The 57465-nt window shown below is 65.7% G+C and carries 52 protein-coding genes (2 of these 52 cut by a window edge); 24 read left to right on the forward strand and 28 right to left on the reverse strand.

Annotated elements, in window-relative coordinates; all coding sequences use genetic code 11:
* A protein-coding gene (locus ACIBI6_RS07535; protein WP_396955565.1) for a hypothetical protein crosses the window boundary here: on the forward strand, nt 1-190 show its 3' portion. 137 nt of this gene lie to the left of the window's left edge; 190 of the gene's 327 nt are visible here — the last part of the coding sequence; the start codon falls outside the window, past its left edge; its stop codon occupies nt 188-190.
* Entirely contained in the window at nt 191-373 is a 183-nt protein-coding gene (locus ACIBI6_RS07540; protein ID WP_396955566.1) for a hypothetical protein, read from the forward strand.
* Between the two features lie 163 nt (nt 374-536).
* On the opposite strand, the gene ACIBI6_RS07545 is transcribed toward ACIBI6_RS07540, so the two are convergent.
* Complete coding sequence (locus ACIBI6_RS07545) at nt 537-1262, reverse strand: TetR/AcrR family transcriptional regulator (protein WP_396955567.1); 726 nt, start codon at nt 1260-1262, stop codon at nt 537-539.
* A 182-nt stretch (nt 1263-1444) separates the two neighbouring features.
* On the reverse strand, nt 1445-2242 hold the full coding sequence (locus ACIBI6_RS07550) for a DUF2470 domain-containing protein (RefSeq protein WP_364348101.1): 798 nt from the start codon (nt 2240-2242) through the stop codon (nt 1445-1447).
* Between the two features lie 182 nt (nt 2243-2424).
* On the opposite strand from ACIBI6_RS07550, the gene ACIBI6_RS07555 reads away from it, so the two are divergent.
* Entirely contained in the window at nt 2425-3519 is a 1095-nt protein-coding gene (locus ACIBI6_RS07555) for a hypothetical protein (protein ID WP_364348104.1), read from the forward strand.
* A gap of 15 nt (nt 3520-3534) precedes the next feature.
* Here the strand turns inward: ACIBI6_RS07555 and ACIBI6_RS07560 are convergent, their stop codons facing one another.
* From ACIBI6_RS07560 to ACIBI6_RS07570, 3 genes are all read right to left on the reverse strand, one after another.
* Complete coding sequence (locus ACIBI6_RS07560) at nt 3535-4785, reverse strand: lipase family alpha/beta hydrolase (RefSeq protein WP_396955568.1); 1251 nt, start codon at nt 4783-4785, stop codon at nt 3535-3537.
* A gap of 48 nt (nt 4786-4833) precedes the next feature.
* Nucleotides 4834-5838 (reverse strand): SMP-30/gluconolactonase/LRE family protein, encoded by a 1005-nt coding sequence (locus ACIBI6_RS07565; RefSeq protein WP_396955569.1) that lies wholly within the window; start codon nt 5836-5838, stop codon nt 4834-4836.
* A gap of 302 nt (nt 5839-6140) precedes the next feature.
* A complete protein-coding gene (locus ACIBI6_RS07570) occupies nt 6141-7079 on the reverse strand; it encodes an RNA polymerase sigma-70 factor (RefSeq protein ID WP_396955570.1) in 939 nt (312 codons plus the stop codon).
* A gap of 169 nt (nt 7080-7248) precedes the next feature.
* Between ACIBI6_RS07570 and ACIBI6_RS07575 the strand changes: the two genes are divergently transcribed.
* On the forward strand, nt 7249-7734 hold the full coding sequence (locus tag ACIBI6_RS07575; RefSeq protein ID WP_396955571.1) for a carboxymuconolactone decarboxylase family protein: 486 nt from the start codon (nt 7249-7251) through the stop codon (nt 7732-7734).
* Nucleotides 7735-8025: 291 nt separating this feature from the next.
* Here ACIBI6_RS07575 and ACIBI6_RS07580 read toward each other — a convergent pair whose 3' ends face one another.
* From ACIBI6_RS07580 to ACIBI6_RS07600, 5 genes are all read right to left on the reverse strand, one after another.
* The gene (locus ACIBI6_RS07580; protein ID WP_396955572.1) at nt 8026-8742 is read right to left on the reverse strand and encodes a metal-dependent hydrolase; all 717 of its coding nucleotides are present in this window, start codon (nt 8740-8742) and stop codon (nt 8026-8028) included.
* Between the two features lie 44 nt (nt 8743-8786).
* Nucleotides 8787-9110, reverse strand: coding sequence for a DUF4913 domain-containing protein (locus tag ACIBI6_RS07585; RefSeq protein ID WP_396955573.1), 324 nt, complete (start codon nt 9108-9110; stop codon nt 8787-8789).
* A 122-nt stretch (nt 9111-9232) separates the two neighbouring features.
* Nucleotides 9233-11491 (reverse strand): serine/threonine-protein kinase, encoded by a 2259-nt coding sequence (locus ACIBI6_RS07590; protein WP_396955574.1) that lies wholly within the window; start codon nt 11489-11491, stop codon nt 9233-9235.
* A 202-nt stretch (nt 11492-11693) separates the two neighbouring features.
* The gene (katG, locus tag ACIBI6_RS07595; protein WP_396955575.1) at nt 11694-13925 is read right to left on the reverse strand and encodes a catalase/peroxidase HPI; all 2232 of its coding nucleotides are present in this window, start codon (nt 13923-13925) and stop codon (nt 11694-11696) included.
* 39 nt (nt 13926-13964) lie between these two features.
* On the reverse strand, nt 13965-14381 hold the full coding sequence (locus tag ACIBI6_RS07600) for a Fur family transcriptional regulator (protein WP_364348469.1): 417 nt from the start codon (nt 14379-14381) through the stop codon (nt 13965-13967).
* A gap of 639 nt (nt 14382-15020) precedes the next feature.
* Between ACIBI6_RS07600 and ACIBI6_RS07605 the strand changes: the two genes are divergently transcribed.
* The 3 genes from ACIBI6_RS07605 (at nt 15021) to ACIBI6_RS07615 (ending at nt 19165) form a co-directional block, all read left to right on the forward strand.
* Nucleotides 15021-15653: a hypothetical protein gene (locus ACIBI6_RS07605; RefSeq protein WP_364348128.1), complete on the forward strand. Its 633-nt coding sequence runs from the start codon at nt 15021-15023 to the stop codon at nt 15651-15653.
* 338 nt (nt 15654-15991) lie between these two features.
* Nucleotides 15992-17467, forward strand: a complete 1476-nt coding sequence (locus ACIBI6_RS07610; RefSeq protein WP_364348131.1) for an NAD(P)/FAD-dependent oxidoreductase — start codon at nt 15992-15994, stop codon at nt 17465-17467.
* 3 nt (nt 17468-17470) lie between these two features.
* The gene (locus tag ACIBI6_RS07615) at nt 17471-19165 is read left to right on the forward strand and encodes a GMC family oxidoreductase (protein ID WP_364348134.1); all 1695 of its coding nucleotides are present in this window, start codon (nt 17471-17473) and stop codon (nt 19163-19165) included.
* A 53-nt stretch (nt 19166-19218) separates the two neighbouring features.
* Here ACIBI6_RS07615 and ACIBI6_RS07620 read toward each other — a convergent pair whose 3' ends face one another.
* Nucleotides 19219-19950, reverse strand: coding sequence for a cache domain-containing protein (locus ACIBI6_RS07620; RefSeq protein WP_396955576.1), 732 nt, complete (start codon nt 19948-19950; stop codon nt 19219-19221).
* Nucleotides 19947-20699 carry a FadR/GntR family transcriptional regulator gene (locus ACIBI6_RS07625; RefSeq protein WP_396955577.1) on the reverse strand — a complete coding sequence of 251 codons (753 nt, stop codon included), beginning with the start codon at nt 20697-20699 and terminating at the stop codon, nt 19947-19949. The genes ACIBI6_RS07620 and ACIBI6_RS07625 overlap by 4 nt, the downstream gene beginning before the upstream one ends.
* 567 nt (nt 20700-21266) lie before the next feature.
* Between ACIBI6_RS07625 and ACIBI6_RS07630 the strand changes: the two genes are divergently transcribed.
* From ACIBI6_RS07630 to ACIBI6_RS07645, 4 genes are all read left to right on the forward strand, one after another.
* Nucleotides 21267-21536 carry a hypothetical protein gene (locus tag ACIBI6_RS07630; protein WP_364348142.1) on the forward strand — a complete coding sequence of 90 codons (270 nt, stop codon included), beginning with the start codon at nt 21267-21269 and terminating at the stop codon, nt 21534-21536.
* Nucleotides 21537-21838: 302 nt separating this feature from the next.
* Nucleotides 21839-23785 carry a glycoside hydrolase family 15 protein gene (locus tag ACIBI6_RS07635; RefSeq protein WP_364348145.1) on the forward strand — a complete coding sequence of 649 codons (1947 nt, stop codon included), beginning with the start codon at nt 21839-21841 and terminating at the stop codon, nt 23783-23785.
* Nucleotides 23786-23839: 54 nt separating this feature from the next.
* A complete protein-coding gene (locus tag ACIBI6_RS07640) occupies nt 23840-24079 on the forward strand; it encodes a hypothetical protein (RefSeq protein ID WP_364348148.1) in 240 nt (79 codons plus the stop codon).
* A gap of 36 nt (nt 24080-24115) precedes the next feature.
* On the forward strand, nt 24116-26320 hold the full coding sequence (locus ACIBI6_RS07645; RefSeq protein ID WP_396955578.1) for a molybdopterin oxidoreductase family protein: 2205 nt from the start codon (nt 24116-24118) through the stop codon (nt 26318-26320).
* A gap of 105 nt (nt 26321-26425) precedes the next feature.
* On the opposite strand, the gene ACIBI6_RS07650 is transcribed toward ACIBI6_RS07645, so the two are convergent.
* The 4 genes from ACIBI6_RS07650 to ACIBI6_RS07665 form a co-directional block, all read right to left on the reverse strand.
* Nucleotides 26426-26812, reverse strand: coding sequence for a hypothetical protein (locus ACIBI6_RS07650; protein WP_364348154.1), 387 nt, complete (start codon nt 26810-26812; stop codon nt 26426-26428).
* Nucleotides 26813-26894: 82 nt separating this feature from the next.
* Nucleotides 26895-29183 carry a molybdopterin-dependent oxidoreductase gene (locus ACIBI6_RS07655; RefSeq protein WP_396955579.1) on the reverse strand — a complete coding sequence of 763 codons (2289 nt, stop codon included), beginning with the start codon at nt 29181-29183 and terminating at the stop codon, nt 26895-26897.
* 394 nt (nt 29184-29577) lie between these two features.
* Nucleotides 29578-30204 carry a TetR/AcrR family transcriptional regulator gene (locus ACIBI6_RS07660; RefSeq protein WP_364348160.1) on the reverse strand — a complete coding sequence of 209 codons (627 nt, stop codon included), beginning with the start codon at nt 30202-30204 and terminating at the stop codon, nt 29578-29580.
* A gap of 42 nt (nt 30205-30246) precedes the next feature.
* Nucleotides 30247-31137 (reverse strand): alpha/beta hydrolase, encoded by an 891-nt coding sequence (locus tag ACIBI6_RS07665; RefSeq protein WP_364348163.1) that lies wholly within the window; start codon nt 31135-31137, stop codon nt 30247-30249.
* A 137-nt stretch (nt 31138-31274) separates the two neighbouring features.
* On the opposite strand from ACIBI6_RS07665, the gene ACIBI6_RS07670 reads away from it, so the two are divergent.
* Complete coding sequence (locus ACIBI6_RS07670; RefSeq protein WP_364348166.1) at nt 31275-33134, forward strand: Na+/H+ antiporter; 1860 nt, start codon at nt 31275-31277, stop codon at nt 33132-33134.
* Here ACIBI6_RS07670 and ACIBI6_RS07675 read toward each other — a convergent pair.
* Complete coding sequence (locus ACIBI6_RS07675) at nt 33123-33680, reverse strand: TetR/AcrR family transcriptional regulator (RefSeq protein ID WP_364348169.1); 558 nt, start codon at nt 33678-33680, stop codon at nt 33123-33125. The genes ACIBI6_RS07670 and ACIBI6_RS07675 overlap by 12 nt on opposite strands.
* A 218-nt stretch (nt 33681-33898) precedes the next feature.
* Between ACIBI6_RS07675 and ACIBI6_RS07680 the strand changes: the two genes are divergently transcribed.
* A complete protein-coding gene (locus ACIBI6_RS07680) occupies nt 33899-34525 on the forward strand; it encodes a helix-turn-helix domain-containing protein (protein ID WP_364348172.1) in 627 nt (208 codons plus the stop codon).
* A gap of 7 nt (nt 34526-34532) precedes the next feature.
* The gene (locus ACIBI6_RS07685) at nt 34533-35192 is read left to right on the forward strand and encodes an enoyl-CoA hydratase-related protein (RefSeq protein WP_396955580.1); all 660 of its coding nucleotides are present in this window, start codon (nt 34533-34535) and stop codon (nt 35190-35192) included.
* A 34-nt stretch (nt 35193-35226) separates the two neighbouring features.
* Here ACIBI6_RS07685 and ACIBI6_RS07690 read toward each other — a convergent pair whose 3' ends face one another.
* Nucleotides 35227-35940, reverse strand: coding sequence for a dienelactone hydrolase family protein (locus ACIBI6_RS07690; RefSeq protein ID WP_396955581.1), 714 nt, complete (start codon nt 35938-35940; stop codon nt 35227-35229).
* Between the two features lie 180 nt (nt 35941-36120).
* Here ACIBI6_RS07690 and ACIBI6_RS07695 point away from each other — a divergent pair, with 180 nt between their 5' ends.
* The 3 genes from ACIBI6_RS07695 (at nt 36121) to fadD11 (ending at nt 40652) form a co-directional block, all read left to right on the forward strand.
* The gene (locus tag ACIBI6_RS07695; RefSeq protein WP_396955582.1) at nt 36121-37290 is read left to right on the forward strand and encodes a lipase family protein; all 1170 of its coding nucleotides are present in this window, start codon (nt 36121-36123) and stop codon (nt 37288-37290) included.
* Between the two features lie 283 nt (nt 37291-37573).
* Nucleotides 37574-38728: a methyltransferase gene (locus ACIBI6_RS07700; protein WP_396955583.1), complete on the forward strand. Its 1155-nt coding sequence runs from the start codon at nt 37574-37576 to the stop codon at nt 38726-38728.
* Between the two features lie 109 nt (nt 38729-38837).
* Nucleotides 38838-40652 (forward strand): fatty acid--CoA ligase FadD11, encoded by a 1815-nt coding sequence (fadD11, locus tag ACIBI6_RS07705; protein ID WP_396955584.1) that lies wholly within the window; start codon nt 38838-38840, stop codon nt 40650-40652.
* Nucleotides 40653-40719: 67 nt separating this feature from the next.
* Here fadD11 and ACIBI6_RS07710 read toward each other — a convergent pair whose 3' ends face one another.
* Together ACIBI6_RS07710 and ACIBI6_RS07715 are read right to left on the reverse strand one after the other, a co-directional pair.
* Entirely contained in the window at nt 40720-40911 is a 192-nt protein-coding gene (locus ACIBI6_RS07710; RefSeq protein WP_364348187.1) for a ferredoxin, read from the reverse strand.
* Nucleotides 40908-42329: a cytochrome P450 gene (locus tag ACIBI6_RS07715; RefSeq protein ID WP_364348190.1), complete on the reverse strand. Its 1422-nt coding sequence runs from the start codon at nt 42327-42329 to the stop codon at nt 40908-40910. Before ACIBI6_RS07715 ends, ACIBI6_RS07710 begins: the two co-directional genes overlap by 4 nt.
* A 116-nt stretch (nt 42330-42445) precedes the next feature.
* Between ACIBI6_RS07715 and ACIBI6_RS07720 the strand changes: the two genes are divergently transcribed.
* Complete coding sequence (locus ACIBI6_RS07720; RefSeq protein ID WP_396955585.1) at nt 42446-43108, forward strand: TetR/AcrR family transcriptional regulator; 663 nt, start codon at nt 42446-42448, stop codon at nt 43106-43108.
* Between the two features lie 98 nt (nt 43109-43206).
* Here ACIBI6_RS07720 and ACIBI6_RS07725 read toward each other — a convergent pair whose 3' ends face one another.
* Complete coding sequence (locus ACIBI6_RS07725) at nt 43207-44244, reverse strand: MBL fold metallo-hydrolase (protein ID WP_364348196.1); 1038 nt, start codon at nt 44242-44244, stop codon at nt 43207-43209.
* Nucleotides 44245-44479: 235 nt separating this feature from the next.
* Between ACIBI6_RS07725 and ACIBI6_RS07730 the strand changes: the two genes are divergently transcribed.
* Nucleotides 44480-45076 carry a hypothetical protein gene (locus ACIBI6_RS07730; protein ID WP_364348199.1) on the forward strand — a complete coding sequence of 199 codons (597 nt, stop codon included), beginning with the start codon at nt 44480-44482 and terminating at the stop codon, nt 45074-45076.
* Nucleotides 45077-45143: 67 nt separating this feature from the next.
* Here the strand turns inward: ACIBI6_RS07730 and mshC are convergent, their stop codons facing one another.
* Nucleotides 45144-46382 carry a cysteine--1-D-myo-inosityl 2-amino-2-deoxy-alpha-D-glucopyranoside ligase gene (gene mshC / locus ACIBI6_RS07735; RefSeq protein ID WP_364348202.1) on the reverse strand — a complete coding sequence of 413 codons (1239 nt, stop codon included), beginning with the start codon at nt 46380-46382 and terminating at the stop codon, nt 45144-45146.
* Between the two features lie 239 nt (nt 46383-46621).
* On the opposite strand from mshC, the gene ACIBI6_RS07740 reads away from it, so the two are divergent.
* Nucleotides 46622-47494, forward strand: coding sequence for an LLM class flavin-dependent oxidoreductase (locus ACIBI6_RS07740; protein ID WP_396955586.1), 873 nt, complete (start codon nt 46622-46624; stop codon nt 47492-47494).
* Between the two features lie 79 nt (nt 47495-47573).
* Here the strand turns inward: ACIBI6_RS07740 and ACIBI6_RS07745 are convergent, their stop codons facing one another.
* The 4 genes from ACIBI6_RS07745 to ACIBI6_RS07760 form a co-directional block, all read right to left on the reverse strand.
* A complete protein-coding gene (locus ACIBI6_RS07745; RefSeq protein WP_364348205.1) occupies nt 47574-48365 on the reverse strand; it encodes an SCO1664 family protein in 792 nt (263 codons plus the stop codon).
* A gap of 3 nt (nt 48366-48368) precedes the next feature.
* Nucleotides 48369-48953 (reverse strand): DUF3090 domain-containing protein, encoded by a 585-nt coding sequence (locus ACIBI6_RS07750; RefSeq protein ID WP_364348208.1) that lies wholly within the window; start codon nt 48951-48953, stop codon nt 48369-48371.
* A gap of 83 nt (nt 48954-49036) precedes the next feature.
* Nucleotides 49037-49777 (reverse strand): histidine phosphatase family protein, encoded by a 741-nt coding sequence (locus ACIBI6_RS07755; RefSeq protein ID WP_364348211.1) that lies wholly within the window; start codon nt 49775-49777, stop codon nt 49037-49039.
* A gap of 16 nt (nt 49778-49793) precedes the next feature.
* Nucleotides 49794-50723: an undecaprenyl-diphosphate phosphatase gene (locus tag ACIBI6_RS07760; RefSeq protein WP_364348478.1), complete on the reverse strand. Its 930-nt coding sequence runs from the start codon at nt 50721-50723 to the stop codon at nt 49794-49796.
* Between the two features lie 237 nt (nt 50724-50960).
* Between ACIBI6_RS07760 and ACIBI6_RS07765 the strand changes: the two genes are divergently transcribed.
* The 4 genes from ACIBI6_RS07765 (at nt 50961) to ACIBI6_RS07780 (ending at nt 55364) form a co-directional block, all read left to right on the forward strand.
* On the forward strand, nt 50961-51938 hold the full coding sequence (locus tag ACIBI6_RS07765; protein WP_364348481.1) for an aldo/keto reductase: 978 nt from the start codon (nt 50961-50963) through the stop codon (nt 51936-51938).
* Between the two features lie 28 nt (nt 51939-51966).
* A complete protein-coding gene (locus tag ACIBI6_RS07770; RefSeq protein ID WP_396955587.1) occupies nt 51967-53004 on the forward strand; it encodes a hemin ABC transporter substrate-binding protein in 1038 nt (345 codons plus the stop codon).
* Between the two features lie 79 nt (nt 53005-53083).
* Nucleotides 53084-54157 (forward strand): iron ABC transporter permease, encoded by a 1074-nt coding sequence (locus ACIBI6_RS07775; protein WP_364348484.1) that lies wholly within the window; start codon nt 53084-53086, stop codon nt 54155-54157.
* Nucleotides 54158-54500: 343 nt separating this feature from the next.
* The gene (locus ACIBI6_RS07780) at nt 54501-55364 is read left to right on the forward strand and encodes a heme ABC transporter ATP-binding protein (protein WP_396955588.1); all 864 of its coding nucleotides are present in this window, start codon (nt 54501-54503) and stop codon (nt 55362-55364) included.
* Between the two features lie 160 nt (nt 55365-55524).
* Here ACIBI6_RS07780 and ACIBI6_RS07785 read toward each other — a convergent pair whose 3' ends face one another.
* On the reverse strand, nt 55525-55875 hold the full coding sequence (locus ACIBI6_RS07785; RefSeq protein WP_396955589.1) for a YrdB family protein: 351 nt from the start codon (nt 55873-55875) through the stop codon (nt 55525-55527).
* Nucleotides 55876-55910: 35 nt separating this feature from the next.
* On the reverse strand, nt 55911-57465 hold the 3' portion of the coding sequence (locus tag ACIBI6_RS07790) for an MMPL family transporter (protein WP_396955590.1). 539 nt of this gene lie beyond the right edge of the window; 1555 of the gene's 2094 nt are visible here — the last part of the coding sequence; the start codon falls outside the window, past its right edge; the stop codon is at nt 55911-55913.

The raw sequence follows: 57465 nt of genomic DNA on the forward strand, positions 1-57465 counted from the left end.
CGCCCTCACCGCGCTCTGGGCTGCGCTGCTGATCACCGAGGTCGCAACTAATCCGGACGCGAGCAATGTGTTGCTTTATGTCTATTTGCTCGCGCTTGCCGCTTCGGCGGTGAACCTCACCGCGATCTACCTTCAATGGCGGTTCGCGGGTGGAGTTCTCGACCATTTTGCCCACCCTGTGGGTGGGTGAATGATGGCCGTGGTCATCGCCGCACAGCACCCGCCATCGGAATCGACCGCGCACGAGAGCAATTCACCAACGACGCCGCTCACCGAGAGCGGCGTCCGGCTTTCGTCGGTGATGGAGAGGCGGCGCAATAACATGGCCGAATCCGATCCGCACCGCCAGTACAACGTCGCACATCGCCTCTGAATCGGCGCGGTGCGTCTCTGCGACTCAGGTGGCGACGCGCGGCCGCCCGGCCTGTTCGATTTTCTCTCGGCAACCAGGTATCCCGCGGTACTCGCGCCGACCACGAGCAGGGACAGGCTCGGAACGAGCGCGATCGCCAGAATCGGCGTCCGGACTCCGAGCCTTACTCTGAACATCGGCTCGAGATAGTACGGGCCGGGTCGAATTGATTGTCCTCTTTCCGTGGGGCGGAAACCGTCCGAAGCGGTACATCCGACAGACCGCCCCAGCAGAGTGTGACGGTGATTTCGACGGCTTGCTCCTTGGGTATGGGTCGATCGGCGTTGAGCCAGTACCGCGAGGTGAACTGGCTGGCGCCGACAAGCCCGACCGCGAATGCCCACGCGCGTTGCGGACCGAGGCCGGAGTCTCGGATGAGTAGATCGTGCACCGCGCCGATGCAGGCTGCGTTGGCCTGCCCTACGCGCCACTGCACGGATGGCTCTGTCGGCACCTCCGACTCGAAGACCAGCCGGAATCCGGCGGGATCATCGTCGACGAAGTCGAAATAGGCATGCACCGCCGCGGATAGCCGCCCATGGTTGTCATCGGTCGAATGCAGGGCGTCGTGGACAGTGGACACGAGTCTGTCGAGATGCTGTTGCAATACCGCCAGATACAGCTCCAATTTGCTCGGAAAGTACTGGTACAGAGTGGGTTTGCTGATACCTGATCGCCGCGCGAGCTGATCCATGCTGGTGCCGTGGTAGCCGCGCGTCGCGAAAACTTCGCCGGCGCTTGCGACTATCTGACGGCTACGCGCGGCACGAGCCGATCTGGCCGCATGCGCCCGGGGCATCATCGGGTCGTTCGGCCCGTGCTGTGACATGCGGTCAGCAAGATCGGTCATGTGAGGCTCCCATCGGTGTCCGCGAGATCCGCCGGCGAGACGCCCTGCGCGCCGTCGTCTGCGGTATGCACCGTCGGCGAGGCGACGACTCGGAACGCGTCCGACTCGTCGCCGTGCCGGGTGGCACCGATATTGAGTATACTGTTATTCGGTCGGCTGGCGACCGCGGCCGGAATGCGCCATCAGCCCTCGCGCGAACGCCGCGTCAATTCAACTGTCGCCGCGCGCAATTCGCCTGCCGAATCAATCGGCGTCGCGTAGCCGACCCGTGTCCGTGCCACGCCGCGGGATGTCACCACTCGCAGATCCAGCCCGTACCGGTCGGCGCGTTCGCAACTCGCCTCGGTCGCGTCCGGATATCCGCCCAATACCTGTGCCATCGACAACAGCGCGTCCGCGTGATCGTCATTCAGGTGCGTGATCGCGCGCCCAGCCACCGGAACGACCGGATCCGGCGCGGCCGCCAGATACTGCTCTGCCGTCGCCGAATCCATCCGCCCGTACCCACCGACCCATCGAACGCGCCGCACCCGCAACACCCACAGCGAGAAATCGCTGTAATCCACGTAGTACTTCGCCGCTGGCACCGCCGCCAGATGCGCCTCGCGCGCCGCCGCAGCCTCATCGCCGACCGGACGCTCCACCACACCGGCCAGCGTGATACGAGTACCGGCCAGCGGATCGGCGGGCACCTCGGGCGACACCACCGACAGGCTGGCCCGCGGATCCGCCGCGAGATTGCGCCCGTGCTCGGCCATCCGCGATACGCACAGCACCGGCTGGCCCTCCAGCAGCCCATAGGTGACGAACGACGCCCACGGACCGCCGTCCTCGCTCAAACTCGCCAGCGTCGCGATATTCGTCGCCGCCGCAACGGTTCTGGCCTCCTCGGCCGCCGAAGGGCGAGCCGGATTCGCCACCGGCGAGGTCGGCTGTGGAATCGAAGGCGCGTCGCCCGGATCACCGTGATCGAGAGTCATGCCGTCCATCCTCGCAGGTATCCACTGCTATCCAGTGCGGTATCCCGCCCGGGACGCGGTAGCGCAGCAGAACCACCGAGGGGCGTGGAGCAGCTGACATCGGACATTCGAAACGCCGACGACCGCGTCTCGAACCGATCGATCGCGCGCGCAACGGCCGCGGATCGGCAAGACTGGCGTGCGTGACCAGATACGCATTCGACGCCGACCGCAACGCCCTCGTCGCCATCTGGGCGACCGGACGCGGCGATCTCGCCACCACCGTGGCCGAGCTGCCACCGATAAACCATGACCAGGCAACGAGTTTGGCGTCGAATCTGACCACCCTGTCCCGGTTCCAGTGGCGCACCTACACGCATCCGGCAAGCGCCGCAGGCGATCCCGACGTCCCCAATAGCGAGGCCTGGCGCCGCGCGGAGGAGCGTCGCAACTTCAAGGAGGTCGAAGCCGGAATCCGGAACCCGAACCTGCCGACCGACCACGGCCTCGTCGTTTCCTACAGCGGCGTAGTCGAATCCGCGCACCGCGTCGGACGCACCCTGCACGCCATCGACGACTCCGCCCTGCGCGACACCATCGCGGCCGAGGTCCGCACCGAACAGGCCGCCATCGAATCAGCCGAACTCGGCGATCTGTCCGGCCGTGCACGCCAAGCGGTCGAACTCTCACGCCCGGATGTCTCACCGGCTCAGGTGCAGGCCGCCGACGACCTGCTACGCGCCGACCCCCTCGGCACCGTGGAACTGTTCACCGAACTCGACCCGGCTTCCGCCTCCGTCGCGGCCGCGCACTGGCTCTATGCCGCCGCCGAGGTCGCGGGCGAACTCGCGGGCGTGCCAACCGCCGATGTGGTCGTCGAAGCCGATGACATCGAGGCACTGCAGGTCGAAACGCCGACCCTGGTGCTGGAGCGGCTGACCGGCGGCGAGACCCCGACCGAGATCGTCGTCGACCTCATCGCCGAGGCCACGGCGATCTCCGAAGGGCACGTGCCCGCACCATGGGCAGTCGTGGGGCGCGTCGCCGAAATCGAAGAGCAGGCCCGCAAATTCGATCTCGACAGCGCCTCCCGCGCCGCCCTTCTCGACGAATTCCGGATCAGCCACCTCGACCCCACCCGCCCGGCTCTGGACCTGCTGGAAGATCTCCTCGACGGCATCCGCGGCTGCCTGCTGCTGTACTCGGCCCACACCGCGGGCGCCGACGCGGAAGTCGAAGCCAAGTTCGCCGCCGACGTCAGAGGGGAAGCCGACGCCCACTCCGACCAACTGTTCTGACTCGGGCACCGCTGATCAACCACACCGCACCGACTTCCGACTCACATCGGCGGCGAGCCAGCCCAGCAGCGCCTCGTAAACGGCGTCGTGGTTGAGCAGGGTGAAATGGTTGGCTCCGGGGATATGCAGGCCATTGTCGTCGTCGAAACCGATGCGGCGAGCCCGATTTCGGCCGGAGCCACTGGCGGGCAGGACCAGGCCGTCACCGATGATGCGACCGAGCGGATGGCGCGGGCTGCGCGTGACCGATGCGGTAACGAAGTAATGATCAGCGCAGTCGAGCAGCGGCACCTCGCGAATGACTCTGCGGCGCAAAGCATCCGCGTCCAGACCGTACCAATCCTCATCGACGAGCGAACCCTGGTGCAGGTCACGAATGCCCGCACTGCGGCGGCGTAGCAGCCGACCGAAGGGCCGGGTCTCGGGAATTTTCACCAATGCGGCGGAGGCGTAATGGACGAGCTGCTCCAACGGCGCGCCCAAATGCGGTGATCCGAGACAGACGATATGCCGCACCCGACGCACCCACGGCAGGTCGGTTTGATCGGCGTCATAGCATGCACCACGCGCGATCAGGCCGCCCATGGAATGGCCGACAAGGGCGATCTGTTCGACCTCCACCGGCCAGTTCTCGACCAACCGCTGCAGCATCCCGTTCAGCAGACGGGCGTTCTTCGAGATGTGCAGTCCGCTGTTGTATCGAACCATCAGCGTCGTGCAGTCGAGGTCGGCTTCGAGCCGCTCGGCGTAGCTGGGCCGCCCGCCAAGGCGCCAAGCGTGTTCGGTCTCCACCAGGCCGTGCAGGAAAACCACGATGCGCGAGCGCGGATTCGACACCACATCGCCGGCCCAGCCCGGCGCGACGGGCTCGCCTTTGATCCGAAATGTCATCGGCCCGGCGAGAATCGGCCGCTCATCCTCGAGCGTGTCTCCGATCAACCCCTGCAACGCGGCGAGGAATCCGGAGCCGCGCACCGTGCGTGAGGGCACCGCAGCGCCGGGTATATCCACGGCGCGCTCGGCAAGCGCTCCGGCAACCACCGCAGTACCGCCGACCAGGCGATACACCCCATCGGTAATCGCATCGTGCACTACCTTGACCGGCTGCGCGGCCGGTCCGACACCCAGTCGCACCGCCGCGAACACCCGGTCCGACACGGCTCGGTGAACCGCGGCGATCCCCTCGATCGCACCACCCAGCTCATCGCCCGCCAACCGGGCGAGCGCTTGAATCTCGGCCTGTCGTTGCCGCTCGGGCTCACTCATTCATTGAGTGTACAACTGTGCACTGAGATTTTCGCGTCGGAGCACGGCCTAGGACGGTATGTGGCTGACTCCGACCGCGGTTTCAGTGAGACTGCCGAGGTAGAGGGTGCCGTTGTGCTCGACAACGCCGGTAACCATCGCGAAGTCGGTGCCCTCGGTCTGCAGGTCGTGCACGACCTTGCCGTCGAAGTCGACAGCCATCACCCAGACGGTGCGCGGTGGTTCGGGCTGCACCCATCGCGGCAGTGCCCAGACGACCCGGCGCAGAACGCCGGGCAGGGGAAGTAGGCGATCCAGCAATGGATTTCGCGGTGACGGCAGGGTGATCCACACCAGAGCGTCGCTGCCGAGGGCCATATTGTCCGGGAAGCCGGGGAGGTTCTCGATCAGGCGGTCGTAGGTGCCAGCCTTCGGTCCGGTCAGCCAGTATCGGGTCACGCGGTAGGCGCCCGTTTCCGCGACGAGCACGCAGGAGCCGTCGGGGGAGAGGACCACGCCATTGGCGAATTGCAGTCCGTCGATGAGGGTTTCGAGTTTGCCGGATGGATCGAGGCGGAACAGGCGGCCGGTGCCGGAATGCTCCAGCAGATCGCCCATCCACTCATCCAGCGGATAGCGGCGCGACGACGAGGAGAAGTAGATCGTGCCGTCCTCGGCGCGAACCACATTGCTGGCGAAGGGGAGTGGTTCGCCCTCGACCTCGGCCACGAGCACCTCGATCCCGCCCGCGCTGTCCAGCCGCAGCAGGCCGCGATCGAAATCGCAGATCAGCAGCGACCCATCGGTGGCGGCATGCATACCGAGCGGGCGGCCACCAGTGTTCGCCAGCAGGCTCACCGCACCGTCCGCGGGATCGATGCTGTAGATGGAACCGTCATCGACTCCCGCAATGATCCGACCCTCGGCGGTGCGAACCACATCTTCGGGTGCCGCGCCGGGCAGTTCGAATCGCGCGACCGGGGCAAGTGGTGGGGCGCTACGCGTTTCGCGAGCCCGGGGTGGGGCAGGCGGCGGTGTCCAGCGTTGCGGCTGCATTATCGATCCGGCGGCCATGGCCTCAGCCTATCCCGGTGGCGACAATCATCCGTTCAAGAACCGACCTCGCACCACGGCATGGCCATACGTAGATATGCGCATCTAAACATACGTCCTTCTCGATGGAGAGCAAATGAATGCGTTCGGCTTCGCCGAACGCAACAAGGAAGGGAGGGGATGGGCTCCGATCACTTTGAACAATGAAGAGGGCGGGTCGGAAACCAGAGGGCAATACCCCCGATATCGCGTGGTGGCGCGCGGAATGGGGGAGAGGGGAGGGCGCCACCGTGGTTCGGGAGTTAGGTGCTCCCTTAGGGATGTCAGCGGTGCAGGGCGGTCTCGTGCTGCAAACGCGACAGCTTCTCCGGATTGCGCACAGCGTAGATCCCGGTAATGAGGCCGTCGTCGATGCGCGCGGCCACGACGGCGTCGATATCGCCGTCGTGGCGCAGGATCAGCGCCGGGTAGCCGTTGACGAGGGCGGGTTGCGCGGACCTCGCGGTGAGGTTTCCGAGCGCGGCAGCGAGGAAGCCGGCCACCGCGTCGGCGCCGACGACCGGCACCAGCGCGGCCTGTGCGAGTCCGCCGCCGTCGCCGAGGAAGACGACATCCGGTGCGAGAATGTCGAGCAGGCTCTGCAGTTCGCCGGTTTCGACGGCCCGCTGGAATGCCGCGAGCGCGTCTCGCGTCTCGTCCACGGAAACCACCCCGCGTGGCCGGCGCGCGGCGACGTGTGAACGTGCCCGGTATGCGAGCTGGCGAACCGCGGCCGGGCTCTTGTCGACCGCTTCGGCGATCTCGTCATACTCCAGATCGAATACCTCGCGCAGTACGAATACCGCTCGCTCGATAGGCGTGAGGGTTTCCAATACCAAAAGCATCGCCATCGAGACGCTGTCGGCCAACTCGATGTCCTCGGCGACGTCGGGCGCGGTCAGTAAAGGTTCGGGAAGCCAGGGCCCGACGTAGGTCTCCTTGCGGCGCCCGAGCGCACGCAGCCGGTCGAGCGACTGGCGGGTGGCGATTCGGACCAGGTACGCCCGGTGATCCTGCACTGTGTCGAGATCGACGCCTGCCCAGCGCAGCCAGGTCTCCTGTAGGACGTCTTCGGCGTCTGCAGCCGAGCCGAGCATTTCGTACGCGACGGTGAAGAGCAGGTTGCGGTGCGCGATGAACGCTTCCGTCGCGGAGTTCGGATGGTCCTCGCGGCTGCTGCGCGCGCCGCGGCCGGTGGGCGTGGACTGCGACATGCCGGGCATGGGCGGCTCCTGTTCACTCTCGACTTTGTCACCCATCAGACGTCGGGTCCTGTTGTTTTGTAACAGCGAGACGACGGTGGTGTGCGTCACATCCAAGGGCTGTTACGCGGATCGGGGCGGGGCCGTCTCATGGTCGTTCGATTCAGCACAACCAGTAAGGACCGAAGTCATGGAACCCCGTTTCAACCTGAACGGCAACGAGCTCGGCGCCAAGATCGGCAAGCGGTTCGCCAGCACCAGCCTGGCGATCATGGAGTCGTCGCTACCGAAGTCCACAGTGGAGCTGGTGGAGTTGCGCGCCAGCCAGATCAACGGCTGCGGTTATTGCGTCGACGCCCACGCCAAAGAGCTGGCGGCCGCCGGCGAACCAGCGGTTCGGATCAATCTGGTCGCTGCCTGGCGTGAGTCCACTGTGTTCAGCGAGGCCGAGCGGGCCGCGCTGGCGTTCGCGGAGGAGGGCACTCGTCTCGCCGACGCGAATCTCGGTGTGTCCGACGAGACCTGGGCTCAGGTGCGCGAGCACTACGACGACAACCAGATCGCCGCGCTCGTCTACTTGGTCGCGATGATCAATGCCGCCAACCGGCTCCTGGTGATTACGCAGACCAAGGGTGGCTCCTACGTGCCCGGCACGTTCGAGAGCGTGGCGAGCTGATCCACACGTGGATCCCGGCCCAAGATCATTCGGGCCGGGATCCACGGATGGGGGAGCACTGCGTCCGGCGATCGCCGACGACGTCGCAGGGATCTCGAGGCGGTTCGCGGGGAACGTATTCGGGGCTTCTATGGGCCCAGCGCTCTAAAATACATCGCCCTATTTAGATATGCGTATTTAACTATATAACTCTCGAACTCTAACTCACCAAATCCCGCCCACCTCAAAAAACAGCACAGGACAAGGGGAGCCCCCGCTGCTGCGCCCAGTGACGGCCGCAGCAGCGGGGAACTAGGGATTGACGGAGAAGACGTGCCAGAGCACGGCAAGTGTGGCAAGCGTGAAAAACGGTGACAGGATCCAGATCTCGACTTTGTTCCCGGTCCGTTCGATCACCGGCACGCAGGTACGCAACGGGAACGGCCAGAACAGTCGGCACCCCTTATCGGTGAGGCAATCACCGGCTAGATGGGCCAGCGCCCCGAGCCCGACGGAAAACGGCAACCATGCCGGTTTGTCGCTGATCCAGTGATCCATCACGAACGTGCCTGCCGCGGCCAGGATTACGATCGTGCCCCACGCCTGGATGCCCTCCCCGGGAGGGCACAGATGCAGTGCCCGCACGGCCAGTGCGAGCAGGAAGAACACCAATCCGAGTGTGAAATACCTTCCGAGCCAATGCTCACCGGCCCAGGTCCCATAGGCGACAGCGATCACGAAGGCGAACGAGTGGGTGGCGTGCCGATGTCCGCCGGAGATCCAGGAAATCAAGCGACACAGGTGATAGGAGAGCGGACCGAGCACATGTGCGATGGTGCCGTTCGGATGGTCCGCATCGGGCAGCAGCGCGGCCCCTGCTGTCAGAAAGGTTCCGAGCAATACCTCGACGGCACCGAGGTGCGCGTCGCCAGTGGGCAATACCGGATAGACCAACGCCGAAATGGGCAGCGTGGCCGCTGCTACCGACCAGGCGAAAGCGCCACTGGTCGCATGTGAATGTCCTAGCACCGCATGAAGATTAGTTGACCACAACCTGTTTCAAACAAACGCGACTAGCCGGCGGTTGAAAACGTCTCGGGAGGAGGGGATTTCACCGAGAGCGGCCAGACACGGTCGGTGTGGCCATTGTGCATGGAACAGCCCGCGAACGGTCCCTTGAGGTCGAACAGCATGTCCATATGGCTATCGGCATGGTCGAGAAACCATAGTGACAGGCCCAATTCGCCGTTGAGCCGATAGAGTTCCCAGGATTGCCAGAGCGCCTCGAGCCGTGCCACGGCCTCGGTGTGCCGCCACCATTCCGGGCACCAGGCCACGCCGTTGTCGGCCACTTTGCGCCGATAGACCTCGGCCAGATAGTTCTCGACGAACTCCACGACCGATCCGTAGACCTGTGTCCGCTGTTCTTTCATGGCGCCCCCGAGGCCAGTGGCATTCCGAACAGCTTCGAGAGTAGTCACGAAATCTGCTGAGGTCCTTTGGGAAACCTTTGAAAAAGCTAACCCGTGCGCCGCGAACGCGGATCCACGATGCGATGGAGGGCGTGCAGATCCGATTCCAATGCGTAGAACACCCGCAGCGCGCCGACGAATGCGAAGAGACTGACCACGCACAGGATCACGATGGGACCGATCACCATCTGCTGCTGCGCAGCGTCGAGATAGACCAGACCACCTGCCACGCCGATCAGGGGAACCGAGGCGGCGATGCCGAGGTAGATCCGGATGCGCCGAGCGAGCCGCCGCAATCGGAGGGCGTCATCGGGGGAGGTCTGCCCGGTACCGAGCAAACCCGGATAGTACCAGCGCAGTACGAAGAAGGTGACCGGGAAATACGAGTACACCACCGCGACCGCGGCCGCGACCAGATGAGATGCGATGAGATTGAAGGTGAACCCGCTGGACAGGTTCGCGGTGTAATACAACTGGGTCAGGAAGATCACCAGGGATAACGCCCACCCGGCGAATCCGACCACCGCGATGCGGTCGCCGCACGCGAGCGTATCGGCGCGCGCCCGAGCGAGGGTCTGCTCGTCGAAGTGCTTACCGCGCCGCAGTCCGTCGGGAACCAGGAACACAAGACGGCACCAATACAGCAGGGCCAAAATGCCGAGCGGGTAGCCGATCGCGCCGAGCAGCGTTGCGAGGCCTTGGAGTTGGGCGCTCGCCTCGCTGGTGAGCCGCGCGTCGAGCAGTCGCGTGTTGTGCGCGGAAAGATAGAGCGCGCCGAGGAATTGCCCGAGCATGCTGGACAGCGTCACCACCGGCATCGGCCGCATCCGCAGTTTGGCGCGGATACTGCGCGCCGGCGGGTCGACGAGATCGCGGGCGGTGCGGTCCAGGGTGAGATCGAGTTGACTGGCGAGTTCGGCGCCGGTGGCGAAGCGGTCGGCGGGATCGGGGGACAGGCAGGCGAGCAGGGCATGCTGCAATACTGGTGGGCAGTCCGGCGGGATATCGGCGGCGAAGCGGTCTGGGACCGGCTGGCGGCGCAGTTCGATCATCCGTTCCAGTGAGGTATCGGATTCGCCCGCACTGCGTTCGTCGTCGAAGGGGAGTCGGCCGGTGAGCAGTTCCCACAGCACGACCGCCAGTGCGTAGAGGTCGCTGCGGGTGTCGAGGTCAGCGGCAGTGGTGGCCATGGTCGGGTGGCAGGCTTCGAGCTGTTCGGGTGACATGTAGGCCAGTGAGCCGCCGAAGTAAGCGGCGGGGCTGGCACCTGGAATGTGGCGGCTGAAGCTGATATTGAAGTCGGCGAGCTTGGGTTGTCCGTCGACGGTGAGCAGTACGTTCGCGGGTTTGATATCGCGGTGCAGCACGCCTGCGTGGTTGGCGTAGTCCAAGGCGGAGGCGAGTCGACTGCCGAGCCACGCAACGGTTTCCGGCCAGCTCAGCCGCGCGACCTCGGTACGGGTGGGGGATGGTTGTGGTTCCAGCACGCCGCCGCTGGCGGCCGCCTCGTCGACGGCGTCGAGGAGTAGTCGACCGGTCTTGCCCGCTACCCCGGTTCGGCGCAGCAGCCGCAGCACGCCGAGCAGGGTGCCACCCGGAACATACTGCATGTACATCAATTTCAGGTGCCGGTCGGCGATCTGGCGTTGATCGAAGACCCGCACGATGTTCTCGTGGTCGAGCTGGGCCAGCGTCTGTCCCTCGCTGCCGCGATCATGGGAGATCTTGACCGCGACGAGTCGCCGCATCGAGCGCTGCCGTGCCAGGAAGACTCGGCCGAACGCGCCCTGGCCGAGCAGGATCAACATATCGAAATCGTCAACGGTCGCACCGGGTTTGATGGAGTCGAGCGTCGCGAGTGCGGCGGGGTCGGTCAGGACGGTGCTGCGGAAGTGATCGCCATCGAGGCGGTCGGCGATCCGCGCCATCTGTTGCGAATACCGCTGTTCGTATTCGGTGAGATCCAGATCCTTATCGAACTGGCGGCGCGCGGTGATCTCCTCGTAGATCAGATCCGGTGGCAGTGGGGCGGTGTCGAGTTCGGGAAATTCGGCCAGGTATTCGTCGAGGCGCTTTTCGGCCTTCTTGCGGATCGACCGGTGATGCAGATCCACCTTGATCAACTCGATGAGTGCCGACCGCCGCAGTGCGGTCTCGGTGGGCAGATGCGGGGTCAGCTCGGGTGGTTCGCCCGCGGCCTCCCACTCACCCGCGAAATCGGCGACCGCCCTGGCCAATACGGCCTGAGCAGCCATCGCGCGATCCCCACCGTGCTCCGGTGGTACCGCGCCGAGCTGGGTATTCATCGTCGGCTCACTCGATCAGGTTGGTGTCCGGGACAGAACCGAGAATATTCGATTATCGTCGTCCGTCGCTGATCTTCGCCACCGGTGGGCGCCGGACGCAACGGAACTGGCGTACGCATGAAGACGCCCCCGCGAACCACGGGGGTTCGCGGGGGCGCCGCGTGCGGAGGACCGGCCGGGTCGGTCGGTCATTCCTCTTTCATCACACCAGGTCGAACCGGTCCAGGTTCGACACCTTGACCCACGCGGCGATGAAGTCGTTGACGAACTTCTCCTTCGCGTCGTCGGTCGCGTAGACCTCCGCGAGGGCGCGCAGCTGCGAGTTCGACCCGAAGACCAGGTCGACGCGGCTGCCGGTCCACTTGACCGTGCCGGTGGCGCGATCCTTGCCCTCGTAGGTTCCGTCATCGGCGGCCGACGGCTCCCACTTCGTGCCCATATCGAGCAGGTTCACGAAGAAGTCGTTGCTCAACGATCCCGGGTTGGCGGTGAATACGCCGAGCGGAGACTGCTTGTGGTTCGCCCCGAGGACGCGCAGACCACCGACGAGGACGGTCAACTCGGGAGCACTGAGGGTCAGCAGGTTCGCGCGGTCGATCAGCAGGTACTCGGCGGGCAGCCGGTTACCCTTCCCGAGGTAGTTGCGGAAGCCGTCTGCGCTGGGCTCGAGCGCGGAGAAGGACTCTACATCGGTCTGCTCCTGGGTGGCGTCCGTGCGACCCGGGGTGAACGGCACCTCGACGTCGTAACCGGCGTTCTTGGCGGCCTGCTCGACGGCCGCGGCGCCGCCGAGTACGACGAGGTCGGCGAAGGATACCCGGGTGTTCCCGGTCTGGGCGGAGTTGAAGGACTCCTGGATGCCGTCCAGGACGCGTACCACCTGGGCGAGTTCGTCGGGCTCGTTGACCTCCCACCCGGCCTGCGGCTGCAGGCGGATGCGTCCGCCGTTGGCGCCGCCGCGCTTGTCACTGCCACGGAACGACGCCGCGGCCGCCCACGTGGTCGAAACGAGCTGTGCGACAGTCAGACCCGAGGCCAGGATCTGGTTCTTGAGTGCGGCGATATCGGCGGCCCCGATGAGGTCGTAGTCGGCGGCCGGGACGGGGTCCTGCCACAGCAGCGTCTCCGCCGGCACCTCCGGCCCGAGGTAACGGACCTTCGGCCCCATATCGCGGTGGGTCAGCTTGTACCAGGCCTTGGCGAACTCCTGGGTGAGCTCCTCGGGGTGCTCGAGCCAGCGACGGGTGATCTGCTCATAGATCGGGTCGATCCGCAGCGAGAGGTCCGTCGTGAGCATGACCGGGGCGTGGGACTTCGACGGGTCGTGGGCATCGACCACGGTGCCCGCGCCCGCGCCGTCCTTGGGGATCCACTGGTTGGCGCCGGCGGGGCTCTTGGTCAGCTCCCACTCGTACCCGTAGAGGGTCTCGAGGAAGCTGTTGTCCCACTTGGTCGGAGTCGGCGTCCAGGTGCCCTCCAGGCCGGAGGTGATCGCGTCCTTGCCGACGCCGGTGCCGAAGGCGCTCTTCCAACCCAGGCCCTGCTCCTCGAGCGGGGCGGCCTCGGGCTCGGGACCGACGAGTTCGGCATCGCCGGCGCCGTGGGTCTTGCCGAAGGTGTGGCCGCCGACGATCAGCGCGGCCGTCTCGATATCGTTCATGGCCATGCGGTGGAACGTCTCACGGATGTCGATGGCCGCTGCGAGCGGATCGGGATTGCCGTTCGGGCCTTCCGGATTCACGTAGATCAGACCCATTTGGACTGCGGCCAGCGGGTTTTCCAGATCGCGGGTGCCGGTGTAGCGCTCGTCGCCGAGCCAGGTCTGCTCCGGACCCCAGTACACGTCCTCCTCGGGCTCCCACTGGTCGACGCGGCCGCCACCGAAACCGAAGGTGGGGAAGCCCATGTCTTCCAGCGCGACATTGCCGGCGTAGACGAGGAGGTCGGCCCAGGAGAGTTTCTTGCCGTACTTCTTCTTGACCGGCCACAGCAGGCGTCGGGCCTTGTCGAGGCTGGCGTTGTCGGGCCAGCTGTTGAGCGGGGCGAAGCGCTGCATACCGGCGCCGGCTCCGCCGCGGCCGTCGCTGATCCGGTAGGTGCCCGCGGCGTGCCAGGCCATCCGGATGAAGAAGGGGCCGTAGTGGCCGAAGTCGGCGGGCCACCACTCTTGCGAGGTGGTCATGACCTCGACGATGTCCTGTTTGACGGCAGCCAGATCGAGGGTTTTGAATTCCGCGGCGTAGTCGAAGTCGGCGTCCATCGGGTTGGCTACGGCGGGGTTCTTCTGCAGGATCTTGAGATTGAGCTGGTTCGGCCACCAGTCACGGTTGCTTCCGCCCTCGGCGGGGGATTTGAGGCGACCGGAAATAACGGGGCAACCACCGGTGGCGGGTTCCGTATTGGCCTCTCCGATGGGCGGATGTTCCTCAGGCACGGCATTTCCTTTCGGGGGGTTGAGTGAATCGGGCTGTGATCACGGGTGTGATCCGGACATTTGCGCTGCCGAGCAATCGGAGCACAGGCCCCAATAGATGACCTCGGCCTCATCGAGTACGAATCCGTTGTCGTGCGATGCGGTCAGACAGGGGGCCTCGCCGACGGCGCAGTCGACATCGGCGATGACGCCGCATGAGCGGCACACGACATGGTGATGGTTATCGCCGACGCGCGTTTCGTAGCGCGCGACGGATCCCATCGGCTGGATGCGCCGCAGCAAACCGGCGGCCGTCAGTGCGCGCAACACGTCGTATACCGCCTGGTGGGATACCGCACCCAGCGTCTGGCGCACATGACCGAGGATCGAGTCCGTATCGGAGTGGGGATGCTCGTGCACGGCAGTCAGCACGGCAACCCGCGGCGCGGTCACGCGCAGCGACACCCCGCGCAACATGCGCTCGAATTCCGAATTGCTGGACACATTCAAGAGTATGACTCATTCAAGTCTCCATGGGGAGGGTTTTGCGAAACTCGAGACGATCCCACAAACCGCCGCTCTCCGGGGACGATCGCGTCCGATGAACCCCACAGTCCGCTACTGGCACGAGCTCATGGTTATTGGGAGGGGAGCGTCGGATGAACTGTCAGCGGCCATCGCCATCAGGTCTACTTAACATAATGTCGATTATCGGCGTTACAACGGAGGCGTTGGAAGTGGGCGGCTTTGGTTGTATGACGTTGGTAGGTACGGACTTTCGCTCCGCTGCTCAGTAGCTGGCTGGCTTACCGGCGTTCTGTGCGCGGAAATCGCATGCTGCGGATGCGTGGTGTCCCCTCGCTACACAGATCGGCTGATGTAAATATTTCGGCAGATGCTGGATTTCGGCGGAGAAATATCGGAGCGGCTCGACAACGGCGATCTGGCTGTTTTGGAGGCGGATCCCCTGCTGGGGCCGCCAAACTCCATATAACGTCACAGTGACGATTTAAGGGATGGAGGCGAGTTCTCTGGCTTGGATTGGGTTCGGATTATAAGGCCAGTGGTTAGCGATTGGCTCTGTTTTGGGAGTCCAGTTATCGGCAGGCTGAGGTGATGTTGGTTCGGCGGCTGGTCGCGCTCTATGTCGGGTTGTGGTTGTACGGGTTTTCGATGGCGGTGATGATTCGGGCCGGGCTCGGGTTGGATCCGTGGGATGTGTTTCATCAAGGGGTTGCCGCGCATGTATCGATCAGTTTCGGGGCGGTGACGGCTTTGACGGGTGTCGTGGTGTTATTGGCGTGGATTCCGTTGCGGCAGTTGCCAGGGCTCGGCACGGTGAGCAATGTCGTGGTGATCGGTGTATCGGTAGATGTCGGGTTGTGGCTGTTGCCGGACTGGGATGTGCTGGCGGTGCGAGTCGGCGCGATGGGTGCCGCGGTGGTTTTGAATGCGCTGGCCACGGTGCTGTATATCGGCGCGGGTATGGGCCCAGGGCCACGGGATGGACTGATGACTGGACTGGTCCGCCGGACCGGGTGGTCGGTGCGATTGGTGCGGACCGGGATCGAAGTGACAGTACTGACGACCGGCTGGCTACTCGGGGGCAGCGTCGGCGTGGGCACTGTGGTGTACGCGTTCGGCATCGGTCCGCTGATTCAGGTGATGATTCCGCTCGCTGACCGGTATCTGCCCGGATTCCATGCGGATCGCAAGGCTGAGCCCGATGTCGTCCCGGTGGCGCCTTGACTGTGGCCGGTCGCGAACTGGCGAGGCCTGCCGAAGTTCGATACCCGGGGAGCGTCCGAATTATCCTGGGCTGCAGCAAGTTTCCGTTGAAACCCCTCCCCTTCGCCCGTTCTTTGCTACCCCGCGCCAAATCGTCACTGTGACAGTTGGTTGGATGTATATCCGCATGTACCGCGCACGACCTTGTTCGTAGCCGCACAGTGATGCGGAGAGTGTGCGAACTCGATATGGCTGTTCGGTTACTACGGATGTAGTCGGCAGCTCGATGGCCGAAAATGTTGATTTCCTGGCCGCGGCGCTCTCTCGACAACTGTGTCACCGTTCATACAGTTGTCGACATGACTAGCACTCCATCCGTGCTCATCGTCGGCGCCGGATTCGGCGGCCTCGCGGCCGCGCTGGAGCTCGTGCGCCGCGGCTACGAGGCGTTCACCATTATCGATAAGGCCGACGGGCTCGGCGGGGTCTGGCGGGACAATACCTATCCGGGCGCCGCCTGTGACGCGCCGTCGGATCTGTACTCTTTCTCCTTCGCTCCCAATGCGCACTGGCCGAAGCGCTTCGCCGAGCAGCCCGACATTCTCGCGTACATGCATGATGTCGCGCGCCGCTACGACCTCGAGAAGCACATGCGTTTCGGTGTCGAGGTCGACTCGGCGGACTTCGATGCCGACCGTGGCGTCTGGCAGGTGCGCACGACCGCCGGTGAGCTGCTCGAGGCGGATGTCTTCGTGCCCGCGGTGGGTCAGCTATCGCGTCCGGTGTGGCCGAATATTTCGGGCATGGATTCGTTCACCGGGGACGCGTTTCATTCGGCGCGATGGGATCACGAGGTCGACCTGACCGGTAGGCGGGTCGCGATCATCGGCACCGGGGCGAGCGCGATTCAGATCATTCCGGCGATTCAGCCGAAGGTCGGGCAGTTGACGGTCTTCCAGCGGTCGGCGCCGTGGATCATTCCGAAGATCGAAAGCTATTACGCGCCACCGAAACTCAATGTGCTGGACAAGCTGTCGATCGTGGCGAAGTTCCCGCTGATCCAGCGTGCGGAGCGGTTCGGCTGGTATTCGTTCTACGAGTTGGTGACCTCGGGACTGGAAGGCAATGGCCGCATCGCCGATCTGATCTCCGGATGGGCGGACCGGCATCGGGCCTCCCAGATCTCCGATCCCGAACTGCTGGCGAAGATGACGCCGGATTACGAGGCGGGCTGTAAGCGCGGGCTGATGGCGAGCAACTACTACCCGGCGGTGTCACAGCCGAATGTGCACTTGGAGACCTCGCACATCGCTGAGATCACGCCGTCCGGTGTGCGCACCGAGGACGGCACGCTGCACGAGGTCGATGTGATCGTCTACTGCACCGGATTCAAGGCCACGGAGTTCTTGGCGCCCATGACGATTCGCGGGATCGGCGGCAAGGAGCTGCGTGAGGTGTGGTCGGGCGGTGCGCGGGCCTATAAGGGCCTCACCGTGCCGTATTTCCCGAATATGTTCATCATGTACGGGCCGAATACCAACCTCGGCGCGGGGTCGATCATCTACATGCACGAGCGGCAGGCGCGTTATCTGCGTCAAGCGGTCGAGCATCTGCGCGGGGCTGGTGGCTATCTCTCGGTGAGGCCGGAGGTGGAGGCGCGGTTCGACGAGGAGATCCAGGGGCGGCTCGAACATACGGTGTGGACCAAGTGCACCAGCTGGTACCGGGAGGCCAGTGGTCGGGTGACGACGAACTGGCCGGGGCGGATGAGCGAATACGACAAGCGGACGCATTTCGATGTCCGCGACTACGAGCTGGTTCGGACCGGAAGGTAACCCATGACGCACTATGACGTGCTGGTGATCGGTTCCGGTTTCGGTGGCAGTGTGAGCGCACTGCGGTTGACCGAGAAGGGCTACCGGGTCGGTGTCCTGGAGACCGGGCGGCGCTTCGCCGATCACGAATTCGCCGAGAACTCCTGGCATCTGCGCGAGTACCTGTGGGCGCCGAAATTGGGATGCTTCGGTATTCAGCGGATGACGCTGCTGAACGACACTTTCATCATGAGTGGTTCCGGTGTCGGTGGTGGTTCGCTGGTGTATGCGAACACGTTGTACGAGGCGCCGGACACCTTCTACGGCGATAAGCAGTGGGCGCATATCACCGATTGGAAGTCCGAGCTGGAGCCGCACTACGACCAGGCCACGCGGATGCTGGGGGTGACGACCAATCCGGCGACCACGCCGTCGGATCGGGTGCTGCGGGAGGTCGCCGAGGATATGGGTATCGGCGATACCTACCGTCGAACGCCGGTCGGAGTGTTGTTCGCGGATAAGGAGACTCGGCCGGGAGCTGCGGTCGCGGATCCGTTCTTCGGTGGTGTCGGGCCGCAGCGGCGCTCGTGTACGCATTGTGGTGAGTGCATGACCGGGTGTCGGCACGGCGCGAAGAACACCCTGGTGAAGAACTATCTATATCTGGCGGAGCAGGCGGGTGCGGCCGTGCATCCGTTGACGACCGCGGTGTCGGTGCGGCCGCTGTCCGGCGGCGGGTACGCGGTCGATACCGTGCGCACCGGGCGCTGGGTTCGCAAGGCGAAGCAGACCTTCACCGCCGATCAGGTGGTGTTCTCCGCGGCCGCGCTCGGCACCCAACAGTTGCTGCACAATCTGCGGGATCGCGGTGTGCTGCCGAATATTTCGCCGCGCCTGGGCCATCTGGCGCGCACGAATTCCGAGGCGGTGTTGGCGGCGCGAACCCGCGATAAGGATTCGGATTTCACCAAGGGTGTCGCCATCACCTCGTCGATCCATCCGAACTCCCACACCCATGTGGAGCCCGTGCGTTACGGCAAGGGCAGCAATTTCATGGGCCTGTTGACGACGGTGCTGGTCGACGGGCAGGAGGGGAAGCGGCGTTGGGTGCTCGGTCTGCGGGAGATGGTGCGGTATCGGCGGGATCTGCTGCGCATGCACAATCCGGCGCACTGGTCCGAGCGGATGATCGGGCTGCTGGTCATGCAGAACGTCGACAATTCGATCATCACCTATAACAAGCGTGGTTTGTTCGGTAAGCGGATGACCACCAAACCCGGTGCGGGACAAGCGCCGCCGACGTGGATTCCGGAGGGCAACGAGGTCACGCGACGGGTCGCCGAGAAGATCAACGGCATTCCGCAGGGTTCCTGGACGGAAATGGCGAATATCCCGATCACGGGGCATTTCATCGGTGGCTGCGCGATCGGCGACTCCCCCGATACGGGGGTGGTCGACCCGTATCAGCGGCTCTATGGCTACGAGGGTTTGCATATCGTGGACGGTTCGACCATCTCGGCGAATCTCGGGGTCAATCCGTCGCTGACCATTACCGCCCAGGCCGAGCGTGCGATGTCGTTGTGGCCGAACAAGGGTGAACAGGATCAGCGTCCGCCGTTGGGGGCGCCGTATCGGCGGATCGATGCGATCGCGCCGAAGAATCCGGTGGTGCCGGACTCGGCGCCGGGAGCGCTTCGGTTGCCGATTACCCCGGTCTGATGCCCTCGGTTTCGCGTTGGCTGTCGACAGTGCGGTCCCCGGTCCGGAAAGGCTCAGTGGGATGTCGTGGATCCCAGCGGATACAACGACCAAGGCATCGCCTCGACCGGAACTGTCGCAGCAGATCTGTCCATCCGGCTCGTCTTGGAACCGGTCGTGAATTCTGGATCGGTCCCCATAATGACGCGGCCTTCGCTATTGACCAGCACTACCCGCTGACCGAATGCCTGGAATCGCGGGAGCAAGGCCTCCTCGATCGCGGCGACCGGCACGTCGGCACCGGCGATTCCGAGGAAAGTTCCCGATGTGCTCGTGACCGGTATCGAGAATGTGCAAACGTACTCATCGGTACACGCGTAGTCGAGGTGCGGCCCCTGTACCCATCGCCGACCCTGCTCGCGCGGCACCGTGAACCAGTCCATCTTGGTGTAGTCGTAGAAGTATTCACTATCGGGATTCAATTCCAGCAGCAGGCGTTGCGCGTCCGGAAGCCACCAGTCCAGGTGCCGGGGGCGATCGGTGAGGACACCGTCGGCCATCACTACGCCTGCTCCGGCGAACAGCTTTCCGTGCCGCTCGAGTTCGCCGATAATGGTCTCGCGCAACGGCGCCAGATCGGTCGACCGGGGAGCGGATCGCGGCATCTCGGTGAGACCATCCCACAGGGTTGTCAGCGCGGTCCCGATGGTTGTCAGCGACAGGTAGATCTCGTCGGCCAGTTTTGCGACGGAATCAGCGAGCGACTCGATGGTCGCAGGGGCCGGAAAGCTATCGGTATCCCTCATCTATCACTGAGCTCCAAGCGTAAGGCGACGAGGCGGCGGATGCGTGATTCGGTATGCGATTCTGCCAGTTCTCGCGCCCGGGCATCGTCTTCTCGTTCGATCGCGTCCACCAGGTGACGATGGGCGGTCGCCTCGGCCGCCGGTTCCAGTTTCAGCCGCGGCAGCCAGAGCAGGGCGGAGAGCTCGGCCTGTAGACCGACCTCGGCGCGGGTCAGCCGGGTGGACTGCGCGCACACCGCCATCTCGATATGAAAGCGGCTATCGGCCCGGCGTGCCGAGACGAGATCGGTGCTGTCCAACAGCCGGTCGGCCAAGGCGCGGAGGCGGACTATATCGGCCTGCAACCCGCGGCGCGCGGCGAACACAGCGACTGCTCCGGTGACGGCGAAGTGCTCGTCTCCCAGATCGCGCAGTTCCTGGATGCTCATCTGTTGCAACCGCGCCAGCGAGGTGTTCTCGAAGACCTCCGCCGAGGCGCTGATGAAGCTGCCACCCCCGCGGCCGCGCTTGGTGTGGACGATGCCCTGCTGCCGGAGAACGACCAGTGCCTCCCGCAGCGTCATTGTCGATACACCCAACTGGTTGGCGAGATCGGTCTCACTCGGCAACTGCTGGCCGTCGACCATCACACCGAGGCTGATCGCGGCAGACAGCCGCTGCACCACGGCCTCGGTTTTCGGACCGCCGCCCTCGAGCGGTGACAGCACGGCGCCGAGCGCGGTCAATCCGACCCTCTTCTGCTGGGGCAACACGACTCCTCGGGGTGGCAGGACGTAACAGGATTCTAGCTAACTAACACTTGAACTATGAACTATGAAGTTAGAGGTAACTTGGTTCTATTCCACACCCCGGTTCCCCTGGCTCACTCGTCGCACCCGTTTGACCGGATCGCGCGACTCTCGGATCGGGGCCGCCCATCGGAGCGTGGGCGTGTTTTTCGCGGCCCGCATGGCTGCTGTAGGTCCGCTTCGGCAATCCATCCGACCAGTCGCCGCTGTCTCTGGTCGAACTGTCAGTGCCGCGGTACGAGCTGTTGGCGGCGAGGGCTCAACTGATACCTTTACCGACGAAACTCTTGAACTATGAAATCTAATGTCTTATGTTCAAGGAGTGAACACCCCGACACCTTGACGCGTCGGCGTCACGATCGAAGCGGGAATACCTCATGTCCGAGAATCCGACTCTGCCTATGGAGCACCTCCGGTGGTGCGGCCGTTCTGAGTTGTCGGCCGAGACGGCAGCGCATAGCCAACAGCGGGCGGTTGACAATGGTCGCCAAATGCGCGATGTACGCGGGCGATGTCAGGGGATCGAAGATGGATAACGATCTTCACCGAACCGAAGTCGACGGATTCTGTGTGACGTGGCGCTTGGTTCAGCATCATCTGATCGCGATTGTCGCCGTGGACAACGCATCCGACGCCTCGCGGGTAGCGTCCTTCAGCCACAGCAACTACCCGGATCTCGTGCATGCGCGAGAACTCTTTCCGGAACTGGCGCGGCTGTGGGATGCGGTCCGCCACGAATTCTGGACGAAACTTATTCCGCCGCTGCCTCTGGCGGCCCGAAAGCGGGTATTGGCGTAACGGCGCCGAGGGCCGACCGCTCCTGTACATGCTCCCCCCGGACACACCGGTCGGGGAGCTCACCGTCGGCACCGGAAAAGAGTTGCCCGACGCATGCGATCGGCAGGGCTGCGGGGTGTCCCGACGCCGTCGCGGCAAATTCCGGGCTTGCCGATACGACCGACGAGGTGGTGGGCTATTTGGAAACGCCCTAACGCTCACGTTCCCGATCCCGCTCGCAGTCCGGTCGAGAAGAAAGGCGGTGCACCAGCAAGCGCATGGAGTAGCCGGCCACATTCAGCGCCGAGATGATGGAGCGACACATGGACGAGGACATCGAACGCACGCCGCAGCTCACAGCGTTCCCGCGCATCGACGATTACGGTTTCATCTCAGACTGCGAGGTCACCGCGCTCATCGCCCCTAGCGGAGCCGTCGAATGGATGTGTCTACCTCGCATGGACTCCCCCAGTGTCTTCGCGGCGGTACTGGATCGTTCCGCCGGTTCGTTTCGGTTCGCCCCCGCCGACTTCATGGTGCCCACCGATCGCCGCTACATCCCGGGCACGATGGTCATGGAGACGATTTGGCGCAGTGGTGAAGGGTGGGCGACCGTCCGCGATGTGCTGCTGGTCGGGCCCTGGCGACACCAGACACCGGGCCGCAGCGCCCATATTCGAACTCCCACCGACTACGACGCCGAGCACATTCTGCTGCGGACGGTGCACTGTGAGACCGGGCAAATCCACTTCGTGCTCGACTGCCAGCCGTCCTTCGACTACGGCAGACATCGCGCTCATTGGGAGTACCTCGATAGTTACCACATTGCGCAGGCCAGCGCGGACGGGATCGATCTGCAGTTGACGCTGAGCACCGACCTGCGTTTGGGACTGGAAGGTACGCACGCGCTGGCCCGCACTCTGCTGAAGGCGGGCGACACCCGGTTTTGCGCGCTCTCCTGGGGTAGTCGCGACGCGCCCCGCGCCGTCGAGGAGGCCGATGAACGGCTGCTGCGGACAATCCACCATTGGCGGCACTGGCTTGCCGGCGGGCGGTTTCCGGATCATCCGTGGGCTGCCCAGCTCACTCGCAGCGCGCTGACCCTCAAGGGGCTGACCTTCGCCCCCACCGGCGCTATCAGCGCCGCCGCCACCACATCGTTACCCGAAACCCCGGGCGGACAGCGCAATTGGGACTATCGCTACTCGTGGATACGCGACTCCGCTTTCGCGTTGTGGGGCCTGTACACACTGGGCTTCAGCTGGGAGGCGAACGACTTCTTCTCCTACATCATCAGCTTGACCGAAGACGTCCGGGATATGCAGATCGTCTACGGCATCGGTGGCGAAAGCGACCTCACCGAGCAGACCCTCACCCATCTGCGCGGCTACGAGAATGCCGGGCCGGTGCGCATCGGCAACGACGCGTACCGGCAACGCCAGCACGATGTGTGGGGCGCTGCGATGGACGCGGTCTATCTCTACGCACGTAATCAGGACCTGATCGACGCACGAGCTTGGCCGGTGCTGGGCCGGGCGGTCAAAAGCGCCCTCACCTACTGGCGCGAGCCCGACCACGGCATCTGGGAAGTTCGCGGGGCGCCTCGACATTTCACCTCCAGCAAGGTGATGTGTTGGGTTGCCGCCGATCGCGGCGCCCGGCTGGCCCGCATCCAACAGGACTTCGGACGCGCGCATCGCTGGCAACAGGCCGCGGACGAAATCCGCGCCGATATATGCGCTCATGCGGTCGATTCTCGGCAGGTATTCACCCAGTATTACGGCAGCACGGCGCTGGATGCGTCGACACTGCTCATCCCGCTGGTTCGGTTCCTGCCTGCCGATGACGAGCGGGTGCGCAACACGGTGTTGGCGATCGCCGACGAACTGACCGAAGACGGTCTCGTATTGCGGTACCGCGTCAGTGAAACCGACGACGGCTGCGCAGGGGAGGAAGGTGCTTTCACGATCTGCTCGTTCTGGCTGGTCTCGGCGCTGTCGGAGATCGGCGAGAAGACACGAGCCAAACAGTTGTGCGAGAAACTGCTCGCCTACGCCAGCCCCCTTGGCCTCTACGCCGAGGAGATCGATCCTCTTACGGGCCGCCACTGGGGCAACTTTCCCCAGGCGTTCACCCACCTGGCCCTGATCAACGCGGTAATGCACGTCATCCAGGACGAACAAGCCATATTGCGGCAGGCACTGGGCGGGGAATCGATCGCTCCACGACTGGACGATGCGTCATACACACTGGGATATATGCACCGATGACCAGTATGTCGCGGCAGGGGCATTGCCGGATTTCGCGCGAGGAGCGCACCCGAAATGCCGGCAGTCGCAACGTCGCTGGTCCAGAGCGAGGCGCAGATCTCGGTCCGCGGACCGATCGCGGCACGAAATCCGCTCGCGTATAACAACTTCCGAAGTTTCCGATCGCTACCGTTCGGCGTCGCGGCCCGGCGGGTCGTGATCGACGGTACGGCAACCGATCCCGCGCACGGGCGAATCCCGGGGCCGGGGCTGGATCGGAACGGTGTACCCGACACGGTGGCGCCGCTACGATGAGACGGTAACTCTCTCAATGGTGTGGAGGAACACGGGATGGGTGCTACCACCGTCGCTCGGCAATGCACGTTGTGTGAGGCGCACTGCGGGATTCTGGTGACCGTCGAGGATGATCAGGTCACGCGGATCGAGGGCAATCCCGACGATGTGCTCTCGCACGGATATATCTGCCCGAAGGCGACGGCGATGGGTGGGCTGCACCATGATCCGGATCGATTGCGCACGCCGGTGCGGCGGGTCGGTGATCGTTTCGAGCCGATCGGGTGGGATGAGGCGTTTCGGGAGATCGGGCTGCGGTTGCGGCAGGTGCGTCGCGAGCACGGGGCCAGCGCGATCGGAATGTACCTGGGGAATCCGGCCGCCCACAGTTCGTCGGTGATCTATGGCGCGCTGCTGCGTACGGTGCTGATGACGCGGAACTTCTTCTCGGCGTCCTCGATCGACCAGTTTCCGCAGGAGTTCGTGGCGTGGCGGATGTTCGGATCGAATGTGTTGATGCCCGTGGCCGATATCGATCGCACGGATCGGCTGGTGATCATGGGAGCCAATCCGGCGGTGTCGAACGGTTCGGTGACCACCATGCCCAATGCGAAGCAGCGCATTCGAGACGTGCGCAAGCGCGGCAAAGTGGTCGTGATCGATCCACGGCGCACCGAGACCGCGCGGCTGGCCGACGAACATGTAGCCATCGCACCCGGTGGTGATGTGTATCTGCTGTTGGCCATGTTGCAGGTGCTGGTCAGCGAAAACCTGTGTGATGAAAGCCGGATTCTCGCGCAGTGCACCGGCTGGGAGGAGTTGCGGGCACTGGTCGCCGAGGTCACACCGGAACTCGCCGAACCGCTCACGGGTGTCGATGCCGAGACGATTCGGCGGCTGGCGCGCGAACATGCGGCGGCGGATTCGGCATTGCTGTATGCCCGGATCGGGATATGCCACCAGGTGACCGGCACGCTGACGCATTGGCTGGTCAACACCATCAACGCGGTGACCGGGAATTTGGATCGGCCCGGCGGGCAGATGTTCGCGACGCCGCCGATCGATGCGCCGCGGTTCGGGAAATATCTGCCCGTGGGGCACGGGGCCTGGACCGACCGCTCCGGCACCTACAAATCATTCCGCTCGGAGCTGCCGGTCGCTGTGCTGGCCGATGAGATCCTCACCGAGGGCGCGGGGCAGATCCGCGCGATGATCACCTACGCCGGTAATCCGGTGTTGTCGACACCGCAGCGCGGGAAACTCGACCCCGCGCTGGACTCGTTGGATTTCTATGTGGCGGTGGATATGTACGTGACCGAGACGACTCGGCACGCGGATATCATCCTGCCGCCGATCTCCCCGCTCGAGCGCGAGGATGTGAATATTCTGTTCCCGGTATTCAGTGTGCGGAACAATCTGCGCTACGACGCCCGCGTTTTCGAACCTCCGGCCGACGGACTCGAGGATTGGCAGATCCTGGCGCGGTTGATCACCGAGGTGGTGCCGCTGCCCGCGCGCCGATTCACCACGCGGGCAGTCAATGCGCTGCTGGCGCAGTTCAGTCCGATGCGGTTGACGACCCTCGCAGTGGCAGCGGGTCCGTACGGGGTACTGCGGCGTGGCCGCGAGGGCTTGTCCGTGGCGAAGGTGCGCGCCGCGGCCGGAGGTATCGATCTCGGTCCGCTGCAGCCGCGATTGCGCGCATTGATCGGCACTAAGGATCGCAGAGTACACCTCGCGCCCGACGATTTCGTCACGGCCGCACGGGAATTACTCGACGACGCGCGCCACGGCAACGCGCTGACCGCTCCCACCGACGACTACGACCTCAAACTCATCGGCCGCCGCCACCTGCGCAGCAACAACTCCTGGCTGCACAATGTCGCGTCCATGGTCAAGGGCCGCGACCGCTGCACCGCGCTCATGCATCCCGCCGACGCCGCCGAACGCGCCCTCATCGACGCCACCCCCGTCACGGTCACCTCCCGCACCGGCTCGATCGTGGTCACCCTGGAGGTCAGCGACGACATCCGCCGCGGCACCATTGCCATCCCGCACGGCTGGGGGCACCGCGAACCGGGTGTCGGCTGGCAAGTCGCCGCCTCCCTGCCGGGGGCGAATGTCAACCTGCTGCACGATCCGTCGCTCACCGATACGTTCTCCGGGAACGCGGCGGTCAACAACACATGGGTGACGGTCGGTCCTGCGGTCACCGCGCCGACAGCATCGGATGCCGATCGCGAGGCTGCACCGACTCCGTAGAGTGCGCAGGTCACCTGGCGCGTTCACCACTGTGTGGCAGAGGTTGACTGTTGAGCCGGAGCGCGCGGCGGAGGTCGCACCTCGGCGGACGCCATCCAGACGAGATCAGGGCGTTTGGACGGTGACGCGGTAGCCGAGGCGGAGTTCTCTGGCGGGGTGGGCGGCCGCGGTGAGGTGGAGCCAGCGGTGCAGACCGGCGCGCGGGTCGGGGACGTAGGCGGCGTGGGTGTTGGTGATACCGAAGGGAAAGTTTCCGGATGCCGCGGTGGCAGTGGCGGTCATCAGATGCATCTCCGCCCATAGACAGGGTTCGGGTGCGTCCTCGGGCAGGGGGCGAGTGTTCGGGAGAAAGAAGCCGAACGGTTCGGCGGGGGCTGCGGAGGCGTGGATGAGCGTGCCGGTGACGAATAGTCGCACCGTTCCGGTATATACCACGCAGTCGGGTGTCAGGTGCAGGGGTTGGGCAGGTTGCAGCTCGAGCCGGAAAACCATGGGCCGACTGTACGGTGTCGCCAGGTGCGCGAAAAACACTGGAGCGTCCCGAAGTTCGGTTGCTCACACACCTGGCGAACAGCTACACCTCGCGCAGCGGTTCTATACGGGCAGGAACATGCTTGTGCCAGGGCGTTCCGGCAATCGCATCACGCCAGCTCGCATCGGTGAGCTCATTCGCGGCCACACCGGTGCGGGTGCCATCTGGCAGGTCGAGGCCCAACCCGTTCGGCAGAGATGCGTGCCCGGCCCGCATGCGATCGTTGATTTCGACCGCGGCGATGGCACTGCCCCGCCGGGTGGTGATGCGGGCACGGTCCCCGGTGGTGAGACCGAGCACGGTGGCATCGTCGGGGCTGAGCCGCAACGCGCCCTCCGGATCACGGCGACGCCAGCTGTTGTCGCGGAAGATCGTGTTGGCAGTAAAGGAACGCCGCTCCCCGGCCGACAGGACGAAGGGGAATTCGGGGCTGGTGTGCGTGGCGGGTGTGGTCGGGAGTTCGCGCAGCGCGTGCAACAATTCCGGGATCGCCAACGGGATTGTCGAGTGTGGCACATAGTCCCAGGCGTCCGGATAGTCGTCGACGGTGAAGGTGACGCCCGAGCGGCCCGCCAGGATGGCATCGAACAGCGCATCGGCATTCCGATGCCCCGCGCGACGCATAGCGGCCGGATGCACCTTCGCGACGCGCTGCGCGAGCGCCCACAGCACGGCGGCCGAACGCGCGCCATCGGGCAGGGTCGGGCCGAGGGTTTCATAGAGCAGGTAGGGGGCGAGGCCGCCGATATTCTTGTCCATGGTCAACAGTGCGGCGAAGGCCAACGCGTGGGGTCGGCGGCCCAGTTTCGCGGCGGTCCGCAGTACCGCCAGCTCGGCACGCCCGACGACTCCGAGTTCGCGAATCAGGCGCGCGTAGATCTCGGGTTCGGGCAATGTGCCGGGTAGCGGGTCGAGCACCGGCGCGCGCAGATGAAAGGTGTTGTGCGGGAACTCCAGATTGAAGAAGGTGGCCTCCCACTTCTCGAACTGGCTGGCCGCGGGCAGCACATAGTCGGCGTGACGTGCGGTTTCGGTGAGCGCGACATCGATGACCACCACCAGATCGAGTGCGTGCAGTGCGGCACGGAAGGCCGCCGATTCGGCGAGTGAGTGGGCGGGATTCGCGGACTCGATGATCATTGCCCGGAACCGGTCGGGGTGATCGGTGAGAATCTCCTCGGCGATCGAATTGCACGGCACCATGCCGCCGAGAATCGGTGCGGCGGTCACCGGGCTGCGTTTGATGTCGCGGCTGTATCCCGCTAACGGCACCATCCACGAATGTGGTTGCATGGCACCGGGTTTGGCGAAGTTTCCGGTGAGCAGCCAGAGCAGCTTGTTCAGGTAGGAGATCAGGGTGCTGTTGGGGCTCTGCTGGACGCCCAGGTCCTCGTAGGTGGCGACACTGCTCGCGGTGCCGATCCGGTGGGCGGCGGTGCGCAGCAATTCCACTGGCACACCGCAGATTTCGGCATAGGACGCGATGTCGATTTCGCGCAACACGGCGGTGACGGCGTCGATTTGGTCGGCGTGTTCGGTGAGGAATGCGTGATCGAGCAGATCATCGCGCACCAGCACCGCGAGCATCGCGGCCAGACACCACGCGTCGGTACCGGGACGGACCTGTAGATGGATATCGGCGAGATCGGCGGTTTCGGTGCGCACCGGGTCGAGCACGATCATGGTGCGCGCGGGATCCTTGGCGATCTGCTGCAGGACGGTGCGGGCGCGCGGCACACCGTGTGACTGCCAGGGATTCTTGCCGAGAAATACCGCAACCTCGGCATGTTCGAAATCGCCGGTGGTGTGTCCGCCGGTCAGATGCGCGTCGACCCAGCCTTCGCCGGTCTTCTCCTGGGCGAGCGCGGTAGAGCGGTAGCGGCTGCCCAGCGCCCGACGCAAGGCGCCGCTGTAGGCGCCGCCGAGGTGGTTGCCTTGTCCCCCGCCGCCGTAGAAGAAGATCTTGTCGCCGCCGTATGTGTTCTTGACCTCGGTGAGCCGTGCGGCGATCTCGGAAATCGCGGTATCCCAGTCGATTTCGGTGAGACTGCCGTCGGCTTCACGGCGCAGCGGGGTGGTCAGGCGGGCACCGCCGTTCTGGTAGTGGTCCAGACGCAGCGCCTTGTTGCAGGTGTATCCGGCCGAGGCGACGTGGTCCTTGTCGCCGCGGATCTTGGCGAAGCTGCGGCCGTCGAGTTGGATCAGCAGGCCGCAGTTGTTCTCACATAGTATGCAGGCGGTCTTGTGCCATTCCTGTTGCGCCGCAGCATCATTGCGTCCAGGCCGCGCACTGTGATCGACTCGGCTGTCTTGTGGTGCGGCGGTACTCATCGATGCTCCTGTGAGTTGTCGTTGATCGAGGACGGAAGCGAAACCGCCGGTGGAAATACGGATGCGCGGGATCAACTGGTCTGGTCGACGCGAGTGCCGTTGATCCACGCCTTCGGCTCGGCCAGGAACGGTGTATCGCCGAGTCGGTCGAGATCGTCGAAGCAGGTCGAGCTCGGCTGCTCGCGACATCGGCGTCTCCTCGGGTCCTGGTGGGTGCGGTGGACCTGCACTCGACCCTGATTATGGTCCCCACCATAATCGGCATGTCAAGGCCCCACCCTGTCGAGATGTTCCATGACATGGCGAGAAAAACGGGCCTGAGCGGGCATTCTTCGCACCAATGAGACCGCCGAATCCGGCCGAAGCGCACTTCGCCGATCGGGTGTCGGGCGCGCTACTGCTTGGAGGCGTCGATGACGGTCGTGAGGTGAGCTTGCAATTCGCGGACGGTGTCCTCGAGCGGTGTGGTGGCACGCTCGACGCGACACAGCGCGATCGCGCCCTCGACGGCGGCGACGGTGAGCGTGGCCATGCGACGCGAACGCACCGCGTCGAGACCGTGACTGATGAGCAGATCGGTGAGTGCGGTATTCCAACGGGCGAAGATCGCCGCGGCGGATGCGGCGAATTCCGGTGCGTCGTCATTGGTTTCAACCGCGACGGCGAAGATCGGGCAGCCCGCGCGGTACTCGCTGTCGAGCAGGGTTCGTCGCCAGAGCGCGACGAACATATCCAGCGCTGTCCCCGGATCGTTCTCGCGGGTGATCGTTTCGATGAATTCCGACATCGAACCACCGGCGGCGCTCAGCGCGTCGGCGATCAACTGGGTGCGACCGCCGGGAAAGTGGTGATAGACCGACCCGCGGGGCGCGCCGGTATCGGCCAGCACCCGGTCCACGCTCGTGGCGCTCGCACCGTGGATGCGCAGGGATTCGATCGTGCCCTCGATCATCCGCCGCCGCGCGTCACGCAGCCGTGGGCGCTCCGGAGCCTCCTTCTTCGATCGGCGTGTCGCTGCCATGTAGCCATAGTATGGGACACCCCATAACGCTGGGGTGCCCGTCTATCGCACGCGGCTGGTGTGGAAATCCAATACCGCGGCCAAGGTCTCCCTGGGGGCTTCGAGCTGAGGATAGTGCCCGACCTTCGGCAACTCGACCACATCCGGATCCGGAATCAGCTCGCGATAGCGGCGCACCATATGCCCACCCGATGCCGGGTCGAGCAGACCGTCGATCAGCCGCACCGGAACCGGGGTGTCGACCAGCGCGCCCACCCAGCGCCGCCGGTTGGCCTTGCGCTCGCCCATATAGCGAATCAGCTTGTGCCCGTTGCTCTTGCCGTGCTTACTGCACCACAGGATCCAGTACTGATCGAGCTCATGGGCACTGGGGCGGGTGGTGGGACCGAAGACACCCGCGAGGCTGCGGCGGAAGACCCGCTCGGTGCCCAGCACCCCGACCAGCGGTCCCAGCGGACTCGCCAGCAACTTCTGCGCCGGACGCGCGCGGTGGGTCTCGGGGAACAGTCCGCCGTTGAGCAGGCATACCGATTCGATCACCAGGGATTCGTCGCCGTCGGCGCGCCGCTGTGCATCGCGTGCCAGCAACTCCTGGGCGACGGTGTCGCCGTAGTCGTGGGCCAGGATGTGTGTGCGGGAAATCCCCTGCTCACGCAGCAGGTTCTCGTGGAGATCGGCCTGATCGGCGATCCGGTAATCGTAGTTGCGGGGTTTGGCCGACCAACCGAAGCCGATCATATCCGGGGCGATGAGGCGCGCGAACCGCTCGCGCAGACCCGGCCATAGGGCATGCCAGTCCCAGGACGCGGTGGGGAAACCGTGGATGCAGAGCAGATTTCCGGCACCGTCGCCGGTGCTGTCCTGCCAGAAGATCTGATGGCCGCGGTGGGTGTGGCGGCGACCGCTCGCCCGCCAGGACGCAAACTCTTCCATGTCTACCTCCTTCGTGCCGACAACTATTGCGCGCGAACGCTACCGCCACAGGCATTCCGAGGAACTGAACCGCACTGTCCGTGTCACGTACCGCATGGTCTTTTCGAGCCGGATGTTTGCTCTGCGAGAATGCCATAGTGCATGTCGCGATCGGCCTGGTTGTTCTAGTCGCGTCGGCGGCGTCGCTCGCGGCGCTCGCGCGACGGTTCGGGATATCCGAACCGCTGGTATTGACGCTGGCCGGAGTGGTCGCGTCGTATTTGCCGCATGTTCCGCAGGTCCACCCGGATCCCGAGGTCATCCTGTTGGGTTTCCTGCCGCCGCTGCTCTACACTTCCGCGATTCGCACCTCCCTGGTCGACTTCCGGGCCAACGCACGCACCATCGCACTGCTGTCGGTGGGGTTGGTGCTGTTCAGCACGTTCGCGGTCGCGGGGGTGGTGTGGTGGCTGCTGCCGGTGCCGTTCGCGGTGGCGGTGGCCCTGGGCGCGGTAGTCGCGCCGACCGATGCGGTGGCCGCTACCGGGATCGCGCGGCGCATCGGCATGCCGCGCCGGATCGTCACCATCCTCGAAGACGAGTCGATGTTCAACGACGCCACCGCGCTGGTGACGGTGCGCACCGCGATCGCCGCGGCTGCGGGCACGGTGTCGGTGTGGAAGGCCGGTGGTGACTTCCTGCTCGCCGCGGGCGGTGGTGCGGCGGTGGGCATCGTGGTCGCCTATCTGCTGGCGATGCTGCGGCGGCGCATCACCGATCCGGTGCTGGACACCACGCTGTCGTTCCTTGCGCCGTTCGTCGCCTATCTGCCCGCCGAGGGTATCGAAGCCTCCGGTGTGATCGCGGTGGTGACCTGCGGCATGGTCCTCGGCCACGGTGCGCCGGTGTGGCAGAGCGCCGCCTCCCGGATTGCCGAACGCACCAACTGGCGCACCATCCAATTCATTCTCGAGAGCGTTGTGTTCCTGATGATCGGGCTGCAGATGCGCGCGATCATCGAGGGCGCGTGGGACAGCGGCCTCGACCACTCCACGCTGATTGTGGCGGCGGTGGCGGTCATGGTGGCGGCGATGCTGTCGCGGCCGCTGTGGGTCTTCCCGGTCGCGCTGCTCTCGCGCAAGCTCGGATTGTCGAATGCCGATGTGCCGGTGAGTCATCCGGTGGTGGTGTCGTGGGCGGGCATGCGCGGTGTGGTCACTCTGGCCGCGGTGTTGTTGCTGCCCGCCGACACCCCGCAGCTGCCGGTGCTCAAACTGCTCGCGCTCGTCGTGGTCGCCGGAACGCTACTGCTGCAAGGGACTTCACTGCCCTGGGTGGTGCGGTGGCTGCATGTGCGCGGTCCGAGTCGTGCGGAAAACGCGCTACAGAAGGCGAACCTGCTGCAGCAGGCGACCGCGGCGGGACTGGCCGAGCTGGAAAAGCACATCACCCCGGATACGCCGCCGGGTGTCGTCGAGACACTGCGCGATCGGGTCACCTGGAAGACCAACGCGGCCTGGGAACGCCTCGGCCGATCGGAATCGGAACTGGCGACACCGACCGCCGAATATCGGCGGCTGCGGCTGGAAATGTTGCGTGCGGAACGGGAAACGGTTCTGCGCGTGCGGGATTCGGGTGGCGCGGACTATGAGATCCTGCAGTACGTGCTGTCGCGGCTCGATCTCGAGGAATCGATGATCGACCGCTTCGACGAAACCGAAGAGGAGCGCGTCGAACCGCTCGCCGCCCCCGCGGCGGCCGATAGCTGCACGCATTTGGAGTCCGCGCCGCTGGTGCGTGAGCCCACCGAACCCGACGAGTGCAAGGAATGCATCGCCGAGGGATACACCTGGGTGCATCTGCGAATGTGCCTGGACTGCGGGCACATCGCCTGCTGTGACTCCTCGGTGGGCAATCACGCCACCAAACACTATGGCAGCACCGGACATCCGGTGATGCGCAGCGTGGAGCCGGGCGAGGCGTGGCGGTGGTGCTATGTCGACGAGCTACTCGGCTGATCGGCGGGCGTGGGAGTAGATCAACCGCGCGTACTGGGCCAGCAGTTGGTCCAGTGAAATGTCCTCCCCGCCCGCGGCGATCTGCTGGTAGCCGATCAGCATCGACATGCCGAGCGCGGTGACCACCGCGGTGGTCTGCTCATCGCCCACAACGCCTTTGATCGCCTTGTGCACGGTGCGGCGGCGCGATTCATCGACCCGCTTGAGCGCCAGATTCACCGATTCGTCATTGGCGGCCCAGGCGCGGATCGCGGCCTCGGCGGCATGGTGCAGGCCCGCGGCGAGATCGGACATGGCGCGGATGTCGTCGTCGGGATTGCCCTGGTTGAACTTCAGCGTGCGCAGGATGACGACCTGGCGGTTCTCCCAATGCTCGAGCAGCGTGTCCACGAAGCCCTGCCAGCTGCCGAAATGGTGGTAGAACGAACCGCTGGTGACACCGAGTCGGCGACACAGCACGCCGATATTGAGGCCTTTGAAGCCGAGTTCGGCCAAGACCTCCAGAGCGGTGTCGAAGTACTGCTCCTTGGTGACCACTCGTGACATTTCGCAAGCGCCGTTTCTGTTCGTGCGGGCAAGGCGGAGGACCAGACAGTACCTCATCGTATTGCCGTCGCGCTGAAACGTAACGAAGTCCACGCATCGGCGTCGCCGCGCCGCGAAAGTACCCGTGACCGGGCGAAACATGCAGTGGCATAGCGGAAGCGGGTTTGCTGATGCGAGGCAGATTTATAACAGAGCAATTGCTCTGTTATAGTCGTGGCATGCCCCGCCCGCGAACCCACGACCCCGACACCGTGCTCGATGCCGCGGAGTCGCTGGCGGTGCGCTCGGGTCCCGCGGCGGTCACCATCCGGGCCGTCGCGGCGGCGACCGGTGTATCCAACGGCGCGATCTATCACACCTTCGGTTCGCGTGCCGAACTGCTCGGACGCAGCTGGTTACGGGCGGCGGGGCGGTTTCTGCGGATGCAGACCGAGTCGGTAGAGGCACATCTCGCCGCCAACGCCGGCGCCCCACGCGCGCTCGAGGCGGTGGTAGCCGCGGCCGAGACGCCGGTGGAGTTCGCGCGGCGATACCCGGACTCCTCGAAGCTGCTGCTGACCGTCTCACGTGACGAACTGCTCGGCGACGAACTGCCCGAACAGGTCGTCGCCGAACTCGCCGGAACCGACGACGCGCTGGTGCGACTGCTCATCCGCCTGTCACGTGCCATGTGGGGCCGCGGTGACGCCGCCGCGGTCGATGTGATCACCACCTGCGTCGTCGACCTGCCGACCGGCATCCTGCTGCGCCGCGACCGAATCGCGAAACCCATTGCCCGCGACCACCTTCGCGCCGCCGTGCGTGCAGTGCTCGCGGTCGGCCCACCCGAATCAACCCCGGAGTAGGAATATCATGAGCACGCTGAGCTACCACGAAAAGATCGCCGTCCTGGACCTCGGTGACGACGAAAACCGTTTCACCCCGGAGTTTCTCGACGCGGTCAACGCCCATCTCGACACCGCGCTCGCCGAGGGCGCACACGGCCTGGTGACCACTGCGACCGGCAAGTTCTACTCCAACGGCCTCGACCTGGACTGGCTGGTCGCCAACGGTGAGCGCACTCAGTGGTACATCGGCCGAGTACAGGCACTGTTCGCCCGCGTGCTCACACTGCCCATCCCCACCGCCGCCGCATTGCCCGGCCACGCCTTCGGCGCGGGAGCCATGCTCGCGCTGGCCCACGACTATCGGGTGATGCGCGCCGACCGCGGGTTCTTCTGTTTGCCCGAGGTCGATATCCGCATCGTGTTCACCCCGGGCATGGCCGCGCTGATCCAGTCCAAGCTGACACCCAAGGCCGCCGTGGCCGCGATGACCACCGGTCGCCGCTTCGGCGGAATCGATGCCTCGGACCTGGATATCGTCGACGCCACCGCGGGCGAAGCCGCGGTCGCCACCGCCGCCCTCGCCATGCTCGCCCCGCTCGGCGGAAAGGATCCCGCGACACTGGGCGCGATCAAGAACATCATGTTCGGTCCGGCCGTCGCCAAGCTGACCGAATCCGCCTCGTAGACGGTCGATTCGCCGCCGCGGCCAGCGGGTTGCGCTACTCGGATCCGCTGGCCGGTGTATCCGTCAGGTGCTTGTCGAAGAACGCGAAGATGCGGTGCCAGGCATCGCGGGTAGCTTGCGCGTCGTAGCCGAGGCCGGCGACGCGCAGGACCGGGTCGATGCCGAAGACGTTCGCGAAGCCGTGCATGGTGCCCGGATAGGTCTTGATGTCGTGCTCGACGCCGAGATCGGTCAGCGCACGATCGAGCTTGCGGCCGGCACCGACCAGCGACAGATCGCGCTGGGCGTAGCTGGCCACCACCGGGCATGCACCCTCGAGCTGGGCGCGGTAGTCGCCATAGAGGCCCGGATAGAACGGTGCGGACGCGTCGAAACCCATTGGCGCGGTGAGCAATGCGAAGCCACCGCCCATACAGAAGCCGATAACGGCGGTCTTGCCGGTGCAATCGGGATCGACGACCAGTCGGTCGCGGGCGGCGAGGATCTCCCGGATCGTCGGACTCGCGCCGGTGAAGATCAGCGACCGCATCACCGCACGGATACAGCGCACCCGGCCATTGGCGAACAGATTCGGGGCAATCGTGAGATAGCCGTAGTCGGCCAGCATTTCGACATTGCCGCGGATATCCTGGCCGAAGCCGACACCGTCGTGCAGCACCACGACACCGGGCCACGGACCGTTCCCGGTCGGGCGGGCCAGAATCGCCTCGACAGCGCCGTCCGGTGTGTCGAGCTCGATGGTGTTCATGCCAGCAATGTAGGCCACTGTCCCAGACGTGTACAGCTATCGCGTGGCGAGCCCGGTTGTGCGATGCGAATTTCGGCGTTTGAACGTGAAATGCCGGTGCCGGGGCCTGGGGTTGGTTTAACCTCTGCCGGACGCGGTGTCCCCGGTCAGCGCGTTGTTCGAGCGAAAGGCGACATGTTCATGTTTCGGCTGCCGCGGCGCGCCCTCTGCGTCGCGACCACCCTCGCGCTCACCATGTTCGCGGCCTCGGCACTCGTCGCGGCCGACAGCGGTGACTACGCCGAATTCGATCCCGACCCGACCGGCGACGCCTACCTCGATCAGCATTTCAATACCGACGGTCTGCCCAACGGTGCGATCCTGGCATCGCGGTCGGTGCAGATTCTGCCGCCGCTGGCCGCCACCAACGACTTCGCCGCCTGGCAGGTGTGGTTCAAATCCACTGCCGCCAACGGCAGTTCGATCGCCGCGATCACCACGATCATGAAACCGAAGACCTGGAACGGCCGCGTCGTCAGCAACAACTACGCGATCGACAGTGTCGGGCTGCAATGCAATCCGTCCTACCAACTGACCCACTCGGTCTCCATCGAAGCGCCCGATATCACCCGCCAACTACTCGGCCACGGTTACGCGGTCGTGATGACCGACTATCAAGGCCCCAAGATGGCCTATGCGCACGGGCCCACCCAGGCACGCGAAGTGCTCGACGGAATCCGTGCCGCACTACAGTTTCCAGCGGCCGGACTGGCAGGCAGTGCGACCACGATGATCGGCTACAGCGGCGGCGCGATCGCCACCGTATGGGCGGCACAGCTGCAGCCAACCTATGCCCCCGAACTGCGGATCCTCGGCGCCGCCGCCGGTGGCACACCCGCCGACCTGAGCCTGCTGCGCAAGACGATGGACGGGAAACCACCCGCCGGGGCGCTGTATCTGATGGCGGCGCTCGGGGTCACCCGAGCTACGCCCGAAGCGTTCGACCTGCTCAACGACATCGGAGTGCGGACCGCGCAGGAGAACAAGAACCTCTGCTCGAGCGCCGCCCTGCTCGGTGCTGTGCCGGTCGCGCTGCGGACATTGACCAAGGTCGACCCATACCCGACCGAAGTCGTCCAGCGGATCTACCGCGAAACCAAAGCCGGTGGCCTGACCCCGACGATGCCGATCTACCTGTGGCACGGGCTCTTCGACGAATGGATTCCGGCCGCCGGCGCACAGGCGCTACAGCAGCAGTGGAAGAGCGCCGGGGTGGACGTGTCTCTGACCTTGCTGCCGTGCGACCACGTCACCTGTGCGTTCACCCCCGGGGCGATCGATCGGATCGACAAGTGGATGGGCCTCGCCTAACCGCGTCGTGCGACATTTCCGGCACCCGAGAGCAGATTCGACTTCGGTGACCCTTAGTACGGACCCGGTGCGTAGCAGCGGCGACTCATGTGCGAATCTTGAGGTGTCGACTCAGGGAAAGGGCTGCTCATGACGCTCGGTATGGTCCTCGGCGACTTCGGTGCTCGCGCTTCGACGCGGAACCGCTAGTCCGTCCTTACAGCCCCGCTGACTCAGGCCGTTCTACCGCTCCTCGTCGAAGTGCTCGCCGTGCCATCGCACGTCCGATCACGAGGAGCACCCCATGTCGACCATTCACTGGACCGAAGCAGACACCGAACGCAGCGCACAGTGGTATTCCGAAAGCGCGGCGACAGCGCCCGCGCACGTCACCATCGCCGATGACCGAATGCGCGCAGATACCGCCTACCGCCTGGCCTGCCAGGGCACGGCGCTGCTGTGGCGCGGCGATTTCCACAACGCGCGCCAGCTGTTGCGGGCATTGAGCCGCCGCATCGACCGCAAACCCCCACCGGCGGGCGCGGACCCGACCGAATCCTTTCACCTGTATCGGCGGGCGCGTGGGCAGCGGGCTCGGGTGTTGGGCCGGCTGCTCGTGCAGTTGGAGCCGGACCATTCGCTGGCATTGCGGCGCGCACCCGATGTGCGGCAGGCGTGCACCGAGGCCTATGGCTCCGCGCGCGAGCCGATGGTAATCGCGTTGACCGAACTACTCGGCGCGATCGGGGCGCACGAGTGGCGCGAAAATGGTGTCCCGGTAGCTGCCCTCGGCGCGCGGATCCACCCGCACTACGGGGTGTTCTCCCCTGTACGCGGCGAATACATCGATCTGGTCGCGAAGGCGCCGTTACCGGTCGAACACCACACCGCCTTCGATCTCGGAACCGGAACCGGCGTGCTCGCGGCCGTGCTGGCCCGCCGCGGCGTCGACCACATCGTCGCCACCGATATCAATCCGCGCGCACTCGCCTGCGCCCGCGACAATATCGACCGCCTCGGTCTCACGAACCGCATCGATGTCCAGGGCCCCGGCCTGTACCCCGGCGGCCGCGCACACCTGATCGTCTGCAATCCGCCGTGGCTCCCGGTCCGTCCGACCTCCGCCGTCGAACAGGGTGTCTACGACCCGGACAGCGCCATGCTCAGCGCCTTCTTGAGCGAACTCCCCGCGCACCTCGAACCCGGCGGTGAGGCCTGGCTGGTCCTATCCGATCTGGCCGAACGCCTCGGCCTGCGTACCCGCACCGAACTTCTCACCGCCATCGACTCGGCAGGCCTGCACCTCATCGACCGCATCGACACCAGGCCCCGCCACTCCCGATCTCGCGACACCACGGACCCGCTGCACGCAGCCCGAGCCGCAGAAGTCACCTCCCTGTGGCGCCTGGCCACCCAGATACCGTGCCAGCAGCCGGAATTCGTCAAAGCCACTGGCTGATCCTGTCGGTGGCGGGTCCATCCCGCGAAATCCGGTGAAAACGGCACGCGGGATCGGGTGGCAACTTACGGTCGGGAAGAAAATGTGGGCGTAGTGATTGTGGTGTGCGATGACCGAACCGAATACCTCCTGTGCCGCCTTCCAGCGGGTGGCGGCGATCGATCCCGAGGCGATCGCGGTGCGCTCCATTGGTGGCGGGCACGCGTTGACCTGGCGGGAGTACGCCGAGCAGGTTCGCCATATCGCGGCGGGACTGCATGCGCTCGGCATCGGGCGCGGGGATACCGTCGCGCTGATGATGGCCAATCGGGTCGAGTTCTATCCGATCGAGGTGGGCGCGCAGCACACCGGCGCGACCTCGTTCTCGGTGTACAACACCCTCGCGCCCGAGCAGCTGAACTATGTGTTCGGCAATGCGGGCAATCGGGTGGTGATCTGTGAGGAACAGTACGTCGAGCGGGTGCGCACCTGCGGTGCCCAGATCGAGACCATCGTGTGCATGGATGCCGAGCACGCCGCAACGATCAGCCTCGCGGAACTGAAGGCCAAGGGCCGCAACGATTTCGACTTCGAGGCAACGTGGCGGTCGGTGCGGGCCGACGATATCGCGACGCTGGTCTACACCTCCGGCACCACCGGAAATCCCAAGGGTGTCGAGATCACCCACGCCAACCTGACCGCCGAGGCGCATGCCTTCAACGCCGTCCTCCCCGTGGAATTCGGCGACCGGCAGACCTCCTACCTGCCGACCGCTCACATGGCCGACCGGTTCACCGCGCTATATCTACAGGAGTACTACGGCATCCAGATCACCGTCGTGCCCGACCGCGACCAACTGCCGGCGGCGCTGCGGGATGCGCGCCCGACGATTTGGGGTGCGGTGCCGCGGGTGTGGGAGAAGTTCAAGGCCGCGGTCGAATTCTCGGTCGCCAATGAACCCGACGAAACCACAAGGGCCGCACTGCAATGGGCACTCGGTGTGGCCGCACGCAAGGCCGCCGTGCTGCTGGAGGGCGGGACCGTCGATGCGGAGTTGGCCGCCGAATGGGCCGAGGCCGACCAGTCGGTGCTGTCGAAGCTGCGCGCCGAACTCGGCCTGGACCAGGTGAAGTGGGCGATGTCGGGCGCCGCGCCGATACCGCCGCAGACTCTCGGCTTCTTCTGCGGCCTTGGCATCCCCATCTGCGAGATCTGGGGTATGTCCGAACTGACCTGTGTGGCCAGCGCTAGCCCACCCGCCGAGGCGCGCCTGGGAACCGTCGGACGTATGCTGCCCGGTTCGGAGGCCAAAATCGCCGACGACGGCGAATTCCTGGTCCGCGGACCGCTCGTCATGAAGCGCTACCGCAAGGATCCGGGCAAGACCGCCGATACCGTCGACGTCGACGGCTGGCTACACACCGGCGATATCCTGACCCGCGACGCGGACGGCTACCTGCGCGTAGTCGACCGCAAGAAGGAACTCATCATCAACGCGGCGGGAAAGAACATGTCCCCGGCCAATATCGAGAACACCATCAAGGCCGCCACCCCACTGGTCGGCTCGATCGTCACCATCGGCGACGCCCGTCCCTACAACACCGCCCTGATCGTGCTCGACGCCGAATCCGCGACACCCTATGCGGCCCAACGAGGTCTGCCCGACGCCTCCGCCACCGCCTTGGCTGCTGACCCCGGCGTCATCGCCGAAATCGCCCAGGGTATCGCCGCGGGCAACGCGAAACTGTCCCGAGTGGAACAGATCAAACGCTTCACCATCCTGCCCACCTTCTGGGAGCCCGGCGGTGACGAAATCACCCTCACCATGAAACTGCGCCGCAAGCCCATCGCGACCAAATACGCCGCCGAAATCGAAACCCTCTACACCCCAACCCTATCCGCCACCACCCACGAACCCGCCACCCAAGTCCCCTCCGAGGTCTGACCCGGACAAGCGATCACCATGTCACGGTGGCGGCGAACGTCGAGAGTGCCTGGCCGCCAGCACGTTCTCACGCCTCGGCGCGGAGGGCTTCGACGGGGCAGGTGTCGATGGCGAGTTGGGCGTCGGGGTGGTCGCGGGTGGGGATGGGGGTGGTGAGGATGCGGACTTTGCCGGAGTCGTCGACCTGGAAGATGTGCGGAAGGAGGGCTTCGCACATGGCGTGGCCTTGGCAGCGGGTTCGGTCGGCAGTGATTTTCATGCGGGCCGCCGTGTTTCGACGCGTGCGGCTTGCAGTTGGATCGGGAGGCCGTCGAGTGGGATGGGGCCGGTCGCCCAACCCATCGGCGGCGCATATCCGGCGGGTACCGACCATTGGTAGTGCAACAGCATGCGATGCATGATCGCCTTGACGGTCATACCGCCGAAGTACAGGCCGATGCATTTGTGGGCTCCGCCGCCGAAGGGCGCCCAGACGTAGCGATGGGATTTGTCCTCGTGGCGTTCGGCGGTGAATCGCTCCGGATCGAAGACATCCGGGTCACGCCACCAGCGGTCGATGCGCATCGCCGAATGCGAGCCGATGACGACGATGGTGCCCGCAGGGAGGAAGTGGCCTTGAATCGAGGTGTCGCGCACCGTCTCCCGGATCTGCTGGCCGACCGGGGAGTACATCCGCAGGATCTCCTTGAACACCAGATCCAGAGCGGGCAGCCGGTCCAGATCGTCGTAATCGAGCCAATCCTTGCCCAGCGCTTGCGATTCGGCGCGCAGCCGGTCCTGCCATTCGGGGTGCAGACCGAGTTGATAGCCCATCATCGCCAGTGCGATGGTGCTGGTGTCGTGTGCGGCCATCAGGACGAAGATCAGGTGGTCGACGATGTCCTGATCGGTGAAGGTGTGGCCCTCGTCGCTGGCGGTGTGGCACAGCACGCTGAACAGGTCATCACCGGTACCGGCGCGTCGGGCGGGCATTTCCCGGCGGCAGTAGTCCTCGAGTACCTTGCGCCCGCGCAAGCCCTTCGCCCACACACCGCCGGGCAGATTGGTGCGCACCAACGCCTGTCCGCCGCGCACCGCATCGATGAACGCACGTTCGAGCCGCGCTGCCTCGGGGCCGAGGCGTGCGCCCATGAAAACCTCCGATGCCATGCGTAGCAGCAGGTGTTTCGTTGCCGGGAAGAGCTGAAACTCGTTGGCGGGCACCCAGTCGTCCATGCCGCGGGCGATCGCCGGTGTGGTGATGTCGAGGTAGCCGACCAGCCGCTGCCGGGTGAAGGCCTGCTGCAGGATGCGCCGGTGGTAGCGGTGCTCGTCGAAATCGCGCAGCAGGATGCCGCCACGGAAGAACGGGCCGATGAAGAAGTCGTAGCCGCCCTTGGCGGAGTACACCTTGTCCCGGTCCGCGAGCACCTCCTCGATCGCCTCCGGGCTCACCACCATCACGACCTGACGCCCGAGCAGTCCGGACCACTGCACGGGACCGTATTTCTCGAAACGCCGCCGAGCGAAATCGAGGTTGTCCGTCATGGCTGGGAGGGCGTGCCCGATCACCGGTAAGCCGTAATCGCCTAGTATCGGCCGCAATTGGCTACCGACGGGTGGTTCGGCGAGGGCTCGGGTCCGTGTCGGATAGCGCTCGGCCAGCGCGGATGCGGCGTACTTTGCCCGTCGGCCCATCGTCGACATCATGCGTCCTCTCGCAACCTTGCGAAAATCATGTGATCCACACCATACAGGAATCAATGGTTTCCGTAAACGATTGTTTCCTGATTTGCCTGCGGCATACTGAGCCTGTGACACGGGCAGCGACCGGGATCTACCGCGGCGCCTCCGCCGAGCAGCGGCGCGAGGAACGCCGCCGTCGCCTGATGGACGCTGCCCTGGACATCATCGGCACCCAGGGCTGGGCGACCACCACGGTGCGCGGAGTCTGCGAACAGGCCAAGGTCGGCCCACGCTTCTTCTACGAAAGCTTCCCGGATCTCGACGCCTTGGCCGCCGCGGTGCACGACGAGATCATCGATACCGCTGTCCGCAGTTCCCTCGACGCGCTTGCCGCGGCACCGGAGGGGATTGCGGCGAAAACGCGCGCGGCGGTAACCGCCATCGTCACCTCCGTCATCGACGACCCCCGCCGCGCCCGCATCGCCTTCGCCGAAGCCCACGGCAGCGATACCCTGATGCGCCGCCGCGCCGCCGCCATGCGCACCATCGCCGACGTCGTCGCCGATCAGGAACGTGCCCTGCTCGACCCGCCGCCGGGCAGCGACACCCTGGTGCGCGCGGTCTCGCTGATGATCACCGGAGGCGCCGCCGAACTGATCCTGGCCTGGCTCGACGGCGGCATCGACGTCACCCGCGACGAACTCATCGACCTCTGCGTCGAATTCGTCCTCACCTTCGCCGACAACCTCGCGACCATGGCCGCCCGCCTCCCACCCAAACCAGCCCCCTGAACGGCCCTGCCGTCTGGAGGAATCTGTGCGGCAGAAGGTTCGGACGAATGGCCCTCGCAGATCGGGCGAGCAGCTGTAAGTCGCTGTGGGAGTTGGGGTTACAGCGGGAAGGTCAGGCGGTGGGGGTTGACGTAGTCGAGCGGGTCGTGCAGAGGGCGCAGGTTCGGTCGGTGGTCGGTGGGGATGCGCGACAGTTCGCCGCGCAGTCGGATGTCGTAGGTGGCGGCGGAGGCGGTCAGGCCGGGAAACCAGTTGTCGTGGTGGGTGGGGACGAACAATTCGGGGCGGATGGCCTCGATGTAGCGGCGGGGATCGCGAAGACCGTTGGTGATCTGGTTGAAGCCCTGGACCGCGCCGATCTGGACGTCAGTGGGTGGCAGGTCGGCGAAGACGTCGAAGACCTGCGGGGCCTTCTCCGTGAGCGGACCGGAGGAATCGTGCCAGACCAGCGAGAATCCGGGAATGCGGAATTGGTAGAGCAGGCTACCGCCCTCCGGATCGTTCAGGCGCGCCGCACTCTGCAGAACACCGGCCAGCGTCGGTGGATGCCGCACCAGCGCGCCCAGCTCCGGTAGCGGGAAGAACGGCGCCGACCCGCCGGGCCGCTCGGGAGCGGTGGGCGCGGAGTGCACGTGACGGATAGCGGTGACCTCGACCGGTCCCACACTGAACTCGTGCCGTTCCCCTGGCAGCGACGTCCCATCCCCGAGCGCGACCGTCCGGAATGTCGAATCCGCCACCTGCGCGCGGATATTCACGCCGTGCTCGGCGGTTCCGTACACGACTGCCCCCGACGCCTCGGCGACCCGCCCCGCATCAGCGGCATGATCGAAGTGCCCATGCCCGATGAAGATCGCCTCCGGCGCCAGATCCGCCAGATCCTGCGCCGTCGCGGGCACATAACCGGTGCTCGTCAGCCGCGGCACCCACGCATCCAGCAGAAACACCGACCCGGCCACGGCGAACGCATAGGTCGTGCACCCTACCCAGGACAACACCACCCGATCCGCACGTACCGCACCGGTATCCGGATCCACGACATCGGCCCCGAAAAACCGCACCCGCGCCGCCACCGTCCGCGGATCCGCCTGCGCCGCCGAGGCCTGCAACCGCCCCGCCGCACGAGCGCCGATCACACTACCGAGCGCAGCCCACCGTCCCACCAAACCCCGAGGATGAATCCCACACACCCGTGTACAACATCACGGATCACCTCCCCGAACAACCCACACCCCGATCCCGCGCTGATCCGGACCGAACATTTCGGTACGCGCGCGACCGGATCATCAACTGAGGACAATATCGACGAGGAGTCTGTCATCGGCTCGAGGAACCGAAGGAGCGCCCGCCCAGGACGGAGAGGTGTTCGACATGCGACAGCATCAGCCGCTCTACACAGCACCCGCCCTCATTTTCGACCGGACCGTCACAATCCTCGATCTGGCTGCGACGCATGACATATACGACCAGAATGGCGCGCGGATCGGCGCGGTTTCCGAGAGCGGCGAGGGTCGTGGGAAAATGTTCGCTCGTCTTCTGCTCTTGCGGATCGACGGCCCCTTCACACGCCGCCTGGAGATCCGGGACGAATTCAGCGCTCGCGTCCTCGCCGTGACCCGACCCCGCAAGGTTTTCAAGAACACGCTGATCGTGCACGGACCCGATGGTGAGTACATCGGAAAGGCTGTGCAGGAAAAGGTTTGGGGCCAGAAGCGGTTTTCGTTCGTCTCCGGCGCAGGGCAACGGGTCGGCGGCATGAACGGCAACGGCATGCTCCGGATCACCACGTGGTCGATTCGGGACGAGACCGACAACGAGGTCGCGACGGTCCGTGGCCATTTCACCATGGCGAGAACCCGGCCGTTGCCCGAACCCCTCGCCAGCATGGCGCTGGCGTCGGCACTGACCGTCGACATGGTTCTCGACGGAAAGGACCTCCCCGCCGTGACCGACCTACTTCCGTGGTAGGTGTTGCACAGAATTCCCCTCGGGCAGCGCGATTCAGGTTCGCAAACCTGCGCTTCACCGATTCGGACTACAACTGCACGCCCAGCAGCGCGTCCACGGCGGTGGAGATGAGGGCCGGGGCTTCGCGGTCCTGACCTGCGTAGTTCAGGGCCTGGTTGGCCCAGTTGTCCACGGCGGCAAGGGCCTTCGGTGTGTCGAGGTCGTCGGCAAGGTGCTGGCGCAGGCGGGCGACGGTGTCTTCGGCGGCGGGGCCGCAGGTGAGGGCGGTGGCTCGGCGCCACAGGTCCAGGCGGGCGGTGGCGTGGGCGAGGACGGTGTCGGTCCACATGCGGTCCTGGCGATAGTGACCGTCGAGCAGGCCTAGGCGGATGGCGGCGGGGTCGACGCCCGCGGCGCGCAGCTTCGAGACGAGCACCAAGTTGCCGCGCGATTTGGACATCTTCTCGCCGTCCAAGCCGATGAGGCCGGCGTGCACGTAGTGGCGGGCGAAGCGGCGGCCCGCGATCAGCGCCTCGGCGTGTGCGGCGGAGTATTCGTGGTGCGGGTAGATCAAGTCGCTGCCGCCGCCCTGGATATCGAATTCGGGCCCGACGCGATTGAGCGCAATCGCCGCACACTCGATATGCCAGCCGGGTCGCCCCGCACCGAACGGCGCCGGCCACGACGGCTCGTCGGGACGCGCGGCGCGCCACAGCAGCGCGTCGATGGTGTCGCGCTTGCCGGGACGGTCCGGGTCGCCGCCGCGCTCGGCAAACAGACGCTCCATGGTTGCGCGGTCGTAGCCGGATTCGTAGCCGAACTGTTCGGTGGCGTCGGCGCGGAAATAGATGTCGGGATATTCGGCGTCGTCGACGGTGTAGGCCGCGCCGGAGGCCAGCAGCTTCTGCACGAATTCGATGACCTCGTCGACCGATTCCACGGCGCCGATGTAGTCGCGCGGCGGCACGATGCGCAGGGCAGTCATGTCCTCGCGGAACAGATTGATCTCTCGGGTGCCCAGATCGCGCCAGTCCACACCGTCACGGGCCGCGCGCTCGAACAGCGGGTCGTCGACGTCGGTGACGTTCTGCACGTAGTGCACCTCATGGCCCGCATCGCGCCACAACCTGTTGACCAGGTCGAAGGTCAGGTAGGTGGCGGCATGCCCGAGATGGGTGGCGTCATAGGGGGTGATCCCGCAGACGTACATGGTGGCCGTAGGGCCCGGGGTCACCGGGCGAACCTGCCGGTCGGCGGTGTCGTACAACCGCAACGGTGGCCCTGCGCCGGGAATTGTCGGTAGGGCGGTATCGGACCAGGACTGCATGATTACGAGGGTAAAGGTGTGGTGGCGGCCATTGCGCCGCACCCTGCTCGCAACGGTAGGTTGTATGGCAACCACCCCGGAGCTGACCTGCCCCTATGTCGCAAAAGTCGGATGTCAATGTTTGCCGTCCGGCGGATCGAATTGCCGCGAGTGGCGTAGGTCACTGTCGATGAGTTTGCTGCGAGCACCGTGCGCCCGAATTCGACCGGGGCCGAGTGGGACCGCGCTAGGTTGGACGGGTGACTGTTCTCGGTGCGGTGTCGATGCCCCAGGTTTCCCCGGAACGTTTGCTCGCGGTGGCGGCCGCGGCCGAGGACGGTGGTCTCGAAGAACTCTGGTTGTGGGAGGATTGCTTCTGGTCCGGTGGGATCGCCACCGCCGCAACGGTGTTGGCGCGGACCGAGCGGGTGCGTGTCGGGATCGGGGTGATGCCGGTACCACTGCGGAACGTGGCGCTCACGGCAATGGAAGTAGCGGCGCTGCTGCGGCTGCATCCGGGCCGGGTGATTCCGGGTTTCGGGCACGGAGTGCAGGACTGGATGGGACAGATCGGTGCGCGGGTCGAGTCGCCGATGACGCTGCTGCGCGAACAGTTGGGTGCGCTGCGCGGGCTGTTGAACGGTGAAAAGGTCAGTGCCGCAGGCCGATACGTGCGCCTGGACAATGTCGCCCTGGCCTGGCCGCCCAGCACGCCCCCACCGCTCACCGCCGCCGCGACCGGCCCGCAGACCCTGCGACTGTCCGGTGAACTAGCCGACGCCACCATCCTCACCTCACGAACCACCCCAGACGGCGTCCGCGCCGCCCGAGCGCGTATCGAGGAAGGCCGCGCGAAAGTCCAACGCACCGAACCGCATCGCGTCATCGTCAACCTGCTCACCGCCACCGGCCCGGACGCGGTCGAACGCCTGACCGCGGCCCAGCAGCGCAACTCCGGTGAGCACCCGCCCGAGGCAGGCGTCGCGGGCGACGCACACGCCATCGCGGAAGCCGTCCGCCGCTACGCCGAGGCAGGAGCGGACACCGTCGTCCTCGAACCCGCCGACGACGATCCCGACCTGGTCGGATTCGTCCGCTTCGCCGGGGCCGAGGTCCGCCCGCTACTGAGCTGAGCGCGGTACGACCCCGTCGGCCGGCGCGACCACAGTGTTCGCAACACGGCGCCGTCCGCTATCGCAGGCAGCGCACGACTCAGAACGCGGGCCACGGAATCGGTCGCGAGGTCCTCGGCATCGGCATCACCGGATCGTCCAGCAACTCCCGCGCACGGTCGGCGAGCGCCTCGATCTCGGCATCGGTGAGATGCGGTGCGAGATCATCGGCGAGCGTGCCGGGTAGCTCCTTGGCGAAGGCGGCGATATCGGCCATCAACCCGTCACAGATGGGTTTGCCCGCCCACCCCCACAGCACCGTGCGCAACTTGTGCTCGGTGTGCAGGCAGATACCGTGGTCGACACCGTAGACCTGCCCGTCGGTACCTTCCAACGCGTGCCCGCCCTTGCGGTCGGCATTGTTGAGCAACACATCGAGCACCGCCATCCGCTGCAACCGTGGATCGTCGGCATGGATCAGCGACACCTCGTTACCCGCCGCATCCTGGGCGCGCAGCACCTCGCAGAACCCGTCCGGCACCGCACCCAACGGCACCAGATCCACCAGATCCAGCCGGTCGCCCTGATCGGTGTGGTTGTCCACCGACTCCACCCACCGCTGCACCATGCCCGGCCCGTAGGGGCCATCGCGCAGAATCGTCTCCGGAATGACACCCCATCCGAGGGCATCCGACACCCGATAGGAGGCCACCTCACGCCCGGCCAGGGTGCCGTCCGGGAAATCCCACAGCGGCCGCTCCCCGCGCACCGGCTTGTAGACCACGCGAACGCCGTCGAAGCCATCCGCATCGCAGACGAGGGTGACATTGCTCGCGGTCGTCACCCGCCCGATCACCGTCAATTCCGCGGTGTGCCACCGAGGCTCGGCCACGGACTACTCCTCTAGCTCGGCCGCGCCGAAAATATCCCCGCGCTTATATCCGTTGGTTCGCACACACATATGTCCGCGCGACGAGAGCGGTTCCCCACACAGCGGACACGGCGGCCGACCCGCCGCGATCACCCGGGTGGAGCGCAACGCGAACTCCCGCGCCTGGATCGGGGTCAGGAACACCCGCACCGCGTCGGGACCCTCCTCGGTGTCATCGAGCACCACCGACTCGTCGACCTCGGTTTCGGTGATCGCCAGCAACTCCACCACCACCGCACCAGCATCGGCGTCCCAGCCCAAGCCCATGGTGCCGACCCGGAACTCGGCGTCGATCGGGGTCAGCAGCGGGTCGCTGTCGGCAATGTCCTCGGCCTGCGGCGGCACCTCGGCGCCGAAGCGGCGCGCGACCTCGTCCAGCAGCAGACCCATCCGATCGGCGAGCACCTTTACCTGCTGCTTCTCCAGCAACACGCTGACCACCCGTGGTTCCTGCACCGCCTGCAGGTAGAACGAGCGATCGCCCGGCTCACCGACGGTCCCGGCGACAAAACGATCGGGGGTGCGAAATACGTGGATTGCGCGAGACATCTGCACCTCCTGATACGTGACCCTGATCGACTACCCGCGGCGCTGGACTCCGCAACACGCCACCTACTCGTTTACAAGGAATCTCAAAGCTCCGCATTCCCATTATCCGCACTCGGGGTCGCACCGAGCTCGCCACCGGGAACCGGACCGGCTTCAGGGTCTGCGGGAGTCCCGGAATCTGCGGCGGGCCGTTGCGGTTTGATAGCCAAACCGGACAGATCCCCCGTGTCATTGAGCCGAACCACATACGGCGCGGTCGGGGTGTAGCGCACGATGCTGATCGAGGCGGGTTCGACCACAATGCGCTGGAAACCGTCGAGGTGCAGACCGAGCGCGTCGGCAAGCACGGATTTGATCACGTCGCCGTGCGTGCACGCCACCCACAACACATCGTGACCCGCCTTTTCGGCGAAGCGTCGATCGTGCTCGCGCACCGCGGCCACGGCACGGATCTGCACCTGTGCCAGACCTTCGCCGCTGGGGAAAACCGCGCCCGAGGCGTGCCGCTGCACCACCTTCCACAGCGGTTCGGTCAGCAGATCCGCGATCGCTTTGCCGGTCCAGTCGCCATAGTCGACCTCGATCAACCGATCATCGTATTGCGGTTCCAGACCGAGCTTTTCCGCAAGCGGCGCGACCGTGCGCTGACAGCGCAGCAGCGGCGAATGCACGATGTGCTCGATCGGCAGCGCGGCGAGCCGTTCGGCGACGTCGCGTGCCTGGGTATTGCCGTGCTCGGTCAGATCGACGCCCGCACTGCGCCCGGCGAGGGTGCGGGCGGTATTCGAGGTCGAAACACCGTGCCGCAGCAGGATCACCGTCATGGCACCAGCCTAACGATCATGTCGCCGAAACCACTCCGCTCGCGAGCAGGCCCATGACCGTCAGCCCGAGCACGATGCGGTAGCCGACGAACCAGTCCAGAGAATGTTTGCCGACGAACTTCAACAGCCACGCCACCGAGGCATACCCGACCACGAACGCCAGAATCGTCGCGACCAGCAGCTGCGGACCGCTGGCATTGAGGCCCTCACCCGCCGGTTCGAACGCATCCGGCAGGCTGAACAGGCCTGATGCCGTCACCGCGGGAATGGCGAGTAGGAACGAGAACCGCACCGCCGCTTCGCGCTCCAGCCCGAGGAACAGACCCGCCGTCGCGGTCGCGCCCGAACGCGACACACCCGGGATCAAGGCCAGACATTGCGCGAAGCCCATGATCAAACCGTCGCGGGTAGTCAGCTGCTCGATCGGGCGGATCTTGCGCCCGTAGTACTCACCGGCCGCGATGACCAGCGCGAACGCGATCAGCATGAACGACACCAGCCACAGATTGCGGGCGCCGGTGCGGATCTGATCCTTGAACAGGAACCCGAGCACCCCGATCGGGATCGTCGCGATGATCACATACCAGCCGATGCGATAGTCGAGTTCACGCTGCGCCTGCTCGTCCAGCACGCGCTTGTGATCGGCGGTGATGACCGGAAGTCGCATGGTGGGCTGGTCGTGCAGCGGCAGCTCCGGCTCGCCACGGCTGGTCAGCCGATCGCGCACGCCGGCGAACCACGCGACGATGATCCGCCAGATGTCCTTGGCGAAGAACACCAGCACCGCCGCCTCGGTGCCCAACTGGGTTACCGCGGTGAACGAGGCGCCCGCGTCATCGCCGAAGAACACCGAGGACACGATGCGCAGATGCGCCGAAGAGGAGATCGGCAGAAATTCCGTGAGACCCTGCACCAGACCAAGAATCAAGGCCTGCACCCAGGTCATCGACTCGCCGACCACGAACCAGCCTCCACTTCCGCCCGAAATATATGTTCCTACTGGGCAATTGGTCCGGCGATCGATCCCATCACTGTGACCACCGCCGCAATCACGCAGCGACAGTACAGTGTCGAGATGGCGTCGGCATGCCCGGCTCGACCGTGCGACCCACGGCGCTGGTGGGCGTCGAGTTGCGTATCCACACTCTAGGCTTGGCGCCGTGACGATAGCGCGGGCACGGTGATGGAACAGCGGACGGTCGGCCGCAGCGGCCTACGGGTGTCCCGGATAGGACTTGCGACCCACACCTGGGGTGCGCATACCGATGCCGACGATGCTGCGGTGCAGTTGGTGGCTTTCGCCGAGGCGGGCGGCACATTGGTCGACACCTCCCCCGCCTACGCCGGCGGTGCGGCACAACGGATCCTGGCCGAACTGCTCGGCGATCTGGTCTCCCGCGACGAGCTGGTGCTCAGTGGCTGCGCGGGTGTCGCGCCGTGGATCACACCCGCACCCGTCGGACCGAACGTGCCCGAGCCGGAGCCGGTGCGGCCGGCCGTGGACACCTCGCGGCGCGCGCTGCTGCGCCAGCTGGATCGGACGCTGCTCGAATTGGGCACCGACTATCTCGATATCTGGCATGTCGCCGCCTGGGATCCGGCGACTCCGCTGGACGAGGTCGCCGCCACCCTCGAATTCGCGGTGCGCTCCGGGCGGGTGCGTTACGCGGGGGCGCGCGGGTTCAACGCGTGGCAGGTCGCCAGCCTGGCGGCGGTCGCGCCCGTCACCGTCGCCCAGACCCCGTACTCGCTGCTGGCCCGCGACACCGAAACCGAATTCATTCCGGCCGCCCAGCATCATGGTGTGGGGTTGATCGCCACCGCGCCGCTGGCCGGGGGCATTCTCACCGGCAAATACCGCGATGGGGTGCCCGCCGATTCGCGCGGTGCGGACGAGGCGACCGCCGCCGAGATCCGGCACCGGCTCGACGACCATGCGACCCGGGTGGTCGAAGCGTTGGTGACCGCTGCCGACGGACTTGCCACCTCACCATTGGCCGTTGCGCTGGCCTGGATCCGGGACCGTCCGGGCATCGCGAGCATGATCGTCGGCGCACGCGATATCGGCCAGTTCACCGGGGTACTGGCCGCCGAGACTTTGGAACTGCCGCGTGCCATCGCGGCCGCGCTCGACGATGTCAGCGCACGCGCGGCGGGGTGAATCGATGCGGGAGGCTAGCCTTACCTGCATGAGGTTTCTCGACCGTGTCCGATCCGGCGGGGTGCGTTCCCTCCTGGCCCTGCTGGCACTGACCCTGCTGGTCGGTTCGGCCTGCGGTACCGACAGTGATGCCACGGGCAGCGGCGGCCGCGGGCCGGTCACCGCGAAACTGGAGAACCTCGACCCGGTGCCGATCGGGCCCGAACCTACGCCCGCGCTGCCCGCGATCGTCCGATCGTTCGACGGCGCCGAAGTCACCATCACCGATGCCAGCCGCATCATCGCCGCCGACCGCTTCGGTACCCTCGCGCAGACGGTCTGGGCGTTGGGTTTGGGCGCCAAACTGGTCGGGCGCAGCACCGCGGCCGGGTTTCCCGCAGTGGCGAATCTGCCGATCGTGACCGGTGGCAGCGGTTCGCTGAACGTGGAATCCGTTCTGGCACTGCGTCCTTCGGTCTTTCTCACCGATAGCACCAGCGCCGCCCCGCAGGTGCGTGAGCAGTTGCGCGCGGCCGGGGTGACCGTCGTCTACTTCGATCCGCAGCGCACCATGGACGGCGTGGTACCGCAGATCGTGGCAGTCGCCGCCGCACTCGGTGTACCCGATCGCGGCCAGGCCCTTGCTCAGCGCACCCGCGACGAAATCGCCGCCGCCAGTGCCGGGGTGCCGAAGCAGGACAAAGCCCTCACCGTCGCCTTTCTCTACCTGCGCAGCACCGCCATCACCATGCTCGCCGGACCCGGCTCCGGCGCCGACGCCCTCATCACCGCGCTCGGCGCACGTGATGCGGGCTCTGCGGCCGGGTTGACCGAGCCGTTCGTCGCGATCACCAGTGAGGCCATGATCGCGGCCGCACCGGATGTGCTGCTGGTGATGTCGGATGGGCTGAAGTCTGTCGGCGGCGTCGACGGACTGGAAAAAGTGCCGGGCATCGCCCAGACACCCGCCGGACGCAACAAGCGCGTGGTCGATATGGCCGACTCGGTGGTGTTGAGCTTCGGCCCGAATACCGGCCGGGTGATCGCCGCCCTCAGCGAGGCCGTGTACGGCACCAAGCCCGCATGAGCGGCAGGTCACGGGCGGATGGCGGCGAGGTGCCGGTGTGAACGGAAGGGCTACCGGGGCAACCGCGACCGGCTCGGCGATGCCGCACAGTCCGCATCCCGTTGCGCCCGAGTCGCGAGGGTGGTCGCGGACCGCGATCGTGTTCGCCGTGGCGGTGGCGGCGCTGGTGGTGTTGGCGTTGGCGTCGGCGGCGATCGGGCAGGTGCCGACGACACCCGCTGAGGTGGCGGGCAGTGTGTTGCATCGGATCGGGTTGGACTGGGGGCCGATGCCCGCACATCCGGCGGGTGAGGTGACGCTGTGGGAGGTGCGGTTCCCGCGCGTGGTGCTCGCGATCCTGGTCGGCGCCGCATTGGCGACAGCGGGTGCGTTGTTGCAGGGGGTGTTCGCGAATCCGCTCGCCGAACCCGGTGTGATCGGAGTGTCGGCGGGGGCCGCGGTCGGCGCGGGCACGGTGATCGTGGTGGGTGGTGCGTTCGTGGCGGCGTGGTCGGTGGCGGCGGCCGCATTCGCGGCGGGGTTGCTGACCACACTGCTGGTGTATCTGCTGTCGCGCTCGAATGGGCGCACCGAGGTGGTCACGCTGGTGCTGACCGGCGTCGCGATCAATGCCTTCGCCGGTGGCCTGATCGCGTTGCTGCTGTTCATCGCGACCCCCGCCGCCCGCGACCAGATCGTGTTCTGGCAATTGGGCAGTCTCAATGGAGCCACCTGGGATGCGGTGCACGTCGTCGCTCCGCTGGCCGCTCTCGGCATTCTCGCCGCGGTGCTCATCGCGCCCCGCCTGGACCTGCTCGCTCTCGGTGAATCCCCCGCCCGGCACCTGGGTGTGGACGTGGAGCGCTTGCGGCGCAATGTCATCGTGGTAGTCGCCGTCCTCGCCACCGCGGGCGTCGCCTTCACCGGCATCGTGCTGTTCGTCGGGTTGATCGTGCCGCATGTGGTTCGCATGCTGGTCGGCCCCGCCCACCGCATCCTGATCCCATTGAGCGCCATCCTCGGCGCGGTCGTGCTGCTCGCCGCCGACGTGGCCGCACGCTCCCTGGTCCACAATGCCGACCTGCCCCTCGGCATGCTCACCTCCCTCATCGGCGGCCCCTTCTTCTTCTGGCTCCTGCGCCGCACGCGTGCTCGCGCGGGAGGTTGGGCATGAGTCGCGAAATCAGCTGGGACGCAACCGTTCCGCGCACGCTCGGAATGTGGTGGGCCCCTGTCGCGAACGCCATTCACCAGCGCGTCGGAGTGTTCGGCCGAAAATGTATCTCTCCCGCCGATCAGTCATGCAGCGTGCGGGCGGGGCAACCGGGCAGGTCGAACGCAGATTCCTGGTGGCCTCGCACGCCGATGCTGGACCGCGGGCCGGCAGTGGACGGGCGCGACGCGCCGAGGGGCCGACAGGCAGTGCAGGCCGGAATGTCGAACTCGACGGCCCGGCGCGGCAGCATTATCAGCGAATGTCGCGCATACATGCCGCAGCCCGCAGGTGGGGCGGAGGTGTGAGCAGGGTGCTGGAGGGGTTGGGGTCGGTGTTCGCACGGACGCATGAGTTGCCGGTGCCGCCGCAGCCGGGTGCGGTGACGCTTCGGGCCAGCGGTGTGAGCGTCGACAGGCGTGGAGCTTCGGGGGCGCATACGCGGCGGGTGCTCGAAGCGGTCGACTTCGACGTGGTCGCGGGCGAGATCGTAGCGTTGGTGGGGCCGAACGGGGCGGGCAAGTCGACACTGTTGGCGGCGCTCGCGGGTGAGTTGGAGCCGAGCGAGGGCACGATCGAACTCGATGGTCGGGCGCTGGGCCACTGGTCACATTTGGATATGGCGCGGCGCCGTGCGGTATTGCCGCAGAGCCACACCGTCGGATTCCCGTTCACCGCTCGCGAGGTGGTCGCTATGGGGCGCGCGCCGTGGGTGCGGACCGAGCGGCGGGACCGCGATGACGAGCGAATCGCCGCCGCCATGACCGTCGCCGACGTAGAACACCTTGCCGCCCGGCCATTTCCGACACTCTCCGGCGGTGAACGCGCCCGTGTCGCCCTGGCCCGCGTCCTGGCTCAGGACACCGCAACCCTGCTGCTGGACGAACCTACCGCCGCTCTCGACCTCGGCCATCAAGAAGCGGTTCTACGCCTGGCCACCGCCCGGGCCGCCGCGGGCGCCGCCGTCGTCGTCGTCCTGCACGACCTCGGCATCGCCGCCGCCTACGCCGACCGCGTCGCCGTCCTGGAATCCGGCCGCATCGCCGTCGACGGCCCACCCCGCAAAGTTCTGACCACCGAACTCCTCACCCGCGTCTACCAACACCCTGTCGAAGTCCTCGACCACCCAGTGACCGGCGCCCAACTGGTCCTGCCCGTCCGTCGGTGACCGTCGCCGGACCCCGCTTCGAAACAGGCCGGCCGTCGCGCAAGCACGACTGGCAGCCGAGCCACATCCACTAACACCGGGCCGAGTCGTCGACGGTTTGCTGTCACGTTCGCACGAAAAGTGAATGCTCAGCCCGAGATCGGGCTCCGAACAGGCGATTTCAGGCCTGATGCCACAGCATCCGCAAGGCGGCGTTGATCGCCCATATCGCGAAGAACACGGCTGCGGCCAGTGCCGTGAAGGCGAGACCGATCAGTACCGCCGCGCCGCCGAACCAGACGATCTCCAACAGGGCGCGCCACGGGCCGGTGAGGGGGTATCGCGCATTCTTGCCGCCGCCCGCCGCGAACAATGCCCACACCACGATGAATACCGCGGGGGTGGCGATTCCGGCGACGACGCGCACGACGGGGTTCGCATCGAGGGTGAAGCCCCAGATCGCCGCTCCGGCGAGTACGCCCAGTTCGAGCAAGAACATCAGGCCCGGATTCGCGCCCTCGAGCACAGTCATTCTCGATCCCTCTCACCCGCTGACGAGCAGCCCCGTCAACGCCAGACCAGCTTCAACACCGCGGGCGTCAACAGCATGCGGACCACGGACGCGTCCAGGACCAGTGCCGCGATCATGCCGTAGGCGATGTATTTCATCAACACCAGGTCGGAGAACCCGAAAGCGCCGGTCACCACGATGAGAATCGCTGCGGCAGAGGTGATTACCCCGCCGGTGTGGGCGATACCGTAGCGGATGGCCTCCGGCGGCGACGCGCCGTCCGCGCGCGCCTCGGCCATCCGCGACAGCAGGAACACCTCGTAGTCGGTGGACAGCCCGAACACCACCGTCACGATCAGCGCCAGCACCGCGAACATCAGCGGCCCCGGTGTGAAGTCGAAGCTGCCGGCCCCGTGCCCCTCGACGAACACCCAGGTGAGCACACCCAGTGTGGAGGCCAAGCTCAGCGCGCTCATCAATACCGCCTTGAGCGCCAACACGATTGAACGGAATGCCAGATACAGCATCACCAACGCCGCGGCCGCCAGGAGCCCGACCAGCAACGGCAGCCGCACGAGCAGCCCGTTGATGCTGTCACGCTCGAGCGCGGGCACCCCGGTCACCATGATCTCCACCCCGGAAGGTTCCGCAATCGCACGCAGCGCATCGATCACCGCGTCCGCATTGCGCTTGTCGGCGAGACCGGCGTTGAGCACATTGATCTGGTCCTTGGTCGGCGCACCGGGTTCGAAACGCCCCGTCAGACCGGGAATCCGGCTCGCCTCATAGCGAATATCGCTGAGCTGCTGCGGATTCGCGCCCACCACCACCAGTTTGATCGGCTCGGTGCGAAAACTCGGGAACAACTGGTCGAACCGTTCCTGCGCGACCCGCGCCGGATTGTCTTCGGACAAATACCGTTCGCTGATCCCGCCGAACTCGATATTGCGAATCGGAACGATCAACGCGAGCAGCCCGAGCACGATCGGCACCACCACCGCCCATGGTCGCCGCATCGCCCGTGTCGCCAGCCGCGAGAAGAACCCCGAGTCGATCTGCGCCTCGGTCTTGGTGCGCGAGAACCGATGCCAACCCCACAGGTCGATTCGCCGTCCGACAATGCTCAGCACCGCGGGCAGCGCCGTCACCGACAGCAGTGCGGCCAGCAGTACCGAACTGATGCCGCCATAGGGCACCGACCGCAACACCCCGTTCGGGAAGATGAACAACGCCGCCAGGCTGATCGCGATGATCGCGGCCGAGAACAGTACGGTGCGCCCGGCCGTGGCCACGGTGCGCGCCGTCGCATCCTCCACACTGTGCCCGCCGGCCAGCTCCTCCCGGAATCGGGTCACGGTGAACAGTCCGTAGTCGATCGCCAACCCCAGACTCACCAGCGTCACCACCGCACTGGCGAAAACGTTCACCGCGATGTGATCGGTGAGCATCCGGATGGTGCCCTGGGTGCCGAGTACCGTCATCCCGCCGATCAGCACCGGCAGCAACGCCCCGACCACCCCGCCGAATACGAAATACAGCAGGATCGCCACGATCGGCAGCGCGATGATCTCGGCCCGGCGGATATCGTCCTGCATGCCCTGATTGATGCCC

This window comes from Nocardia sp. NPDC050412, assembly GCF_044458825.1.
Classification (GTDB): domain Bacteria; phylum Actinomycetota; class Actinomycetes; order Mycobacteriales; family Mycobacteriaceae; genus Nocardia.

Bases quoted from the DNA above. Each gene is read 5' to 3' on its own strand.
- ACIBI6_RS07540 (WP_396955566.1), top strand. From the start codon at position 191: ATGATGGCCGTGGTCATCGCCGCACAGCACCCGCCATCGGAATCGACC.
- ACIBI6_RS07545 (WP_396955567.1), bottom strand. From the start codon at position 1,262: ATGACCGATCTTGCTGACCGCATGTCACAGCACGGGCCGAACGACCCG.
- ACIBI6_RS07550 (WP_364348101.1), bottom strand. From the start codon at position 2,242: ATGACTCTCGATCACGGTGATCCGGGCGACGCGCCTTCGATTCCACAG.
- ACIBI6_RS07560 (WP_396955568.1), bottom strand. From the start codon at position 4,785: ATGAGTGAGCCCGAGCGGCAACGACAGGCCGAGATTCAAGCGCTCGCC.
- ACIBI6_RS07565 (WP_396955569.1), bottom strand. From the start codon at position 5,838: ATGGCCGCCGGATCGATAATGCAGCCGCAACGCTGGACACCGCCGCCT.
- ACIBI6_RS07570 (WP_396955570.1), bottom strand. From the start codon at position 7,079: ATGCCCGGCATGTCGCAGTCCACGCCCACCGGCCGCGGCGCGCGCAGC.
- ACIBI6_RS07575 (WP_396955571.1), top strand. From the start codon at position 7,249: ATGGAACCCCGTTTCAACCTGAACGGCAACGAGCTCGGCGCCAAGATC.
- ACIBI6_RS07590 (WP_396955574.1), bottom strand. From the start codon at position 11,491: ATGAATACCCAGCTCGGCGCGGTACCACCGGAGCACGGTGGGGATCGC.
- ACIBI6_RS07600 (WP_364348469.1), bottom strand. From the start codon at position 14,381: ATGTTGCGCGGGGTGTCGCTGCGCGTGACCGCGCCGCGGGTTGCCGTG.
- ACIBI6_RS07605 (WP_364348128.1), top strand. From the start codon at position 15,021: ATGTTGGTTCGGCGGCTGGTCGCGCTCTATGTCGGGTTGTGGTTGTAC.
- ACIBI6_RS07610 (WP_364348131.1), top strand. From the start codon at position 15,992: ATGACTAGCACTCCATCCGTGCTCATCGTCGGCGCCGGATTCGGCGGC.
- ACIBI6_RS07615 (WP_364348134.1), top strand. From the start codon at position 17,471: ATGACGCACTATGACGTGCTGGTGATCGGTTCCGGTTTCGGTGGCAGT.
- ACIBI6_RS07620 (WP_396955576.1), bottom strand. From the start codon at position 19,950: ATGAGGGATACCGATAGCTTTCCGGCCCCTGCGACCATCGAGTCGCTC.
- ACIBI6_RS07630 (WP_364348142.1), top strand. From the start codon at position 21,267: ATGGATAACGATCTTCACCGAACCGAAGTCGACGGATTCTGTGTGACG.
- ACIBI6_RS07635 (WP_364348145.1), top strand. From the start codon at position 21,839: ATGGACGAGGACATCGAACGCACGCCGCAGCTCACAGCGTTCCCGCGC.
- ACIBI6_RS07640 (WP_364348148.1), top strand. From the start codon at position 23,840: ATGCCGGCAGTCGCAACGTCGCTGGTCCAGAGCGAGGCGCAGATCTCG.
- ACIBI6_RS07645 (WP_396955578.1), top strand. From the start codon at position 24,116: ATGGGTGCTACCACCGTCGCTCGGCAATGCACGTTGTGTGAGGCGCAC.
- ACIBI6_RS07650 (WP_364348154.1), bottom strand. From the start codon at position 26,812: ATGGTTTTCCGGCTCGAGCTGCAACCTGCCCAACCCCTGCACCTGACA.
- ACIBI6_RS07655 (WP_396955579.1), bottom strand. From the start codon at position 29,183: ATGAGTACCGCCGCACCACAAGACAGCCGAGTCGATCACAGTGCGCGG.
- ACIBI6_RS07660 (WP_364348160.1), bottom strand. From the start codon at position 30,204: ATGGCAGCGACACGCCGATCGAAGAAGGAGGCTCCGGAGCGCCCACGG.
- ACIBI6_RS07665 (WP_364348163.1), bottom strand. From the start codon at position 31,137: ATGGAAGAGTTTGCGTCCTGGCGGGCGAGCGGTCGCCGCCACACCCAC.
- ACIBI6_RS07675 (WP_364348169.1), bottom strand. From the start codon at position 33,680: ATGTCACGAGTGGTCACCAAGGAGCAGTACTTCGACACCGCTCTGGAG.
- ACIBI6_RS07680 (WP_364348172.1), top strand. From the start codon at position 33,899: ATGCCCCGCCCGCGAACCCACGACCCCGACACCGTGCTCGATGCCGCG.
- ACIBI6_RS07685 (WP_396955580.1), top strand. From the start codon at position 34,533: ATGAGCACGCTGAGCTACCACGAAAAGATCGCCGTCCTGGACCTCGGT.
- ACIBI6_RS07690 (WP_396955581.1), bottom strand. From the start codon at position 35,940: ATGAACACCATCGAGCTCGACACACCGGACGGCGCTGTCGAGGCGATT.
- ACIBI6_RS07695 (WP_396955582.1), top strand. From the start codon at position 36,121: ATGTTTCGGCTGCCGCGGCGCGCCCTCTGCGTCGCGACCACCCTCGCG.
- ACIBI6_RS07700 (WP_396955583.1), top strand. From the start codon at position 37,574: ATGTCGACCATTCACTGGACCGAAGCAGACACCGAACGCAGCGCACAG.
- fadD11 (WP_396955584.1), top strand. From the start codon at position 38,838: ATGACCGAACCGAATACCTCCTGTGCCGCCTTCCAGCGGGTGGCGGCG.
- ACIBI6_RS07710 (WP_364348187.1), bottom strand. From the start codon at position 40,911: ATGAAAATCACTGCCGACCGAACCCGCTGCCAAGGCCACGCCATGTGC.
- ACIBI6_RS07715 (WP_364348190.1), bottom strand. From the start codon at position 42,329: ATGGGCCGACGGGCAAAGTACGCCGCATCCGCGCTGGCCGAGCGCTAT.
- ACIBI6_RS07730 (WP_364348199.1), top strand. From the start codon at position 44,480: ATGCGACAGCATCAGCCGCTCTACACAGCACCCGCCCTCATTTTCGAC.
- mshC (WP_364348202.1), bottom strand. From the start codon at position 46,382: ATGCAGTCCTGGTCCGATACCGCCCTACCGACAATTCCCGGCGCAGGG.
- ACIBI6_RS07750 (WP_364348208.1), bottom strand. From the start codon at position 48,953: ATGTCTCGCGCAATCCACGTATTTCGCACCCCCGATCGTTTTGTCGCC.
- ACIBI6_RS07755 (WP_364348211.1), bottom strand. From the start codon at position 49,777: ATGACGGTGATCCTGCTGCGGCACGGTGTTTCGACCTCGAATACCGCC.
- ACIBI6_RS07760 (WP_364348478.1), bottom strand. From the start codon at position 50,723: ATGACCTGGGTGCAGGCCTTGATTCTTGGTCTGGTGCAGGGTCTCACG.
- ACIBI6_RS07765 (WP_364348481.1), top strand. From the start codon at position 50,961: ATGGAACAGCGGACGGTCGGCCGCAGCGGCCTACGGGTGTCCCGGATA.
- ACIBI6_RS07770 (WP_396955587.1), top strand. From the start codon at position 51,967: ATGAGGTTTCTCGACCGTGTCCGATCCGGCGGGGTGCGTTCCCTCCTG.
- ACIBI6_RS07775 (WP_364348484.1), top strand. From the start codon at position 53,084: ATGCCGCACAGTCCGCATCCCGTTGCGCCCGAGTCGCGAGGGTGGTCG.
- ACIBI6_RS07785 (WP_396955589.1), bottom strand. From the start codon at position 55,875: ATGACTGTGCTCGAGGGCGCGAATCCGGGCCTGATGTTCTTGCTCGAA.